The organism is Parapedobacter luteus (genome assembly GCF_900168055.1).
Taxonomy (GTDB): domain Bacteria; phylum Bacteroidota; class Bacteroidia; order Sphingobacteriales; family Sphingobacteriaceae; genus Parapedobacter; species Parapedobacter luteus.
In genome coordinates this window covers 57,672-102,722 of record NZ_FUYS01000014.1, presented here as the reverse complement: position 1 = coordinate 102,722, position 45,051 = coordinate 57,672, and the positions used below count along the sequence as shown (strand labels likewise).

Annotated in this window: 31 protein-coding genes, 2 tRNA genes and 3 rRNA genes (1 of these 36 cut by a window edge); 22 read left to right on the top strand and 14 right to left on the bottom strand. The window is 50.0% G+C overall.

The genetic code is table 11. The features are described 5' to 3' along the window. Window positions 1–473: 473 nt before the first annotated feature. From B5X72_RS19105 to B5X72_RS19060, 9 genes are all read left to right on the top strand, one after another. A 16S ribosomal RNA gene (locus B5X72_RS19105) occupies window positions 474–1,995 on the top strand. Window positions 1,996–2,119: 124 nt separating this feature from the next. Beyond that, a tRNA-Ile gene (locus B5X72_RS19100) sits at window positions 2,120–2,193 on the top strand. 7 nt (window positions 2,194–2,200) lie between these two features. Next, window positions 2,201–2,274 (top strand) — tRNA-Ala (locus B5X72_RS19095). A gap of 198 nt (window positions 2,275–2,472) precedes the next feature. Then, window positions 2,473–5,344, top strand: a 23S ribosomal RNA gene (locus B5X72_RS19085). A 68-nt stretch (window positions 5,345–5,412) separates the two neighbouring features. Beyond that, window positions 5,413–5,524 (top strand): 5S ribosomal RNA (gene rrf, locus B5X72_RS19080). The 16S, 23S and 5S rRNA genes sit together here with 2 tRNA genes alongside, the layout of an rRNA operon. Before the next feature lie 207 nt (window positions 5,525–5,731). Next, window positions 5,732–6,502: a hypothetical protein gene (locus B5X72_RS19075; RefSeq protein ID WP_079718521.1), complete on the top strand. Its 771-nt coding sequence runs from the start codon at window positions 5,732–5,734 to the stop codon at window positions 6,500–6,502. Between the two features lie 25 nt (window positions 6,503–6,527). Beyond that, the gene (locus B5X72_RS19070; protein WP_079718530.1) at window positions 6,528–7,964 is read left to right on the top strand and encodes a phytoene desaturase family protein; all 1,437 of its coding nucleotides are present in this window, start codon (window positions 6,528–6,530) and stop codon (window positions 7,962–7,964) included. A gap of 115 nt (window positions 7,965–8,079) precedes the next feature. After that, a complete protein-coding gene (locus B5X72_RS19065) occupies window positions 8,080–9,192 on the top strand; it encodes a formylglycine-generating enzyme family protein (RefSeq protein WP_245827027.1) in 1,113 nt (370 codons plus the stop codon). A gap of 46 nt (window positions 9,193–9,238) precedes the next feature. Beyond that, window positions 9,239–10,486 carry a YeiH family protein gene (locus B5X72_RS19060; RefSeq protein WP_079718519.1) on the top strand — a complete coding sequence of 416 codons (1,248 nt, stop codon included), beginning with the start codon at window positions 9,239–9,241 and terminating at the stop codon, window positions 10,484–10,486. Between the two features lie 104 nt (window positions 10,487–10,590). Here the strand turns inward: B5X72_RS19060 and cobA are convergent, their stop codons facing one another. From cobA to katG, 3 genes are all read right to left on the bottom strand, one after another. Beyond that, complete coding sequence (gene cobA / locus B5X72_RS19055) at window positions 10,591–11,400, bottom strand: uroporphyrinogen-III C-methyltransferase (protein WP_079718518.1); 810 nt, start codon at window positions 11,398–11,400, stop codon at window positions 10,591–10,593. A gap of 265 nt (window positions 11,401–11,665) precedes the next feature. Then, window positions 11,666–12,394 carry a DUF2490 domain-containing protein gene (locus B5X72_RS19050; RefSeq protein WP_079718517.1) on the bottom strand — a complete coding sequence of 243 codons (729 nt, stop codon included), beginning with the start codon at window positions 12,392–12,394 and terminating at the stop codon, window positions 11,666–11,668. Window positions 12,395–12,506: 112 nt separating this feature from the next. Continuing rightward, complete coding sequence (gene katG / locus B5X72_RS19045) at window positions 12,507–14,795, bottom strand: catalase/peroxidase HPI (protein ID WP_079718529.1); 2,289 nt, start codon at window positions 14,793–14,795, stop codon at window positions 12,507–12,509. A gap of 266 nt (window positions 14,796–15,061) precedes the next feature. On the opposite strand from katG, the gene B5X72_RS20670 reads away from it, so the two are divergent. Together B5X72_RS20670 and B5X72_RS20665 are read left to right on the top strand one after the other, a co-directional pair. Further along, window positions 15,062–16,999: an alpha-L-fucosidase gene (locus tag B5X72_RS20670; RefSeq protein ID WP_245827026.1), complete on the top strand. Its 1,938-nt coding sequence runs from the start codon at window positions 15,062–15,064 to the stop codon at window positions 16,997–16,999. Window positions 17,000–17,011: 12 nt separating this feature from the next. Further along, complete coding sequence (locus tag B5X72_RS20665; RefSeq protein WP_139378785.1) at window positions 17,012–19,330, top strand: glycoside hydrolase family 95 protein; 2,319 nt, start codon at window positions 17,012–17,014, stop codon at window positions 19,328–19,330. Between the two features lie 13 nt (window positions 19,331–19,343). Here the strand turns inward: B5X72_RS20665 and B5X72_RS19035 are convergent, their stop codons facing one another. The 6 genes from B5X72_RS19035 to B5X72_RS19010 all read right to left on the bottom strand — a co-directional run bounded on the left by B5X72_RS19035 (window position 19,344) and on the right by B5X72_RS19010 (window position 27,283). Next, complete coding sequence (locus B5X72_RS19035; RefSeq protein WP_079718516.1) at window positions 19,344–20,807, bottom strand: glycine--tRNA ligase; 1,464 nt, start codon at window positions 20,805–20,807, stop codon at window positions 19,344–19,346. A gap of 120 nt (window positions 20,808–20,927) precedes the next feature. After that, window positions 20,928–21,686 (bottom strand): SDR family NAD(P)-dependent oxidoreductase, encoded by a 759-nt coding sequence (locus tag B5X72_RS19030; protein WP_079718515.1) that lies wholly within the window; start codon window positions 21,684–21,686, stop codon window positions 20,928–20,930. A 17-nt stretch (window positions 21,687–21,703) separates the two neighbouring features. Then, window positions 21,704–22,801: a DUF2891 domain-containing protein gene (locus B5X72_RS19025; RefSeq protein WP_079718514.1), complete on the bottom strand. Its 1,098-nt coding sequence runs from the start codon at window positions 22,799–22,801 to the stop codon at window positions 21,704–21,706. Between the two features lie 55 nt (window positions 22,802–22,856). Then, on the bottom strand, window positions 22,857–23,918 hold the full coding sequence (locus tag B5X72_RS19020) for an AI-2E family transporter (RefSeq protein WP_079718513.1): 1,062 nt from the start codon (window positions 23,916–23,918) through the stop codon (window positions 22,857–22,859). 36 nt (window positions 23,919–23,954) lie between these two features. Further along, on the bottom strand, window positions 23,955–24,722 hold the full coding sequence (locus B5X72_RS19015) for an enoyl-CoA hydratase/isomerase family protein (protein WP_079718512.1): 768 nt from the start codon (window positions 24,720–24,722) through the stop codon (window positions 23,955–23,957). 29 nt (window positions 24,723–24,751) lie between these two features. After that, entirely contained in the window at window positions 24,752–27,283 is a 2,532-nt protein-coding gene (locus B5X72_RS19010) for a DUF5686 and carboxypeptidase-like regulatory domain-containing protein (protein ID WP_176146269.1), read from the bottom strand. 215 nt (window positions 27,284–27,498) lie between these two features. Between B5X72_RS19010 and B5X72_RS19005 the strand changes: the two genes are divergently transcribed. The 7 genes from B5X72_RS19005 (at window position 27,499) to B5X72_RS18970 (ending at window position 36,919) form a co-directional block, all read left to right on the top strand. Further along, window positions 27,499–28,563 carry a hypothetical protein gene (locus tag B5X72_RS19005; RefSeq protein WP_079718528.1) on the top strand — a complete coding sequence of 355 codons (1,065 nt, stop codon included), beginning with the start codon at window positions 27,499–27,501 and terminating at the stop codon, window positions 28,561–28,563. Window positions 28,564–29,060: 497 nt separating this feature from the next. Further along, the gene (locus B5X72_RS18995; protein ID WP_079718509.1) at window positions 29,061–29,741 is read left to right on the top strand and encodes a response regulator transcription factor; all 681 of its coding nucleotides are present in this window, start codon (window positions 29,061–29,063) and stop codon (window positions 29,739–29,741) included. 10 nt (window positions 29,742–29,751) lie between these two features. Beyond that, on the top strand, window positions 29,752–31,110 hold the full coding sequence (locus tag B5X72_RS18990) for a HAMP domain-containing sensor histidine kinase (RefSeq protein ID WP_079718508.1): 1,359 nt from the start codon (window positions 29,752–29,754) through the stop codon (window positions 31,108–31,110). Between the two features lie 62 nt (window positions 31,111–31,172). Beyond that, the gene (locus B5X72_RS18985) at window positions 31,173–31,385 is read left to right on the top strand and encodes a Sec-independent protein translocase subunit TatA/TatB (protein WP_233632762.1); all 213 of its coding nucleotides are present in this window, start codon (window positions 31,173–31,175) and stop codon (window positions 31,383–31,385) included. An 11-nt stretch (window positions 31,386–31,396) separates the two neighbouring features. Beyond that, entirely contained in the window at window positions 31,397–32,689 is a 1,293-nt protein-coding gene (locus B5X72_RS18980; protein WP_176146267.1) for a TolC family protein, read from the top strand. Window positions 32,690–32,714: 25 nt separating this feature from the next. Continuing rightward, entirely contained in the window at window positions 32,715–33,800 is a 1,086-nt protein-coding gene (locus tag B5X72_RS18975; RefSeq protein ID WP_079718506.1) for an efflux RND transporter periplasmic adaptor subunit, read from the top strand. Continuing rightward, entirely contained in the window at window positions 33,797–36,919 is a 3,123-nt protein-coding gene (locus B5X72_RS18970; RefSeq protein ID WP_079718505.1) for an efflux RND transporter permease subunit, read from the top strand. Before B5X72_RS18975 ends, B5X72_RS18970 begins: the two co-directional genes overlap by 4 nt. Here the strand turns inward: B5X72_RS18970 and B5X72_RS18965 are convergent. Genes B5X72_RS18965 through B5X72_RS18950 form a run of 4 tightly spaced genes read right to left on the bottom strand, consistent with a single transcriptional unit; the run spans window position 36,916 to window position 39,548 of the window. Next, a complete protein-coding gene (locus B5X72_RS18965) occupies window positions 36,916–37,482 on the bottom strand; it encodes a DUF4256 domain-containing protein (protein WP_079718504.1) in 567 nt (188 codons plus the stop codon). The genes B5X72_RS18970 and B5X72_RS18965 overlap by 4 nt on opposite strands. Before the next feature lie 50 nt (window positions 37,483–37,532). Continuing rightward, on the bottom strand, window positions 37,533–37,925 hold the full coding sequence (locus tag B5X72_RS18960) for a DoxX family protein (RefSeq protein WP_233632761.1): 393 nt from the start codon (window positions 37,923–37,925) through the stop codon (window positions 37,533–37,535). After that, entirely contained in the window at window positions 37,922–39,154 is a 1,233-nt protein-coding gene (locus tag B5X72_RS18955) for an RNA polymerase sigma factor (protein ID WP_245827025.1), read from the bottom strand. Before B5X72_RS18955 ends, B5X72_RS18960 begins: the two co-directional genes overlap by 4 nt. Before the next feature lie 46 nt (window positions 39,155–39,200). Then, entirely contained in the window at window positions 39,201–39,548 is a 348-nt protein-coding gene (locus B5X72_RS18950) for a YciI family protein (RefSeq protein ID WP_079718503.1), read from the bottom strand. A gap of 183 nt (window positions 39,549–39,731) precedes the next feature. On the opposite strand from B5X72_RS18950, the gene B5X72_RS18945 reads away from it, so the two are divergent. Then, window positions 39,732–40,763, top strand: a complete 1,032-nt coding sequence (locus B5X72_RS18945; protein ID WP_139378784.1) for a L,D-transpeptidase — start codon at window positions 39,732–39,734, stop codon at window positions 40,761–40,763. A 65-nt stretch (window positions 40,764–40,828) separates the two neighbouring features. Further along, complete coding sequence (locus B5X72_RS18940; protein ID WP_079718501.1) at window positions 40,829–41,623, top strand: murein L,D-transpeptidase catalytic domain family protein; 795 nt, start codon at window positions 40,829–40,831, stop codon at window positions 41,621–41,623. Between the two features lie 21 nt (window positions 41,624–41,644). Here B5X72_RS18940 and B5X72_RS18935 read toward each other — a convergent pair whose 3' ends face one another. Continuing rightward, on the bottom strand, window positions 41,645–41,830 hold the full coding sequence (locus B5X72_RS18935; protein ID WP_079718500.1) for a hypothetical protein: 186 nt from the start codon (window positions 41,828–41,830) through the stop codon (window positions 41,645–41,647). A 244-nt stretch (window positions 41,831–42,074) separates the two neighbouring features. Between B5X72_RS18935 and B5X72_RS18930 the strand changes: the two genes are divergently transcribed. Together B5X72_RS18930 and B5X72_RS18925 are read left to right on the top strand one after the other, a co-directional pair. Beyond that, window positions 42,075–44,225: a phosphocholine-specific phospholipase C gene (locus B5X72_RS18930; protein ID WP_079718499.1), complete on the top strand. Its 2,151-nt coding sequence runs from the start codon at window positions 42,075–42,077 to the stop codon at window positions 44,223–44,225. 402 nt (window positions 44,226–44,627) lie between these two features. Then, window positions 44,628–45,051: the beginning of a GLPGLI family protein gene (locus B5X72_RS18925; protein WP_079718498.1), read on the top strand. 488 nt of this gene lie beyond the right edge of the window; only the first 424 of its 912 coding nucleotides appear in the window; its start codon is at window positions 44,628–44,630; its stop codon lies off the right edge, out of view.

Below are 45,051 nucleotides of genomic sequence, written 5' to 3'. Positions count from 1 at the left end.
TTCTACTTTTGCAGCCCGCAAACGGGGAAACGGTAAGAAGTTTTGAGTTTGCGGTTGTTTTTTGAACGGTTTGGGTAAGGTTTTGCGGTTGTTTGGGGGCGTTTGGTTTCCGGGCGTTTCGGGGGGTAAAAAAAAAAGTAAAATTTTTTTTGGTGGAATAAAAAAAGCTCCTTACCTTTGCAGTCCCAAACGGAACGGGGGGTTGAAAGACGGTAGGTTCCGGAGCCGGCGCGCGATGTGCCGGCGGCAGAAAAAGAAGCAAAGACGGATGCGGCCTTTCGGGGCTGCGGAAGATAAAAAAGCCGAAGCGTGAGCGGAGGCGCGAGAGTTCTTGAAAGATATTGATATTCATGTAGCGTAACGAGTAGTCTGTCATGGGCGAAAGTTAACAAGACAGACCTAAGTCAATCCAGGTTAATAGACATAATTAAAGATTGATTCCGAGCAATCGGGTCAGATCGGACATCATTTTTACAATGGAGAGTTTGATCCTGGCTCAGGATGAACGCTAGCGGCAGGCCTAATACATGCAAGTCGAACGGGATTCACTCCTTCGGGGGTGATGAGAGTGGCGCACGGGTGCGTAACGCGTGAGCAACCTGCCCGTCCCAGGGGGATAGCCCCTCGAAAGAGGGATTAACACCGCATGACGTTGTTCCATGGCATCGTGGGACAACCAAATATTCATAGGGGACGGATGGGCTCGCGTGGCATTAGCTAGTTGGTAGGGTAACGGCTTACCAAGGCGACGATGCCTAGGGGCTCTGAGAGGAGAATCCCCCACACTGGTACTGAGACACGGACCAGACTCCTACGGGAGGCAGCAGTAAGGAATATTGGTCAATGGAGGCAACTCTGAACCAGCCATGCCGCGTGCAGGAGGACGGCCCTATGGGTTGTAAACTGCTTTTGCACGGGAACAAACCCCGGTACGTGTACCGGGTTGAGTGTACCGTGAGAATAAGGATCGGCTAACTCCGTGCCAGCAGCCGCGGTAATACGGAGGATCCGAGCGTTATCCGGATTTATTGGGTTTAAAGGGTGCGTAGGCGGCGCGCTAAGTCAGTGGTGAAAGACGGTGGCTCAACCATCGCAGTGCCGTTGATACTGGCGCGCTTGAATGCGGATGAGGTAGGCGGAATGTGGCAAGTAGCGGTGAAATGCATAGATATGCCACAGAACACCGATTGCGAAGGCAGCTTACCAAGGCGTAATTGACGCTGATGCACGAAAGCGTGGGGATCGAACAGGATTAGATACCCTGGTAGTCCACGCCCTAAACGATGATGACTCGATGTTAGCGATATACGGTTAGCGTCCAAGCGAAAGCGTTAAGTCATCCACCTGGGGAGTACGCCCGCAAGGGTGAAACTCAAAGGAATTGACGGGGGCCCGCACAAGCGGAGGAGCATGTGGTTTAATTCGATGATACGCGAGGAACCTTACCCGGGCTTGAAAGTTAGTGAAGCACCCAGAGATGGGTGCGTCCTTCGGGACACGAAACTAGGTGCTGCATGGCTGTCGTCAGCTCGTGCCGTGAGGTGTTGGGTTAAGTCCCGCAACGAGCGCAACCCCTATGGATAGTTGCCAGCATTTAAAGGTGGGGACTCTATCCAGACTGCCTGCGCAAGCAGTGAGGAAGGCGGGGACGACGTCAAGTCATCATGGCCCTTACGTCCGGGGCTACACACGTGCTACAATGGTCGGTACAGCGGGCAGCCACCTGGCAACAGGGCGCCAATCCCGCAAAGCCGGTCACAGTTCGGATCGGGGCCTGCAACTCGGCCCCGTGAAGTTGGATTCGCTAGTAATCGCGTATCAGCAATGACGCGGTGAATACGTTCCCGGGCCTTGTACACACCGCCCGTCAAGCCATGAAAGCCGGGGGTGCCTGAAGCATGTGACCGCAAGGAGCGTGTCAGGGCAAAACTGGTAATTGGGGCTAAGTCGTAACAAGGTAGCCGTACCGGAAGGTGCGGCTGGAATACCTCCTTTCTAGGGTACCGGATTGGTACTCGTTGCGCCATGGATTATCAATTGAAAAGAGAGAAGAAGATATCAGGAAAATAGAGGACACCGTTCCCTTACACGGTGTGTCCTGAGAGGCGAGAATAAAGCTAGTCCCGTAGCTCAGTTGGTTAGAGCACTACACTGATAATGTAGGGGTCAGCAGTTCAAGTCTGCTCGGGACTACGGGTACGGGGAATTAGCTCAGCTGGCTAGAGCACCTGCCTTGCACGCAGGGGGTCAACGGTTCGAATCCGTTATTCTCCACGCGTTTAGGATGAGGGGTTTCAGGAAGGGGAAAAAGGACGTTGTCCTTGCGCCTTATTCCGGGGTCCCTGCTCCCGAACAGAAGTTCTTTGACATATTGGAAGAAAACAAGAAGAGAAGAGAGAAGGCAACAGTAGGGCCGGCATGGCGACATGCGGTCCGAAGCAGGCCCGCGGTTGGCAAAAGGGCCGCGGGTTGAAGAAAGTAAAGAAGGGCACACGGGGGATGCCTAGGCTCCCAGAGGCGAAGAAGGACGCGACAAGCTGCGATAAGCGCCGGGGATCGGCAAATGCGAATTGATCCGGCGGTTTCCGAATGGGGTAACCTGATGTACTGAAGGTACATCGTATAATACGCGAACGCGCTGAACTGAAACATCTAAGTAGGCGTAGGAGGAGAAAACAACAGTGATTCCGCAAGTAGTGGCGAGCGAACGCGGATTAGCCCAAACCGGATATGTTACGGCATATGCGGGGTTGTAGGACCACGAAGTGGCATGCATGCGTGAAGTGGAAACCGGAAGGGAAGCCGGTACCGGAGAGGGTGACAGTCCCGTACACGTAAGCAAGTGCAGCCTAGTGGTATCCTGAGTACCGCGGGGTCGGAGACGCCCTGTGGGAATCCGGCGGCACCATCCGCCAAGGCTAAATACTCCTGGGAGACCGATAGTGGACCAGTACCGTGAGGGAAAGGTGAAAAGAACCCCGAACAGGGGAGTGAAAAAGAACCTGAAACCGTGTGCCTACAAGCGGTCGGAGCCTTTAGGGGTGACGGCGTGCCTTTTGCATAATGAGCCTACGAGTTACACTTCACCGGCAAGGTTAACCCATTCAGTGGGGCAGCCGAAGCGAAAGCGAGTCTGAACAGGGCGTGCAGTCGGTGGAGGTAGACGCGAAACCTTGTGATCTACCCTTGGTCAGGCTGAAGGTGCCGTAACAGGTACTGGAGGGCCGAACCGATAAGCGTTGAAAAGCTTCCGGATGAACTGAGGGTAGGGGTGAAAGGCCAATCAAACTGGGAAATAGCTCGTACTCCCCGAAATGTTTTTAGGAACAGCGTTGCGGAGAGTCCTGCGGAGGTAGAGCTACCGATTGGGTGCGGGGGAGTCACATCCTACCAAATCCAGACGAACTCCGAATGCCGCAGGATATACGCAGCAGTGAGGCTTTGGGTGCTAAGGTCCAAGGCCGAGAGGGAAAGAACCCAGACCATCAGCTAAGGTCCCCAAATACACGCTAAGTTGGACTAACGAGGTCCGGCTGCTTAGACAGCTAGGATGTTGGCTTGGAAGCAGCCATTCATTTAAAGAGTGCGTAACAGCTCACTAGTCGAGCGGCCGGGCGTGGATAATGAACGGGCATCAAGTGTGTTACCGAAGCTATGGGATATTTAATATCGGTAGGGGAGCATTCCGGCGGGGGCGAATCCGGTCCGTAAGGGCCGGTGGACTTTCCGGAAAAGCAAATGTAGGCATAAGTAACGATAAGGCGGGTGAGAAACCCGCCCACCGAAAGACCAAGGTTTCCTGATCAACGCTAATCGGATCAGGGTCAGTCGGGGCCTAAGGATAAGCCGAATGGCGAATCCGATGGACAACGGGTTAATATTCCCGTACTTTTGGATGCTGCGATGCGGGGACGGAGAAGTGACACCACCGCGCACTGACGGAATAGTGCGTTGAAGGGCGTAGGTATATCCGGGACAGGGAAGTCCGTTCCGGATGCTGAAACCCGATAGTACGGCAAACCTTCGGGGGCGCCGATAGCGTGGGTAATCAAGCTTCCGAGAAAAACCGCTAAGCTTCAGGCATTCAAAACCCGTACCGTAAACCGACACAGGTGGTTGGGGTGAGAATCCTAAGGTGCTCGAGTGAATCATGGCTAAGGAACTCGGCAAAATGGCCCTGTAACTTCGGGAGAAGGGGCGCTGGCGTAAGTCAGCCGCAGTGAAAAGGCCCAGGCGACTGTTTAACAAAAACACATGGCTTTGCGAAATCGAAAGATGAAGTATAAGGCCTGACACCTGCCCGGTGCTGGAAGGTTAAGGGGGGATGTTAGTCAGCAATGGCGAAGCATTGAACCGAAGCCCCAGTAAACGGCGGCCGTAACTATAACGGTCCTAAGGTAGCGAAATTCCTTGTCGGGTAAGTTCCGACCTGCACGAATGGTGTAACGATCTGGGCGCTGTCTCAGCCATGAGCTCGGTGAAATTGTGGTATCGGTGAAGACGCCGGTTACCCGCAACGGGACGGAAAGACCCCATGAACCTTCACTACAGCTTAACATTGGGACTGGGTGCGTGATGTGTAGGATAGGCGGGAGGCTATGAATCGGGTTCGCCAGGACTCGTGGAGCCGTCCTTGAAATACCGCCCTTTGCGTATCCGGTTCCTAACCCTGCGTAGCGGGGGACATTGTTTGGTGGGTAGTTTGACTGGGGTGGTCGCCTCCAAAAAGGTAACGGAGGCTTTCAAAGGTAAGCTCAGTACGCTTGGTAACCGTACGCGGAGTGCAATGGCATAAGCTTGCTTGACTGTGAGGCATACAGGCCGAACAGGGCCGAAAGGCGGACATAGTGATCCGGTGGTTCTGCATGGAAGGGCCATCGCTCAAAGGATAAAAGGTACTCTGGGGATAACAGGCTGATCTCCCCCAAGAGCTCATATCGACGGGGAGGTTTGGCACCTCGATGTCGGCTCGTCACATCCTGGGGCTGGAGAAGGTCCCAAGGGTTCGGCTGTTCGCCGATTAAAGTGGCACGCGAGCTGGGTTCAGAACGTCGCGAGACAGTTCGGTCCCTATCTGTTGCGGGCGTTGGAATATTGAGTGGGGCTGGCCTTAGTACGAGAGGACCGGGCTGGACCGACCGCTGGTGAACCAGTTATGCCGCCAGGTGTACGGCTGGGTAGCTATGTCGGGTTAGGATAAGCGCTGAAAGCATCTAAGTGCGAAACCGGCCACGAGATTAGTATTCCATTGAGGGTCCCCGTAGACTACGGGGTTGATAGGCCGCAGGTATAGAGGTGGCGACACCACAGCTGAGCGGTACTAATAGCCCGAAAGCTTTCTCGCGCAGAGATGCTGTTGCCTTGCTCGGATTCTCGTTCATGTTTTCTTCCGATGATATGTCATAAAGGTATTCAGGTGCCTATATCGGCGGTGTCCACCTCTTCCCATCCCGAACAGAGCAGTTAAGCCCGCCAGAGCCGATGGTATTGCCGTAACAGGCGTGAGAGTAGGTCGGTGCCGGATTTTATTTGGAAGCCCCGCGTGCAACTGCACACGGGGCTTTCTTTTTGGACAATGGTTTCGTTTTTTTCCTTCGCTTCACACCTCAACTTCGCTTATCCTCACAGCTTATAGAAAATGCATTAGGTGATTTCGCAGAATCGTCGTCTTGAAATGGGCGCAATTCTTATATTTGTGTGTCGGCGGACGACGAACATAAAGAAAACACGGATGAGCGTATTTAAAGCAATAATTTTGGTAATCCTGTCTTTTGCGGTGCAGCTTTCCTTTTCGCAGACGACCAAGATGATTGTCCGGGCCAAAGCCAAAGATGCGAAGTTTATTGGTACGGGCATTGGTGGTGCTTATGTGATCGTTAGAAACAACACTACTGGTGAAATCTTAGCCCAAGGATACACAACCGGGACCTCCGGTGATACGGAGGTCATTATGAACACACCTATTGCCAGAAAAACCCGGCTTGCGGATGACAATACTGCTAAATTCGAAGCTCAACTGGACATCCGTGAACCTGTTTTCGTTGACGTCGAGGTCATCGCCCCGTTTAACAGAAAAGCAGCATCCGTAAAAGCGACTACCCAGTTATGGGTTATTCCTGGAAAGGATATTCTCGGCGATGGGATCATACTGGATATCCCGGGGTATATTTTGGATATAAAATATCCGTCTACACACGAAGTAATCGCGGCGGAGTCACTGACTCATGGAAGTTTGAGAGCCAGGGTGTACTTGGTAATGATGTGTGGATGTGTCATCAATAAAGGAGGAATATGGGATGCAGAAGATATCGAAGTATGGGGTGTTTTGCGGCGGGATGGACAGATTCTTTCGGAGTTTCCGCTTGAAATAACGGATGATGACAATGTCTTTGAAGGAGCGTTACCATTGGAAGACAAAGGGAGTTTTGAGCTTTTGGTATATGCCTTTGACGGAAAGACAGGTAATTCGGGTGTGGATAAGGTTAGTTTCGTGATAAATTGAGTTTGACGGAAAAAGGTTGAATGGATTGAGACATAGCGCAGATTATGATGCAATTGTAATAGGTTCAGGGCCTAATGGGCTTGCGGCGGCTATCACACTGCAGAAGAGTGGGCTGTCAGTACTATTGGTTGAAGGTGCGGCGACGCTGGGTGGAGGTCTCCGTACGTCCGAATTGACGTTGCCGGGCTATTATCATGATGTCTGTTCTGCCGTACACCCTATGGCTGCGGGATCGTCTTTTTTCAAAACTCTTCCTCTCGGTGCGCACGGTTTGGAATATATACACCCCCCCATACTTGCAGGCCATCCTTTTGACGACGGAACGGCGGCGGTGCTAAAAACGTCATTGGCCGAGACCGCTAATTTATTGGGGCGAGATGAGCGGCAATACCGTCGGTTTTACGAACCGTTATTGCGGCTATGGCCAAGTATTGTAGATGACGTCTTGGGACCGTTGCGAGCGCCCAAGGGGGCGATTGGTTTGGCTCGGTTTGGCGCGAAGGCGATGCCATCAGCGCGTTATATCGCTCGCATATTCCACACAGCGGCAGCCAAGGGTTTGTGGGCGGGTATGGCTGCACATTCGCTCCAGCCATTGTCGCGCCTGACAACATCAGCTATCGGTGTGGTGCTTACCGTCAATGGGCACCTGACCGGCTGGCCGATTGCTAAAGGCGGCTCCCAACGCATTGCAGAAGCGTTGGCATCTTATTTCCGGTCTTTAGGCGGGCAAATTGAAACGAGTTTTTACGTGACTTCTTTGTCTCAGCTGCCATCGGCAAAGGCAATCTTATTTGATGTGACACCGAAGCAGCTGCTGACTATTGCCGGGCATCGGTTTTCGTCGCTTTACCGGTGGCAGCTCAATCGCTACCGGTACGGCGTGGGGGTATTTAAAGTAGACTGGGCGCTTGATGCCCCCATACCGTTTACAGCGGCGGAATGTAGGGAGTCCGGTACAGTGCACTTGGGCGGAACGTTTGATGAAATTGCCTACGGCGAACAGGCGGTTTGGCGGGGCAAGCATCCAGACAAGCCTTTTGTATTGCTTGCGCAGCAAAGTATGTTTGATCATACCCGTGCTCCGGACGGCAAACATACGGCATGGGCATATTGCCATGTGCCCAATGGTTCTACCGTGAATATGACCGAAACAATTGAACGGCAGATAGAGCGGTTTGCACCGGGTTTCCGCGACCGTATATTGGCGAGACATACGTTCAATAGTGTGGAGCTGGAAACGTATAACCCAAATTATATCGGCGGCGATATAAACGGGGGGGCTATTGATTTGGGACAGTTGTTTACACGTCCGGCACTCCGGTATTCGCCGTACCGTACGTCAACCAAAGGGCTCTATATATGCTCTTCTTCCACACCGCCAGGCGGTGGCGTGCACGGAATGTGTGGCCACCATGCTGCCAGGCAGGCCTTGAAAGATGTATTTGGTTTGGTTGTATGAAGGACAATAGCTATGTCTTGCAATGAAGGGCCGCGGTGGCGAATGCGACCTTAAGGAAAATTGATTGGTGAAATGCGATGGTAGCAGATTACGAAGTATATAGTAAGGAAACAAGATGATGAGTAGCTCCGAGCGAATTGGTTTGTTTTTGATTTTACCGCTGTTTGCGCTTGCTTGCTATAGGCAGACAGGCCAAAACGCACGGGAGGGTGAACAACTATTGCATGCAGATAGTGTTGCGACTTGTGTATCGCATGGCGTTCCATCCCGTGCGGCTGCAATTGGGGAATCCAAAGCGAGGCCTCACCTTCCCGGTGGCGATGATGCTCGAATGGTGTACATTCAAGGGGGGAAATTCCGCATGGGATCAGCAAAGTTTGCGGATGCCAGTCCGGTACATGAGGTGACGGTTGACGGCTTTTGGATGGACGAACATGAAGTAACCAATGCTCAGTTTGCCCGCTTTGTAGCGGCCACGGGTTATCAGACAGTAGCCGAACGGCCATTGAACCCAAAGGATTTTCCTGACGTGCCACTTGATGTCTTGCAGCCAGGGTCTGCCGTATTTACGCCGCCTGCCCGGCCGGTGGACTTGCGCAGCCACCTTCAATGGTGGAAGTACGTAGTAGGTGCTAGTTGGCGGCAACCCGAAGGGCCGGGAAGCAGCATTAAGGGACGTGAAAACGAGCCGGTCGTTCACATTGCTTATGAAGACGCCGAAGCTTTTGCCGCATGGGCGGGCAAGCGGCTCCCTACAGAAGCCGAATGGGAATACGCCGCACGCGGAGGAAAGCCCAATACCGTGTACTATTGGGGCGATGAATTGAAGCCCGGTGGGAAATGGCTAGCCAATGTATATCAGGGGGATTTTCCTGTACGGGATGCAGCCGAGGATGGCTATGAAGGCGTAGCACCTGTGAAATCATTTGAACCGAATGCCTTTGGCCTGTACGATATGGACGGCAACGTTTGGGAATGGTGTTCTGACTATTATCGGCCGGACTATTATGAGCGTAGTCCCACGGTAAATCCCAAAGGTCCTGTAGATAGCTACGACCCCATAGAGCCTGGTGTGGTGAAACGTGTACAGCGGGGTGGCTCTTTCCTTTGCAACGAACAGTATTGCGAACGGTATATTGCCGGCAGCCGGGGGAAGGGCGAAGTAAGTAGTGGAAGCAATAACCTCGGTTTCAGGTGCGTGAGTGACGAGCCTCCTCCGCAAAATTAGACGCGGTCTCATCATCGCCAATATGATAACCATTTAAGAAAGAAGCATGTCATCAGCTAAGCTACGCCTCACAGAAGATTGGGCTGTCGTTGTTTTAGGGTTTACCATCATTTTTTTAGCAACATTGGGAATGCACATTCCTATTCCGGATTATAAATGGAATAATTTCGGGGCACTGCAATCTTTGTATACCGCTACCAACGGCATGAGCGTTTTGTACCAATTTGTTTTTGCTTATATGATTGTCGTTGTAGGAGCCATTATTACCGGTAAATCTGTCAAACACCAGTTATTAGGCTTTCCCATCGTATTTGCCCTCACCATCCTCGCTCTTTTGCTGGCGGGTAATGCGGTTTTAAGTGATTTGGGCTTAGAGGCGGTGATCTTCAGCTTAGTGATTGGATTGATTATTGGAAATCTGTTTAAATTGCCACAATGGTTCAAGGACTCACTTAATGCCGAGCTGTTGGTAAAAATCGGATTGGTACTGCTGGGAACCAGTGTCATTTTCTCTGACATCCTGAAAGCGGGTTCTTTAGGACTGGTGCAATCGCTTATTGTGGTTTTATCGGTTTGGTACTTTGCTTTTTGGCTATGCCGCAAATTGAAAGTGGATGAAGAACTTACAATGATGATATCCAGTGCAGTATCGATATGTGGCGTTTCGGCAGCCATTGCGACTTCGGGAGCCATCAAAGGGGACTCGAAGAAGCTGTCTTATGTTGTGTCTATGGTATTGATTACGGCGATACCGATGATGATAGGGATGCCCTACCTTGCCCGGTTCTTTGGTTTTTCAGCGGAGATGACAGGGGCGTGGTTGGGTGGAAGCATCGACACCACCGGTGCTGTAGTCGCTTCTGGCAGCTTGGTTGGAGAGCGGGCGCTGGAAATCAGCACTATTGTGAAATTTTCGCAGAATGTGCTGCTCGGTGTTGCTGCGTTGGCCATTTCGATATACTGGACCTATCGGGGAACACCAAAGGGCGAGCACGTGGAGAAACCGGGGCTCAGTGTCATTTGGGAACGTTTTCCCAAATTTGTCCTTGGCTTTCTGGCCGCATCGCTGTTGTTTTCGTTTGTATTTGAGCCCGCGACGGTAAACGGTGTCAAGGCAGGGATAAAAAATATTCAGGGATTATGGTTTGCATTGGCATTTACCAGCATCGGATTGGAAACCAACGTTAAAGATCTATTGGCTGGGAATAACGCTAAACCATTTTGGGCATTTCTAATAGCGCAATCGTTCAATGTGCTGGTCACGTTGGTCGTTGCTTGGTGGTTGTTTGGCTAACTGGAAGACGTTTCTGATGAAAAGTAAGGGCGCCTGTTGGGCAGGCGCTCCTTGCTTACTAACCCAATTGTAAACTAATATGAAGAGTGAGAAAATTTGAATGATTACTGTTGATCATGGTATTCTTGTAGCGCGAAAAATTGGTTGATGTGCTGGAAGCCGTGGTGTAGCGCTACTGTAGCCCCGAAGATTAATAGTACCGGCCCCGTATTATCGATGCCCTGTTCCTCGGCTACTTCCACAATCGTATTGACTAATCCGATGGCCGTTTTTTCATTGCTCATCGATCCGTTTTGAATGACCGCTGCGGGCAACCTCCCTTTGCCGGCTTTTTGGTAATAGGCCACAATTTGGGGCAGCCTTTCGAAGCCAAGCAATACAACAACCGTAGCGCTACTCCGGACAGCATCCTGCAATTCAGGCGATAGGTTGCCTTCGCTATCCGTGCCGGAAAGTATCCATAGACTTTCGCTCAATCCGCGATGCGTGACCGGAATGCCTTGTAATCCAGGTACGGATATGGCGCTGGAAATGCCAGGAACGATAGCCGTTTCAATGCTGTATGATGCGGCATAATCCAGTTCCTCGTAGCCGCGACCAAACACGAACAAGTCCCCGCCTTTAAGTCGAACGACATGCCCAAAATTCAGTGCATAGTCTACCATTAGTTGGTTGACGACATCCTGTGAAAAGTTTTCATCGCCCGAAGGGTTACCCACATAGACCTTGATGGTCTCTTGGGGTGCGTAATCCAATAACCGCTCGTCTACTAATGCGTCATATAGGATGACATTTGCGTGCTTGAGAGCCTTAATACCCTTTATGCTGATAAGATCCGGATCGCCAGGCCCAGCTCCTACTATCGTAATTTTCGGATCGACATACTGTTTCGCTACTGATGCTTCTGTTGCCATCTTCTTTATTTTAAATGTTATCAAAAAGCCTCTTCGATGTGTTTGTCGAAGAGGCTTGTGTATGTTTACAATCGTCAGAGAGTCCTTCAACTGTGTCTAAAACACACCGCCATGGTACACATCTTCTGGGTATGGCCGAAGTGGCTCTGATAGTGATTGATTCTTTGCATGGTACAAATATACATAATATCTATTAATTTGGTAGATATTAATAATTGTTTTTGCTTGTATATTTTTAATTAGTTGATTTACAGTGTTATTATTGTTATAATCGCGTGTATAGCGCAACTTGAAAGATATGGGTCATGGTATCCGGTGTTGAATCCCTCAGTAAAAATTGATTCATATAACCCGTCTCTAAGTCATATTTTTCGGAAAATCGAAAGCCGAGCGATGTATAAGCACGGTTTTGGTCGAATAGCCTGTTGTTGACCGCTTTGTTATTGTGGATATTAAAAAAGAGTTCGTTTTGAAGAGATATGAATAACCCGCGATGGAATGGTTCCTGCAGGGGCTGGTTTACGGGGACGACGCTCCGAAAGAAATACCTTGCACGTTGGGCAAAAGCGGTTTCATCCGGACGCCGCAGGAAACGTTGTTCAAACCTGAATCGGTGCTGTATGGGGATATCCAGTACTTTGCCGTTTATAATGTACTGCTGCCATATGCGGTGCTCTGTAATCCGGCGGCCATTTGCCGGCAATTCATTCGTGACGAATGTAGTGGCGTAACCCAGCGAGGCCGTTTGCCGGTTGTTGACGTAGTAGTTGACACCAGGCCTAATCAGTAAGAGGGAGTTGGTTGTCCAGTCTCGCCCTCCACGAAACTGGATGTCATTGTTCATTCCCCATTTGTCGTTAAATCGGACATTGTTGAACCAAGCGGTCCAACTGCCAAACACATGGTCTTGTGCGATGGATAATTGAGGGAGAAGTAGCATAACGGTGAGCACTGTCATGAAGAGGCTCACATAACCTAGTTGTAACTGTATCATTTTAGTATCGGATTGAAAGTTTACGGGGCTTAATATACAAAAAAAGAGACCATTTTGGACGGCCTCTTTTTTTTAACAACTGTGTTGTAGCGCGTTAGAATTGCCAATGCAATCACAAATCAAAGCGGTCAAGGTTCATGACCTTGTTCCATGCTGCCACAAAATCCGTGACAAATTTCTCGTTGGCGTCCGCGCTTCCGTAGACCTCTGCCAGTGCTCTTAGCTCAGAGTTGGAACCAAAGATCAGATCTGCCCGGGTTGCGGTCCATTTTAATTCTCCGGTTGAACGATCGTGGCCCTCGAATACTTCTTTCGACTCGGAAGTCGCTTTCCAGACCGTGTTCATATCAAGAAGATTTACGAAGAAATCGTTAGTGAGTGCTTCTGGACGGTGAGTGAACACACCGTGTTGAGAGCCATCAAAGTTGGTGTTCAGCACGCGCATCCCTCCTACCAGCACCGTCATTTCGGGAGCGGTCAGTGTTAACAACTGTGCCTTATCGATTAGTAGCTGCTCAGTAGATACGGTGTATCTGGTTTTTAAGTAATTACGAAAGCCATCAGCGGCAGGCTCCAACACGGCGAATGACTCCACGTCCGTTTGATCTTGTGAGGCATCCATGCGACCCGGGGTGAACGGGACGATGATATCATACCCCGCATCTTTCGCCGCTTTTTCTACACCGGCACAGCCGGCCAGTACAATAAGGTCTGCAATAGAAACCCTTTTGCCGTTTGATTGTCTGCTGTTGAAGGCTGTCTGGATGCTCTCAAGTGCACTCAAAACCTCCGCTAATTGGGCAGGATTGTTGACCGTCCAGTTCTTTTGGGGTTCAAGGCGAATGCGAGCGCCGTTGGCGCCGCCGCGCTTGTCGGAACCACGGAACGTAGAGGCCGATGCCCATGCCGTGGCTACCAGTTGGGATATTGGTAATCCCGATTCCAAGATGTTGGCTTTCAGAGTGGCGATGTCTTTGTCATCAATCAATTCATGGTTTACTGCTGGAATCGGGTCTTGCCAAATCAGCTCTTCCTCCGGTACTTCGGGTCCGAGATAACGTGCACGCGGTCCCATGTCGCGGTGTGTCAACTTAAACCATGCGCGGGCAAAGGCGTCAGCGAATGCATCCGGATTTTCAAGGAAATGCCGTGAAATTTTTTCGTAGACTGGGTCAAACCTCAAAGCGAGATCCGTGGTAAGCATCGTCGGCAAACGTTTTTTCAATGGGTCGTGGGCATCAGGAATAATCGCATTAGCGCCCTTAGCCACCCACTGGTGTGCACCGGCTGGGCTCTTCGTCAGCTCCCATTCGTAACCAAACAGGTTCCAAAAGAAGTTGTTGCTCCACTTTGTCGGCGTAGTTGTCCATGTTACTTCCAAGCCGCTGGTAATGGTGTCAGCACCTGCGCCCGTGCCATAGGCATTTTTCCAGCCGAGACCTTGCTCCTCGATGTCGGCTGCTTCCGGATCGGGGCCTACCAGCGCTGCATCACCGGCCCCATGGGTCTTTCCGAAGGAGTGGCCGCCCGCAATCAGGGCGACTGTTTCTTCGTCATTCATAGCCATGCGTTTGAAGGTTTCGCGGATGTCACGGGCGGCGGCAATTGGGTCCGGATTGCCATCAGGACCTTCCGGATTGACATAAATAAGTCCCATTTGTACGGCCGCTAGCGGGTTTTCCAGGTTTCGCGAATGTATATCGCCGTCCGCCGAATCGTCCGAAACAAGCACACCTCCTTCTTTCTCAACACCTTCGGAACCATGGGCGTAGCGTTTGTCTCCGCCTAGCCATGTGGTCTCCGAACCCCAGTAAACGTCCTCGTCAGGTTCCCAGGTATCCTCGCGGCCGCCAGCAAAGCCAAAGGTCTTAAAGCCCATTGATTCAAGGGCCACATTACCTGCGAGAATTAGCAGATCGGCCCAAGAGATCTGTTGTCCATACTTCTGTTTGATTGGCCACAGTAGTCTGCGCGCCTTATCAAGGCTAACATTATCGGGCCAGCTATTAAGCGGCGCAAATCGCTGCTGGCCACGGCCAGCTCCTCCGCGACCGTCGCCTGTTCGATAGGTGCCGGCACTATGCCAAGCCATACGGATGAATAGGGGGCCATAGTGGCCAAAATCCGCAGGCCACCAGTCCTGTGAGTCTGTCATCAGGCTATGTAGATCCTGTTTTACAGCATGCAGGTCGAGGCTCTTGAAGGCTTCAGCGTAATTAAAGTCTTTGTCCAGCGGATTGGATAGCGTGGAGTGCTGGCGCAGGATATTTAATTTGAGCTGGTTTGGCCACCAGTCGCGGTTTTTCGTTCCTTCGCCGCCTACGTTATGCTTTTGAGGTGTTGCTTGAAGGGACGCTCCTGAAAACGGGCATTTGCCTGAGTTGTTGGGGTTGTTGTCCATGATGTTATGATTTATAGTGTTTAATTCATTGATGATGCTACCAAATGTACATGGAAACAACCAATAATTTAAATCACTTATAACGATAGGTTATAACTAAAATTTATAATAGGTTATTTGTGTTATAAATCAATCGCCGCGCATTTAAACTGGTTAGTTGGGCTGTATTAAATTATTTTTGTAAGGTCGGCGAACTACGGTGGAAAGCGTTATCTTTACTCCTCAAACAACAAACCACTATTAGCATGATGTCTCGCAACTTTATAATGCTTACGGTACTATGCGTGGCACTGAGTATCGGCTTGGTTGGATGTGATCAGCCCGCTGTCAGCATGAAAGACGAACCTACGCCCTACGGCCCCATACCTACGGAAGCCCAACTAAACTGGCATGAAATGGAAATGTATTGTCTTATCCATTTCACTCCTACTACGTTTCAAAACAAAGAGTGGGGTTTCGGTGATGCACCGGCAAGCTTGTTCAATCCGCGGGATTTCGATGCCAATCAAATCGCAGCGGCCGCAAAGGCCGGCGGATTTAAGGGATTGATTTCAGTGGCCAAACATCATGACGGTTTTTGCCTATGGCCTACGAAAACCACTAACTATAATATTGCTAATAGCCCTTGGCGTGACGGCCGCGGAGATATGGTCAAAGCATTCGAGAACGCGGCGCGCAAGCAAGATCTCCAGTTTGGCGTATATGTATCGGCGTGGGATCGCAACCATCCCCAATATGGCGATGCCGAGTATGCCGATGCTTATCGTGAGCAATTGCGTGAATTGTACAGCAACTATGGACCATTGTTTATCAGTTGGCACGACGGTGCTAACGGCGGTGATGGCTACTACGGCGGTGCTAATGAAACGCGCCGAATTGACCGGTCGACCTACTATGAATGGGAAGAAAAAACTTGGCCCATCACACGTGAGCTACAGCCTACGGCGGTGATTTTTAGTGATATCGGGCCGGACGTGCGATGGGTGGGCAATGAGAAAGGCATTGCAGCTGAAACGTCGTGGGCCACCTTTACACCCATAGCTCCTGATGGGAGTAAACCTGCTCCCGGCCATATCGATGAGCAATTCTTGGGAAGCGGGCAGCGCGATGGCAAGTATTGGATTCCTGCGGAATGTGACGTGCCGCACCGCCCCGGATGGTTTTACCATCCTGAACAGGACCACCAAGTAAAGACTCCGGATCAGCTTTTTGACCTTTACCTTAAAAGCGTAGGCCGTGGGGCAGCCTTCAACCTCGGGTTGGCTCCTAACACCGAAGGGTTGTTGCATGCCAACGATGTTGCTTCTTTAAAGGGGTTTGGTGAAAAACTGGCAAAAACCTTCGCTGAAAACCTGGCTTCGGACGCATCATTAAAGGCGTCCAATATACGGAAGGGGCAGGAGGGACATTTCGGGCCGGCCAACCTGTTGGATGACGACCGTTATAGCTACTGGGCTACAGACGATGAAGTCACCCAGCCCGAACTTATCATCGAGTTGGAAGCTGAAGCGTCCTTTGATATCATTCGCCTACGCGAAAATATCAAGTTGGGACAGCGTTTGGATAGTGTGTGGGTGGATGTCTGGCAAGATGGAAATTGGCGGCCGTTGGCTATGGCAACAAGTGTTGGCTCCAACAGGCTTATTCATTTGGATGAGCTTATCACCACAGAAAGGCTGCGGTTACGCTTATTTGCACCTGTGGCCGTGGCATTGAGTGATTTTGGTTTATTTAGGGAAGCGGACGTCACCTTCGCCATGCAGGAGGCGGCGCATAAGCGTATCGACCCTTCGCGATGGAATATGGTAGCGGGCGGGCTACATGGAGGCGATCCGCTGCTGGCGGTGGACGGTAAGCCGGAGACGTTTTGGCTGACCAGCGAGGTAGACTTGCCTAAGTCCATTAGCGTAGATATGGGTAGGCAAGAAACCATTGCAGGTATCGGTTATCTCCCCCGACAGGATGGAAATATGGAAGGGCTGATAAGCCGCTACGTGTTTGAAGCCAGTACAGACAGCACCAATTGGGAAGTCGCTTCAAAAGGTGAATTTTCCAATATTGTCGCCAATCCGATTTTGCAATATGTAAATTTCGGCAAACCGGTGCGGGCCCGCTATTTTCGGCTTACGGTAGAAGCCGTAGCCAACGCAATCAACAACCGTTCCGCGGTGTCAATTGCGGAGTTTGAAGTATACAACCATTAGTCGCTTGTTGATATGAAGAAATACGGATTGGCTTTAGCCGGTATTATCACCTTCACGGTATTATCAGCAGAAGAAAAACCGTTGCAGCTGTGGTACGATAAACCTGCTTGCCGTTGGGAGGAAAGCCTGCCATTGGGTAATGGCCGTTTGGGTATGATGCCCGATGGCGGCGTGAGCGCTGAAAAGATAGTGTTGAACGAAATCACGCTCTGGTCTGGTAGCCCGCAGGATGCAAACAATTACGAAGCACATAAGCGTGTGGGTGATATTCAAAAACTATTATTGCAAGGTCGAAATGATGAAGCCGAAAAGCTGGTAAACGCGAACTTTGTGTGTGAGGGGGCTGGCAGTGGCCATGGCAATGGGGCCAATGTGCCATTTGGATGCTTTCAGACGCTCGGCGAACTGCTTATCCAATATCACCATGGAAAAGGGGAAGTCCAAGGCTACCGCAGACAACTGGATATCACGACGGCTGTTGCTGCTACCATGTACCAAGTGGCAGACGTCGGTTTTCAGCGGGAGTATTTTACCGCATTTGAAGGCGATGTCGGGATCATCCGGCTTACAGCAGATCAGCCGCAGGCCTTGGACTTTTCGGTAACCTTGGCCCGGGAAGAACGGGGCACAACCACGGTGATAGATAATGAATTGCGGCTTTCTGGAGTGTTGAATGATGGCTACGGACGGCAGGGCATGCAATATCTTGCCCGTATACGCATCCAACATGAGGGAGGCAGATTGGTCAGGGAAGGCAATGCGCTGCGGGTGGTTGGAGCTGACGAAGCCACACTGTATTTTTCGGCCGCAACAGATTTCAGGGACAATTCGTTTGCCTCACAGTCGGCCGCTCTTTTGGCTACAGCAATGGTACAACCTTATAATACGCTGAAGGAAAGTCACGTCGCTGCATTTCGGCAGTTGTTTGATAGGGTGTCTTTAACGTTAGCTGGTGGAGTCGCCGCTGATATTCCTACCGATGAGCGCCTAAAACGTTTTTTTGAAAATCCGGCAAGTGACAATGCCTTTGCTGCGTTATATTTCCAATATGGGCGTTACTTAAGCATTAGCAGCACCCGTCCGGGCCTGTTGCCGCCCAATCTTCAAGGGTTGTGGGCTCATCAGGTGCAAACGCCTTGGAATGGCGATTACCACCTTAACATCAACGCGCAGATGAACCATTGGCCAGTGGAGGTGAGTAATTTGTCTGAATTGCACGGGCCTTTTATTGATATGATTAAGGCCGTTGCCCAAGAAGGAGCAAACACAGCTAAGGCTTACTATGATGCGCCTGGGTGGGTATGCTATATGATGACCAACGTATGGGGTTATTCGGCTCCTGGCGAACAGGCGTCATGGGGGGCTAGTACCGCGTCTGGTTGGCTGTGCAATCACCTTTGGGAACACTATCTTTTTACCAAGGATACAGCCTATCTGGCCGATGTTTTCCCGATTTTAAAGGATGCAGCTCGCTTTTATCACCACACGCTCATCAGGGAGCCGCAGCACGGCTGGTTGGTTACAGCTCCTTCTGTATCGCCAGAAAATGCTTTTATCATGCCGAATGGCAATCGGGCAAGTGTGGTTATGGGGCCGACGATTGATAATCAAATTGTACGCGAACTGTACGGCAACGTGATTGCCGCAGCGGAAGTATTAGGGGTAGATGACGTTTTTGTGGATACCCTACGTAATAATGTGTCCAACCTGCCACCGCCCGTACGGATAGGCCGTGATGGCCGTGTCATGGAGTGGCTGGAAGAATATAACGAGCCTGAGCCGCAGCATCGTCACGTCTCTCACCTTTATGGCCTGTATCCAGCGGCCTTTATTTCTCCACAGACCACGCCCGAGTGGGCCGAGGCAGCAAGGAAGACCTTACTGGTAAGGGGGGACGAAGGAACGGGATGGAGCCGGGCTTGGAAAATCTTGTTTTGGGCGAGATTGCAGGATGGCGATCATGCCTTGGAGATCTTGCGGCAGTTGCTACGGCCGGCGTTTGGTGAGGAGACGGATTACAGCGGAGCTCGCGCCGGAACCTATCCCAACTTATTTTGCGCACATCCTCCATTTCAGATTGATGGCAATTTCGGTGGTACGGCGGGGATTGCTGAGATGTTGTTGCAGAGTCATGCCGGATTTATCCACCTTCTGCCGGCATTACCGCCTGCGTGGGCTACGGGCGAAGTGAAAGGGTTGAAGGCACGCGGCAATTATACGGTGGATATTACGTGGAAGGACGGGAAAGTGGTAGATTATCGTATTCACTCCCCTTCCGGTAAGCCGGTAGACGTTATGGTAAATGGCCGGATAACATCTACCGGTGGATGAACGACCGATGGCTTTATAGGTTGCCCAGCAGGTTTTTCCAACCAACAAGATCGCCAACGATTTTCTCCAAATCGGCCGTAGCCACGCGCTCCTGCTCCATACTATCACGGTGGCGGAGCGTCACGGTGTCGTCTTCCAATGATTGATAATCGACCGTAATGCAGAAGGGGGTACCGATGGCGTCTTGTCGCCTATAGCGCTTGCCGATGGAATCTTTCTCATCATACTGTACGTTATAATCAATTTTGAGCCTGTTGAGAATTTCCCGAGCCTTGTCGGGCAGACCATCCTTCTTGGTCAGTGGAAGTACGGCGGCTTTTACTGGTGCCAAGGTTGGATGGAAGTGCAATACCGAACGAGAATCCTGCTTATCGGCAGTACTTAAATCCTGCTCTTCAAAGGCATTGCACAGCACAGTCAGAAATAATCGATCCAAGCCGATGGACGTTTCGATCACGTAAGGCACGTAATTCTGATTGATTTCGGGGTCAAAATATTGCAGCTTCTTACCCGAATATTTTTGGTGTTGGCTAAGGTCAAAGTCGGTCCGTGAGTGGATGCCCTCTACCTCTTTGAAACCAAACGGAAATTCGTATTCGATATCCACCGCAGCATTGGCATAGTGGGCGAGCTTGACATGATCATGGTAGCGGTATTTTGCTGGATTGCCGCCAATAGCGAGATGCCATTTCAGGCGGGTTTCTTTCCATTGATTGTACCAATCGAGCTCTGTGCCGGGCCGCACAAAAAATTGCATTTCCATTTGCTCAAACTCGCGCATGCGCATGATAAATTGGCGGGCAATAACCTCGTTGCGAAACGCTTTGCCAATCTGCGCAATTCCGAAAGGAACTTTCATCCGGCCGCTTTTTTGTACGTTCAGGAAATTGACGAAGATCCCCTGAGCGGTTTCCGGCCGCAAATACACCGTTTCAGCATCTTCAGCCGATGCACCCATTTGGGTGGAGAACATGAGATTGAACTGCCGTACATCTGTCCAGTTTTTGGTGCCTGACAACGGGCAGACTATATGATGTGCTTCGATAAGTGCTTTGAGCGTAGGTAGGTCGTCGGCGTTCAGCGCAGCGTCGAGGCCGGCCTGTAGTTGTTGGGCTTCTTCTTTTTTGCCATCCGCTTCATAGCGCGCAATTTTGTCTTCGATAAGCTGGTCGGCCCGGTAACGCTTCTTCGAGTCCTTATTGTCTATCATGGGGTCGTTAAAGCCGTCTACATGCCCGGAAGCCTTCCACGTCGTGGGATGCATGAAAATGGCGGCGTCAATACCCACTATGTTTTCATGGAGTTGCACCATGGATTTCCACCAATAGGTTTTCAGGTTGTTTTTGAGTTCAGCGCCCAACTGCCCGTAGTCATACACGGCGCTCAGGCCATCATATATTTCGCTTGAAGGGAACACAAATCCGTATTCCTTGGCGTGTGAAATTACGTTTTTGAAGAAATCGTCCTGTTTGCTCATAAGACGGCAAACTTAGATAAAATGCTTCGCATTCGCGAACACATATTCAACAAAAATGAGCGTTGCCGTTGTGGTTATTCCCAATTAATCGATTGGCGGTAAACCGGGGGTGCTGTCGGTTTAGTGAACATACGAGCCAGCATTGATATCAATTGTTGCGCCGGTGGCATGGTCTGCCAATCCCGAGCACAGTAATGTCACCATTGGTGCAATATCGCCAGGTTTCGTGAGATGGGGCAATGCGATATCGTTCAGTGCATAATCCTCGCCATATTGGTTCATGAAGTCTTGTGCCATATCCGTGCGGGTAAAGCCGGGCGCTACAATAAACGCTTTGATGCCTTCCTTGCCATAGTATCGGGCGAGTGAGCGTGTGAAACCAACAATCGCAGACTTTGATGCGGCATAAGCCAGGTAGTCCGGAGTATCGCCGCGGAATGCCGCACGGGAGGAGATATTGATGATTCGACCATTCTTACTGGTCCTTGCATGCTCGACAAACTCCTTACAGATGATGGCTAAGGCATTGAGGTTGATGTTGATTGTTTGGTGCCACGCTGCCAACCACTCGTCCGTGGGACAATCGTCAGGAACGGACAGCGCGATGCCCGCGTTATTGACAATGGCGTCGATCCGGCCGTACATATCTACCAGCCTAGGGATCCATCCTTTCACGGCCTCAAGGTCGGATAGGTCGCATGGCACCAAAGCAGCATCGCCGGGCAGATTGTCCTTTAATCGTTGGGCGGCTATCTTGTTTTTATGATAGTGCAGTAAAACGTTTGCTCCCGCTTGGGACAGTTGGCTTGCGATGGCTGCACCTATCCCTCGCGAAGCGCCGGTAACCAAAATGCGTTGCTGATTGAGTGAAACCTGCATGAATCAAAAACGAGTATTTAAAGATTATGTTGAGCGGTAAGTGCGTATACAGCAAAGGAAGCCAGCCAATGTTCGCCCATGTAGTCGCCACTGGCGACATGGGGCAAGGCAACTTCCATATGCGCCTTGGCCAGTGCTGTCAGGCGTTGTTCGTTTTTGCCCGAATGGCGGGCGATGCCATACAAACACCATGCGCGGCTGAGGTTTAAACCGTCAAGGTGTACGAGCTTGCCATCGGTACGGTCACTTACTGTACCCGGTTCAAGGTCGAACGATTTTTTTGACAGCTGAGGAAGGAAATCTTTCAACCACTTACGGTATTCGGCGGCGGGCAATATGCGCCACATCAAGTCTGCCTCTTCGAGACAAGGACTCAGGAAGTCTGCGCCGCCGGGTTCCCAGTTAAGTGGGCAGCCTTTATCTTTCGCGTAGAAACGCATTGCCGTCTGATGAATGACGTCCTGAAGTCCTGCATCACCCATTTCGGCGGCGTAGTCATAGGCAAGCCTGAGTCCAAAGGCAAGGTTGGAATGTTCGCCCACGCGAATAGCATAGTTCATTTTGGGCAGGTATTCCTTATATGACTGGGCCAGCACGTTGGCTAGCGGTTGGAGGTTTCGACTCAATTGTTTACCAAGCGAATCTTCCCATGACAGGAGTTCCGTTTGAAGCTGGAGCAGCCATGCCCAGCCATACGTCCGTTCGAAGCTTTTATTGAGTCCCTCGAAAAGCGCCACTTCCTTTGCAATATTTGTCGCTGAAAGGTTTTCTGCAAGTTTATGCCTTATCGAGGAGGCTTCCGGCAGGTCGGGGAACAATTTCAGCAACCGAACCAGCATCCAATGGCCATGTACACTGCTATGCCAGTCGAAGCACCCATAGAACGCCGGATGATACTGCATGGGCTCTTGGATAAGCGTAGTATCGGTAAAAACAACTCCTGTTTTATAAGGATAGGCCTGCTGCATGCAAGCCAGAGGCAATTGAGCAAGATGTGACGCTCCGGCAGGTGTTAGTTTAATGGTATCGCCGTCCGACAGGTAGTGGGCCGGGCCTTGGGCAAAGCTAATATGACAAATACACGTCAGCAAGAATAAGAGGGTGGTGTTGCGCATAGTCGTTGTTGGGATATAGCACCAAAGATAGGGTTGCCCGAGCAATTAAAAAAATTTAGCTACGTGGAGGCCGCGGGTCTTTCACGACAATTTCTTTACCTAAGGCGATTTCTTTCTTACTCGCCTCATAAATACGCACAGTAATGAGGAAATACGACAGGAGAAGTGGACCATATACCAAACCCATTACACCAAATAGCGGCAAGCCGATAATGACGCCAACCACGGTAATAATGGGATGGATATCGCCTACTTTCTTGGCTATCAACAGACGCAAAAGGTTGTCGATGTTGATGACAATAACAAATCCATACACTAGCAACCCAATTGCGCTTACGTTGTTGCCTTGGGTGAAGGCAATGATGGCGGCAGGCACGAAGATAAGTGGTGGTCCGAGTAGGGGGACAAACGAGAGAATGGCGCATATTACCCCCCAGAACAGTGCATCATCAAAACCGAATATCCAAAAACCAAGGGTGAGGCAGCTTCCTTGCACCAGTGCAATAAGGGTCTGGCCCAATACATTGGAGTATGTAATGTTGCGTAGTTCGTGGCCAAATCGGACCGCATTTTCAACGTTGAAGGGCGAATAACGAAGGAGCCCCCGTTCGAAACTCCTGAAATTGACAAAGATAAAATACAACAGGAAATACATCACGGCGATGTCCAGGAAAAGGCCTGCAGCACCAGTGAGCAGCGAAGTAACAAGGCTCCCCAAGTAGGAAGCGCTTCGCTCCAGTTGCTCCTGGAGCAGATCCGGTTTGCCTAATTTGTCGCCAGCAAACTCATTGATGGTGTTTGCGATATTTTCAATCCATTCAGGATTTTTGACCAAGCTAACTATCTTATTGGTTAGCATGGCGCCAATCCCCATAAAAGGCAATACAATAATGAGAAAAGAAATAACGATGATGATCAACGCGGCGAGCGGCCGACGCCATTTCAGCCGCTCCACCAGCCACCTGTTAAGTGGCCTGAATATCGTGTACATGACCATGGTGCCGAGTAGTGCCCCAAAGATATCCCTTACGGCGTATAGGATAATTGCCCCCAATACGATTAGAAGTACAAGGATAACGGTATTCCGCTCTTTCTGATTGAATACAGTATAGGACATACATCAAATTGATAACAATACCCAAATAACGCCCTATTAGAAGTTTGGTTTTCGCTTCTCCAAAAACGCAGACACCCCTTCCTTGAAGTCCGGCGTATCAAAGCACTTGCCGAATTCCTTGATCTCCGTTTCGAACCCGTGTTGTGGGAGACCGGCATTAACGGCCCGGATGGCCGCGGCAATCGCATTCGGCGAGCGCGAGGCAATGCGCTGAAGCATATGGGTGGCCTTGGGAAGTAGATCGGCAGGTTCGACCACATAATTGACCAGACCCGCCCGCAATGCTTCATCAGCGGATATCATATCTCCGGTAAGGATGATTTCCATGGCTTTTCCCCGCCCTACCAACTGGGTAAGACGTTGCGTACCGCCGTAGCCAGGAATCAAGCCCAGCGAAACTTCAGGCAATCCCAGCTTGGCGTAAGTGGTTGCGAGGCGAATGTGGCAAGCCAACGCCAGTTCAAGGCCGCCGCCTAACGCGTAGCCGTTGATGGCGGCTACGATGGGTTTACTGGCATGGTGTATGATGTCAAATACGTTTGTTTGCCCCTCCTGAGCCAACTCGCGCCCCTGCACCGCATTGAAAGTTGCGAATTCCACAATGTCTGCTCCAGCCACGAAGGCCTTATCGCCGGCTCCGGTAAGAATGATTCCCCGCACGTTGGGCTCAGCCAACGCATCCTTAACTGCTTCATGTAACGCTGCAAGCGTTGGTTTATTCAATGCATTCAATTTCTCAACTCGATTGATGACGATATGCCGTATCTGGCTTTCGTCGTGGACCAATAAGTTTTGGTATTTCATAGCCTTTGCAGTTAGACGTTTGACGTAAACTAAAAATCTACTTTCACACTGAAGCGTACCCCGCCTTTATCGATATCGGGATGGTCAAGGTACGACAATCTCCGGACATATTCTAGCCGAAGTATGTTTAAGATGTTTTCCAGACCGACGCTGGCTTCCATATAGGGTTTCCTCGTCAGTACAAAGGTTGTGGCGCGACCCTGGCCATCTGTCGGTAGTAAGAAGACATCGGGGTTGTTTTGCGGGTGATTTTCCGGTCGCACGTTGCCATATAGGAGCTTAAACCCTGCTAACTCCCGCATTTTTGTCTTTTTCAGCAATGGGATTTTGTTGAGGATGAATCCATGCAGGCGGTGTTCGATGTTCAGTTTGATGTATTGGTCGCTTACGAATTCGAGGTTGTTCATCAGGCTATAGGCATCCGGCGTCAATACGTAGGTCTGGTTGGCATTGGGGATGTCCAGCAGTGGATAAGGTACCGTTCCGAAAATATATCCGGTGCCTACGTTTATATCGGCGAGGCCCAACTGGGAAAGGAACACCCGTTTGAAGACATTCAATCGTAGCGCATGGTAAGGATATTCGCCGCCGAAAATGCCCCTCAATCCCATATTATACCGTAGATTGAACACTGGATATTCGTTAACTATCGGCGTGCGTTCCAAATTGCGTTGGAAAAACTCTTCATTCGGAGCCCAGCGTAGATCAACGCCGAGTTCTGATGTCCGCAGTGCATTAAGGGTATCGGCAGAAGCGCCTGCGGTGACGAAATGCAGCTGTGCGGCGGGGGACTGCCGTTGTGTAGCAATGAACGTTTGCAGCATCACATGGTTGCCAAATTCGATAACGTGGTTGAACCGGAAGGCGTGATGATACAACCAGTTGCGCTGTTCACCGCTGCGAAAGGAGCGGGTGAAGCTATCGCCGTTGCGGAATCCGAGCAACTGGCCGGGTTCTCGCGCATCCTGGTGATATGTCGCCTGCAGGTAGTGAGCCGGATATTCGCCTACGCGACGGCCATTAAGTGTCTGAGCAACGGCTCCAAACACCTTTATTCGGTTGTCGCGAAATCCGTAAGCCGTGTAGGCCTCGCCATACAGTTTCTCGGAAAATTGCCTGGTCGTTCGGCCACTCAACCTCACCCGGCTGCCTTCAAGGTCGTTGTGGCTGTATGAATATTCCAATGGCCCAAACTCTATCGGCCCCGCATAGAGAAAGCTCTGGGAGACGAGATATCCCACTTTCAATGTCTTGCGGAAAGCCTTGTTATGTTGAAGGCTATCGATGTTGGCGTATGTCTTGCCCTCCACCTCCGTCAATTGAATTGGGCGCATGTTCTGCCATTCGCTTTCCGTCTTGTGCTCCGCATCACCGGCTTTTACCCATTGCTGGCCACTAAAGGTGCTTGGGGGAATAGTCGTTTCTGTATCATAATTATCATAAGCCAGTGTGCGTTGGCCGAACGCACCGCGCTTACCTTCAAACAACCCGAAATTTATTTGCACATCGCTATAAGCCAACAGGTAAATGCCATTGTGGTGGCGATTAAAGCGTAAGGATATTTCAATTTGGTTTACCCAGTTGAGGTTGGCGTGATGATCTATCCAGATGTCAGCGCGGCGTATTCCAAAGTTACCGTCGAGCGTTACTTGCAATTTGCCTGAAAATAGGCGGTCCTCCTTGTTGCGAGGTACGAACGTGAGTTCCACAAACTGGCCTTCGGCGTTGGAGATCGTGTCGGTAATGAAGAATTTATAGAACAATGGCGCGGCATCCGCCGTAGGGCCAAGAAACGGCTTGTTCAGGATTAGGATATTATTTTCGTAAATATCAATATCGGTATGGATAAATTTGAAGTAGGTCTCAATATTTTGGTTGTTGACATATCGTTGGTCGAGTTCGGTCTTTTTATGAGCGGTTACAATGGTTTTTGTAGCTTGTGGGTGCAATCGTTCATAACGCTGTGATAAGCTTTCCTCAAGGTATATGGGTAGTAGGGAACGACCGGGGACCAATGTGGTGTCTACATTTTCAAAAGCAAACCGGTATCCCCGGGTAAGCGCATTATTGGTAATCGACTTCGGTAGATCGCTTACCGCCATCATGATTTTTTCGTACGCATCAAAGGATACATAGTCAAATCGCGACAGGCGATTTACGCGCTTATGCGCAATTACTTGTCGAATGAGATCAACAGCTGGATTATTGCGATTACGGTAGCGCCCTTTGCCGCTTACTACTACTTCATCGAGATGCTGCGCATCTTCTTCCAGCGCGGCATCGATGGTTTGCGATACTCCTGGAATGAGTTGTTTGACAATGGTCTTATACCCCAGCGCGCTGAATCGGATAGCTGTTGCCGGCGTGTTAAGTTGCAGCCTGTAGCGACCCGTACTGTCAGTTGAAGTGCCCGTAGGAGAGTTGACCAGCGATATTGTGACCCCGGTGATAGGGGCTCCTGTCGATTCATCGGTTACTGTTCCGTTGACGGTTGTTTGAGCCAACGCGATGGATAGGGAAATGACCACTCCCATCACTGCCAGCCATGCCTTCATTATCATAACACTGCTGCATGCTCTGCTCATAAATACCCCATTGACGCCTTTCGTCCAACGTATACTTAACGGTTTTAAACTTGCCCAAGATACAATTTGTTGAGCATGTTTAGTACAAAAGTTCGGTTTCTGTAATGACCGTCATCTCGCCATGGGTGCGCTTTCGGATTATTTTGCCTCAAGGTATCAAACAAGCCGCCGTTTTGTGTTTATTTGTGGCAATGGATAAGATGACAATCAGACTTTTTAGTGCGTTGGTCTTAGCGCTACTGTTATCGACGTGCCAGTCCGTCAGCAACAGCGGGGCTATGGTTGGTGGTAGCGCATATGCCGCAGACACCCTGTCGGCCTATGCGGTTGACGCCGTTGATACCGCGTCTTCAGGGCAGTACAAGTACACGGCCGTCGACTCGGCGGCCTATCATGTGGTACTGCACGAATTAGCCAATGGCGATTCTACAGGCCGTTGGCCCGTCGCTGCTCAACCTTTACCTTCACGGGGTGCTATCTTGCCCCACAAACGCATTGTGGCGTTTTATGGCAATTTGTATTCCAGCAGGATGGGCATTCTGGGCGAGCTTCCGCCGGATGAGATGCTGGGTAAACTCGACAGCGAAGTGGCGCGGTGGAATGAAGCTGATCCAGCAACGGAGGCTATTCCTGCGCTTCACTATATTGCTGTAACCGCACAAGGTAGCGCGGGCAGGGATGGGAAATATCGGTCACGCATGCCTTTTAGCCAGATCGATTCCGTACTTCGTATCGCCGAAAAGCGAGATGCTCTGGTGTTTTTGGATATTCAGGTCGGTTTCAGTACCTTGGCTGATGAGGTTCCCCGGCTGGATACATTTCTCCGGATGCCTCATGTACACCTGGGAATTGATCCGGAGTTTTCAATGAAAGACGATTTGCCTCCCGGAAAGCGCATAGGCCACTTCACATCAGCTGATATCAACTTTGCTGTGCGGCACCTGGCTGAGCTGGCCCGTGCACACGGACTGCCGCCGAAAGTGCTTGTTATACACCGCTTTACGCAGGGGATGATCCGGGACTATCAGCAGATCAAGTTGCAGCCCGAGGTGCAATTGGTCATCGACATGGATGGGTGGGGCGCTCCCGCGCTTAAGAAACACACTTATCAAAGCTATATCTACCGAGAGCCGGTACAGTTTACAGGGTTTAAATTTTTTTATAAAAATGATCTGATTAGGCCGCCCCATCGAATGATGACTACCGAAGAGGTCCTGGCCTTGGTACCCAAGCCGATTTATATTCAGTACCAGTGATGGGACGAAAAGCTGTCATCTAGTGCGGTTCGTTTCCAAAAGGGCAAACACGCCCTCATTCTCTAATATCCACAGCCCGATGCGATCGTCTGTAATTCCTTCGCGTAGACGGTAATCAAACACGGGGATCCCCCTCTATATTGGTAGGGATGCCGAAAAAGATATGGGCCGATCGGGACGTTTTAGGTAGTAATCTACGAAATCTATTGTTGTCTTGTCCAGTGTGAGCTTTTCCAAGTTGTCCATCAAGAACCTGATGGTTGCCATACGTGCTTGGAGCTGGCTGCGGTCTGCAAGTGGCTTACGGAACAAGCTGCGCAATGCGTCCTCGCCGCCATAAGTCACGGTTTGGTTAAAACATCCGAATACGCTGCCCGCCCCTCGTTGAACAATTGTAAATCGGCGAGGGTTTGTTTGTCGATATGAAAGTCGTTCATACAACAAATATACACGGCCAAAATTGGATTTGGTCATCCCGAACGCTAACTTTGGCCATAATGAATATTCTGCTCATTGAAGACGATAGCCGCATTAGCGATTTTGTGGTGAAGGGATTGGAAGAAGTAGGGTACAGCACTGCGCTGGCTACCTCAGCAGAAGCCGCCCGGGAGCTGGTAAACACGCACGATTGGGACGTGATCCTGATGGATATCATGTTACCCGGTATAGACGGCGTGCAGCTCACCAAGCTTATCCGCTATCGGCGCAATCAGACTCCCATCCTGGTGATAAGCGCATTGGATGGCCCCGATGACAAAGTCAACGCATTGGACAGCGGAGCCGACGATTATTTGGTGAAGCCTTTCCACTTCAAGGAGCTGCTTTCTCGTATCAACGCCTTGGTTAGGCGATCCAAATTGGCCCACCAGTCAGACAGTAAGGTATATCGTAGCGGCTCACTCACCGTCAATACAGCCGAGCACGCCGTTCGGTTGGGCGAAGATCGGGTTGAATTGTCTCCCAAAGAATATAAACTGTTGCTTTACTTCCTCGAGCATCCGGGCCGGGTGTTGCCACGTGCGCAGCTACTGCATGCGGTATGGGGAATAGACTATGACAACAGTACCAACGTGGTAGACGTGTACATTTCGTACTTGCGTGCAAAAATAGAGCGCGGGGGTGTAAAATTCATTCACACAATCAAAGGTACTGGATATCTTTGGAAAGAACCTTTATAAACCATACCGTATGACCATTCGTAACCGGCTCACGCTCATTTCATCGCTTACCTTTGGGGTGGTGTTTACACTTGCGGCCTTTGCGGTTTATTACACCTTCCATGTCTCCTCCGAACGTATTATCTTCAGTGAGCTGCAGAAGACCGGATTACTGTCGGCCATGTTTTATCTGGAAGAGGACGAATTATCGGCACGTGAGCACAATCGCATACGGACAGATTTCGAAGTCGAAATGCAACAAACGGATGTGAAGGTATACGACAGCACAAACCGGGTCCGGTACGGCAATGGCCACTCGATGGAACAGGTTGTTCCGGCTGCTTTGCAACGCATTCGGGATGAAGGGCGGGTACGGTTCAAAACGGGAGGGTATTATTATTACGGCCTCTACTATCCCGACAACCAAGGCGACTTCGTTGTGGTCGTTGCCACAAGCAATGTTTTTTTCGCGTCGCAAAGCAACCAATTACTGCTCATGATGGGGATTGCGCTGGCAGTAGGCCTGCTAACTATTTTTCTGCTCAGCTATTGGCTTTCGCGGATAGCCTACCGGCCCATTTCTGCCGTCATCCATCAGGTCAACCAATTGCAGGCCGACAATCTTGAAACCGCATTGACGTTGCCAAAGACCAAGGATGAGCTGCATGAACTCGTTAGCACATTCAATGGATTACTGCTCCGCTTGGCTGATACATTTGTGATCCAAAAAAATTTCATCAACTACGTTTCACACGAATTCAAGACCCCGCTGGCTTCCATCACCGGAAATCTCGAGGTTTTTGCCCAGAGAGATCGCTCCCCTGCCGAGTACAAAGAAGTCAGTCAGACCGTATTGGCGCAGGTGTCGCAATTGGAGCGCATCTTCAACAACCTCATGATACTTGCCGGGCTACGCAACAATCCAGCAGACAACACGGCTTACCGCATCGATGAGCTATTATGGAATGTATTGGATCGGATTTTCGATAAATGGCCGGAGGCCAAGCCGCTACTGCGTGTGGAGGTTTTGGTGCCCAACCCTGACAAGCTGTTGGCCAAGGGAAATGGTAATCAAATGCAGATGGCGGTATACAATCTGATCGACAACGCCGTTAAATATGCAAATGGCCATCCCGTGGTCGTAACGCTTAGCCAACAGGACAAATGGTTACAACTCACCGTCCAAGATAACGGAACGGGCATCACTCCCGAAGAATTGAAACACGTGCATCAACCATTCTACCGAGGAAGCAATGTGGGCAATACGAAAGGGAGCGGTATCGGGCTGTCGCTTGCCGTACTTATCTGCAAACAAAACGGGGTCTCGTTTTCCCTGGCATCGGAGATTGGGCGAGGGACTACCGTCACATTGGGCTTTAGTCAACTTTAACCCCTTTCTAAGGCATTTCTAATGTTGCGGTTTTACTTTTGTCGCAACTCAAAATGCTGATTATGTTTTACGAAAAAACCATGTTGTTGGGCATCATGGGCATCGGCGGGCAAGAGCTACTTTTAATAACTTTTGCCTGTTTGTTGCTCTTCGGCGGTAAGAAAATCCCCGAACTGATGCGAGGCCTTGGCCAGGGTGTACGAGAGTTTAAGCGGGGACAGGAGGAAGCGCCCCGTCAGGACGTGGCTGACCAACCGACTGAACAGCACTCATGAGACGCTATTGCATGAGAACCTATTTGTATTCGGTTGTGGTAGCCTTATGCTGCCTTACGGCGGACGCTCGCGGACAATCGTCTGCTGACACGCTGGTGATAAGCCGTGCAGAAGCGGAGGCTGTTTTTCTGCAGCGCAACCTGCAATTACTCGCGGGCAAACTGGAGATCGACGAAGCAAAAGCAAAGGTAATACAAGCCAAGTTGTGGCCCAACCCAACGCTCTCCATCGGCGAGATCAATCTCTGGTCCAATGCTGGTGCAGAGGCGCTCGGTCGCCTATTTGGAACGTGGGGCAACCATGCGCAGGTGGCAGTGGATATCGAACAACTCATCCAGACTGCGGGCAAGCGTAAGAAAATGATAGCTATCGAGGAGACAGGTGCAGCGATTGCCGAACGGAACTTTGAGGATTTGTTGCGAAGTCTCAAGGTTGAATTCCGGTCACAGCTGGCCCAACTTTACAATACGCAGCAGCGGATGAAGGTGTACGAGGAAGTACTCAACCAGCTAAGACGGTTACTTAACGGCTATGAGCGGCAAGTGGCGCAGGGCAATGTCAGTCGCAGTGAGTACATGAGACTAAAGGCATCCGAAGTGGAACTCATGAAAGTTATTGATGACATCCGCAAAGAAAACGGAGTGGCACAACGGTCGTTGAAGACATTGATGGGAATACCGCAACAGGGAATGCTGGTACTGGCAGATGAACACCTGCCGGAAATACCCACAGCTGCCATCCAGATGTTGGATGCCGGCACGGTGCAGGAGTGGGCACAAGCCCATAGTGCCGAGCTGGCCGCTATCGAATTGGGAGCAACCTTTGCGGAGCATGAGTTGAGCTACGAGCGGGCCCAGCGTGTACCGGATCTTACATTAAGCGCCGGCTATGATCGCGGGGGAAATATCATGCGCGATTTCATTGGCCTGGGCTTATCGATAGACATCCCCTTTTTTCATCGTAACCAAGGTAATATCAAAGCCGCCCAAGCTAGGCTCGAACAAAGCCGTCTGCGCGCCGAAGACAAAAAGAATGAAGTGGCAGGCATGGCTATCCAAGCGTGGAAGGACCTGTTGGCAATTATTGCGCGAAAGGAGTATGTAGGCGCGCAATACGATGAGGATATGGGCAAGCTGCTGGCCGGCTACCATAACAGTTTTGCGCAGCGTCACATCAGCCTGCTTGAATACCTGGATTTTTTGGAAGCCTACCTCGCTACCAAGGATATCCTCTTAGACACCGATACTGAACTGCTTTCCCAATATGAAACCTTACGGTACCATGTAGGCGACCAGCTCCCCTAATTGCTTTGATAAACAAAATATAACCATGATACACACCATAAAACTATACAGTTGGATAATGTTGTTGCTCGTGATGGCTTGCGGCCGACGCATGCAACTCGTGGAAGAAAAGCCGGAAGGCTTCTGTCTAAGCGACAACCTGCGCCAAGAACTGGTGCTGGATACCCTGCACGAGCGTACCATCACGCAACATGTGACACTGACCGGCGAAGTCTCGTATAACCCCGATAAGGTTGTGCAATTCGTCAGTTGGATAGAGGGCGTGGCTGTGCAGACCCATTTTTCCCTCGGCGACTACGTGAAGCAGGGCCAGGTGCTGGCGACCATCAAAAGCCCCGAGCTTAATACCATGCTCGCAGAAAAAAGAAGCCTACAATCTCAGCGCCAATTGGCCGAACGGGAATACACCGCCGCACGCAGCATGTACGACGATAATATTTCCGCTGAGCGGGATCTCATGCAAGCAAAGTCGGTTCTCGAGAAACTGGACGCTGAGCTTGCGAGCATTGAGGCTAATTTGGCGCTGTTCCATCCCAATCCGGCGCAGGGCGTTTTTGAAATTCGCTCGCCGGCCAGCGGCTACGTTGTCGAAAAGAATATCAATCCTGGTATGCCCATCAACGACGGGGACAATCTGTTTACCGTGTCTGGGCTCGATGAAGTATGGGTCATTGCCAATGTTTATGCCACGGACATGCAATTTGTACAGCATCACATGGATGCCGAGATACGAACGCTGGCTTACCCAGGAGAGGTATTCCGCGGACGCATATCAGCGCTTCCTCAAGTGTTTGACAACAACGAGCGGGTGCTCAAAGCCCGGATAGTGATTCGCAACGATGATTTGAAGTTGAAACCAGGCATGTCTGCCGACATTGCTGTCGAGCGGCGGGACCGCGGTACAGCGGTAGCGCTGTCTGCGGATGCGGTCATCTTCGATGACAACCAGTATTTCGCCGTCGTATACAACAGCGATTGCGATCTGCAATTGCGGCGGATTTCGTTTGCAGCGCGCGACAATCAGTGGTATTTCGTGGAAGAAGGGCTCGAGGCAGGTGAGCGTGTTGTCTCCCAAAACCATTTGCTTATCTATGAAAGGATTAAGGGATGAAGAAATTTGTTCAAGGTATCGTCTCCTTCTCGCTCAAGAATACATTTATTGTCTTTTTCTTTACCGCCTTGCTATTGGGTGTGGGAGTCTATTGCCTTGTGCATACCCCCATCGAAGCTTATCCCGATGTGACCAATACACGAGCGCGTATCATCACGCAGTGGCCGGGGCGTAGTGCCGAGGAAGTTGAGAAATTCGTTACCCTGCCGATATCCAAGGAGGTCAACACCATCCCCCGCAAGGCAGAAGTACGCTCCATTTCGCTATTTGGCCTTTCGGTGGTTACGATCATTTTTGAGGACGATGTAGACGACTTCTATGCGCAGCAGTATGCTTCTAACCGCCTGCAGGGTGTTGATCTTCCTGAGGGGGCGGCGGCCGATATTGAGCCTCCTTCCGGCGCCACGGGAGAGATTTTTCGTTATGTGGTAAAGAGCGAACTACCCATTAAAGAAGTCACGGCAATACACGATTGGGTCATTGAGCGGGAGCTGGTGGCCGTGCCTGGTGTGGCCGACGTTGTCAGCTTCGGCGGGGAGGAAAAAATCTACGAAGTTAAAATCAACCCCACGGAGTTGGTCAATTACGATCTGTCGCCATTGGATGTATACGAAGCCGTAAGCAACAGCAACATCAATGTTGGAGGCGATGTGATCCAACGCGGCGACCAAGCCTATGTCGTGCGGGGTATTGGCCTACTCGACAAAGTTGAGGATATTGAAAATATCCTTATCACGGTCCGGGGCAATACGCCAATTTTGGTAAAGCATGTGGCCGAAGTTGAAATATCGGCCAAGCCCCGGCTCGGACAGGTGGGTTTGCAGGACGAAGACGACTTGGTGCAGGGTATTGTCATCATGTTGCGGGGTGAAAATCCCGGAGACGTTATCGCCCGATTGAAAGAAAAAATCACCGAGCTCAACGAGCGCATTCTGCCTGTGAATGTCCATATCGAGCCGTTTATTGATCGTACGGAGTTGGTAGGTGCTACCGTGAATACGGTGAGCAAAAATTTGCTTGAGGGCATTGTGTTGGTCTCCGTTATTGTGTTCATTTTTCTCTTCAATTGGCGCACCACGGTCATTGTGGCTTCCGTTATCCCCTTGGCATTTCTCTTCGCCATCATTATGTTGCGTATTCAAGGCTTACCTGCCAACCTCATTTCGATGGGGGCTTTGGATTTCGGGCTCCTATTGGAAGGTACGCTGGTCATTGTAGAGAGCGTCTTTGTAGGGATGCAAAAGCGCGCCGAACTGGTTGGTATGGAGCGGTTCAATAGCTCCATCAAACTGGGCATTATCAAGAAAAGTGTAGCGAGTGTGGCTACTTATGTGTTTTTTGCGCAACTCATTCTCATCGTAGCCCTGTTACCGATCTTTTCCTTCCAGAAGGTGGAAGGCAAAATGTTCTCGCCCTTGGCCTTTACGCTCGGGTATGCCTTGTTGGGTTCGCTTATCCTCAGTCTGACCTACGTGCCGGCCATGTGCAAGGCGCTACTTCGCAAGAATATACGGGAAAAGGAAAACTTGATCTCCAAAGCATTTCACCACGGGGCCTCGTGGCTGTTTGCGTGGAGCCAACGTCGGCGATGGCTTACCCTGTGTGGGTTTGCCCTGCTTTTGGTCGTCTGCATCGTACGCTTTTTATTCTATGGCTCGGAATTTATTCCCAATCTCAACGAGGGTGCCATCTATGTGCGGGCTACCCTGCCCAATAGCGTCAACTTGGATGAGTCCGTACGCCTGGCCCAAGAAATGAGGCGAAAGCTGCGGACATTTGATGAGGTGAAGTTCGTGATGAGCCAGACCGGCAGGCCTAACGACGGTACAGATCCAACGGGATTCTTCAACATTGAGTTTCACATCCAGCTCCATCCCGAAGGGGAATGGCAGCGGCGCATCAGCAAAGAACAACTGCTTGGCGAAATGCGTAAGGAGTTGGAGTCCTACCCAGGCATTAACTTTGGATTCAGCCAGCCCATCCAAGACAATGTGGAAGAATATGTAGCTGGCGTAAAAAGCTCGTTGGTCGTCAAGATTTTCGGCGAAGATCTCTATCAACTGGAAGACTACGCCGGTCAGGTCGAAAGGGTGCTTAGTACCGTCCCGGGCATCACGGACCTAAAAGTATACAAGAATATCGGGCTGCCAGAATTGCGTATTCAACTGCATGACCATAAGATGGCTCGCTATGCCGTTAATACCGCTGATGTACAGGCTGTGGTGGCGATGGCCATTGGCGGGCAGGCAGCTACACAATTCTACGAAAACGAACGGATATTTGATGTGCGGCTCCGCTTCCAGCGTGAATATCGTGATGATGAGGAAAAGATAGGCAACATTTTGATTCCTACGATGGATGGCAAGTCCGTCCCTTTACGTGAGATAGCTACCATTGGTTTTCATACCGGCCCCGCTTTCATCTATCGGGAAGGCAGCAGCCGTTATATCGGCGTAGGTTTCAGCATTGAGGGGCGCGATTTGGGAAGCACCATCGCTGAAGCCCAACATCGCGTGGCGGCAGAAGTAAATCTCCCGAAGACAAACAAGATTGAATGGGCAGGCGAATTTGAGAGCAAGGAGCGGGCAACTCGCCAATTGGCAGTGGTTGTGCCGGTGGTGCTGGTGCTTATCCTCTTTTTGCTGTACTTTAACTTCGGCAACTATAAAGATACCTTGGTGGCCGTAGGTGCCATCCCTTTTGCCTTCATTGGCGGGTTTCTGTCGCTGTGGATCACCGGTACGGTATTTGGCATATCGGCGGGCATTGGATTCATCATCTTATTCGGCGTCAATACCATCAACGCCATCATCCTCATTGCGGTGATGAAGGAAAATTTGCTGCGTAGAAAGTTGCCGCTGGCTGAAGCAATCCGTCAGGGTGTGGACAGCCGCATACGCCCTATCGTCATGATCGCCTTAATGGGATCGATGGGCTTACTGCCTGCTGCTCTTTCCACGGGTATGGGATCGGAGATTCAAAAACCCTTGGCCATTATGATTGTAGGAGGGCTTCTGGTTTGTATGCTGCTTTCATTTACCGTACTTCCTCAGCTGTTTTACTGGATGTATCGTAGCCAAGAAAAGGAAAATAACATGCCGCCTCACCTTGGACACTAAACCCGCAGTGCGCCACGAAACCCTCTGACACCGTAATAGGAGTCGGCGCCATTATGATATACGAAGACACGGCCGAAGCGGCGATCGCAAAAGATTGCCCCGCCGCGTCTTCGGATATCGGCCGGTGTTTTGACCCAGCTTGATGTTTTTAAGTCAAACTCGCCGAGTTGCTGCAACTGTCGGTACTCTTCTTCCGTCAAAAGTTCGACACCCATGGCGGCCGCCATATCCATAGCGCTCGTTGCCGGTTTATGCATTTTCCTTGCCTCCAATGCTTCTCGATCATAGCAAACGCTTCGGCGGCCTTTGGGGCTTTCTGCTGAGCAATCATAGAAAATATACTCGTCCGTCTTCTGATCATAGCCCACGACGTCTGGCTCACCTCCCGTTTTTTCCATTTCATGGAGCGACCAGAGCTTTTCAGCATTGGCTGCGAGCCTCGTATGCACATCGGCCCATTCAAGACCTTCGTGGCGGTTCCTGTTTTTCTCAAAACGTGCCTTTAAAATGCCGAGCAACTCGTCCCGCTGACCAGGTGATAATTCCTTTTGATCGTTTTTCATTATTGTGCTGTTTGTCGTCTTTGCTGGTGACAGTACATAAGTGACCGAAGTTAATTCATTTTATGGTTAATAGAAACTTTTCTGGCTGGCGGTCTGAAATACCACGACAGCGCGGTCAGCGTTAGCAATAACACGGGACCAAATAGTTCCATTATGGAATCACCGGATGCGACGTGCGAAAATATAGCCCCCAACATCGCAAAGAAAAAACCTGCGTAAGCCCATTCCTTCAATAAGGGAAATCTGGGGATAAGGACTACGGCCACCCCAAGAATTTTCAAAGTCCCAAGCAAAGTCAGCAAATAGTCCGGATAACCCAAGTGTTTCATTGCTTCGACTTCTTCGTCCATTTTAATCAATTGCACGATTCCTGTTGAGAGCATTCCCAACGCCAGCCAAAGGGTGGCAATCCAATAAAGGATTTTGTTTCGCTTTGTCATCATGTTTGCATTCGTTTTAAAATAATTTTTCTTTCCGTCTCCGTTTTTGCAAGGGAAAATGCGCGTCGAAGATTTTCAATAGCCTTTTTATCGCCGACGCCTTTGTAGAGTTCGCCGAGTAAGGCGAAATAAAAATGACTGTTTACCAGTTTGAGCTTCTTAGCTTCTTTCAATGCCGTTTCTCTTCCGTCAGCTTTGTATAAGGCATAGGTGCGATTGAGTGCCACGGCAGGCGAATAGTTGATCAGTAGCAATTGATTATAAAGTTGCAGGACCTCTTCCCATTTTTCCCTTGTGTCTGTTCCAGTGCAATGGCAGGAGGCTATTTTGGCTTCGAGATGGTAGGAAGTGATTTCGTTACCTGCGGCCGACCGGCCGAGGAAATACATTCCTTGGCGGATTAGACTTTTGTCCCAATTACATGCATGCTGCTGTTCATACAGTACAAAATCCTCTTCGCTGGTTTGCCGCGCACTAAACCGGGAAGCGTGAAAGCACATCAGCGCCATGAGCGCATTGGTTTTAGGTGTGTTGGTGCTTTCATTCTCAATAAGTAAGACTCCCAATCGCAGGGCTTCATGGCATAATTCTTCCCGCAAAATCTGATTTTTGGTTTTCGAATAGTATCCCTCGTTGAATAGCAGGTAAATAATGTGCAGCGCATTGTCCAGACGGGTGTTAATTTCGCTGTTGGGCGGAAACTCCATCTTGATTTTTTCCGCTCGCAACCTCTCTCTTGCACGGAATAACCGTTTATTGATAGTCTCCTTGTTGGTAAAAAACGCTTCGGCAATTTCCTCGATGCTGAAGCCACAGAGTATCCGCAACGCTAAGCCTATTTGCGCTTCGCTGGCAATGGCTGGATTACAAACAACAAAGAGCATTTGCAATTGGCTGTCTTTTATTTGCTGCGTAGAAAAATTTACCTCAGCCATTTCTTCCGCCATTTCCAACTTGCTTTCCCATTGGGGGATGACTTTGTCCGCTAAGATTCTGTTCCTACGGAAGTAGTGAATTGTTTTTTGTTTAGCAACGGTATAGAGCCACGCAGTGGGGTTGGGTGGTAGCCCGCCCTCCTTCCAAGATTCAGCCGCTGTTGCAAACGTTTCACTGACAAGGTCTTCCGCGGTTTCGATGTGCTGCAAACCGTACCGTTTGCTAATCACAGCGACCATTTTGGAAAATTCCTCGCGGAACAAATTTGCAATAATTCCGGTGTCGTTATCCATCATCAACTGCAAAAACCTGCGGGCAAACCGCCGGTTTTGATTTATTTATTTAATGTTGTTCGTACACAGGCCTAATCTCAACACTGCCGCCCTGATCGATGGCGGGGCACCCGTGGGCCAGCGTTGTGGCTTCTTCCAGGTTATCGGCCTTAATCCGCAGAAAGCCGCCCAGCATTTCGTGCACCTCTACAAAAGGGCCATCGGTCACCACGCCACTTTTTTTCAGCACTTTGCCTGTAGATTCGAGCCGGGGGCCGGCGTTTACCACTTTTCCTTGCGCCGCGATACTGCCTACCCAGTCATTCCATTTTTTGCCAAGCTCCTGCATTTTTTCAGGGGTCACCTCACTTTCGTCGGTATTAAAGGGCAAACGAAAAAGAAACATAAACTCTTTCATGGTCTTTGATGTTAAACGATTGAATATACGAATTACAATTGAATAAGGATTGATACGGTTATCATTGGACAAGTTCGGAATATTTTTTTTAAAAGGTACACTTTTAGTGGCAATTGGAATGAACGCAAACCTTTTATATATCTTTGATAATATGCATCGATGGTGCCAAATTTGTTTAACTATATGAGATTATTTTTGTATCCAGTCATTTTCTTTGTTGTACCGTTTATTTTTTCATGCAACCATCAGCGCGAGAATTCACAGGATGAAGCGGAAAGGCGAAAAGCAGATTCATTAGAACAAGTAAGATTAGCCGAAGAAGAGGAGCGCAGGCGCCCACGGACGGCTGATGATATCCAACTTTCCAAAGATCTGGCCTATGATCAATATACACTTGCCGATGAGTATCCTTACAAGGATACGGTTCGGGTATTCCAATGGGATAAAATCAAGGAGAAACTTGCGTATGTGGATAATTTTCAACGAGGTAACAAGCAATATGCGGTATTGCAGAATTATAAAAACAGAAACGGCGAAGCGCCCGTTGTGGCAAACTACGTACGGAATGCCTACAAGCGCGTATCTGACACACTGGGGACCGAGCGCTACCAGTCCGTGCCGCTGTATCGCGAAGGCAATAGCGATGTTCCCATCATATACGGCCGGGACGGTTCGTTGGTTGAATTGTTGAGCAGTGACACCATCCCGATGGTCAAGATAACGGGTATATCTTTCGAAGGTACCTGGGAAGTGCCCAAAAGATATGTAAAGGTCATTGGCGACACCGTGACGTTTCACCATGTCATTGTGGTGGATGTGACCAATCAAAATATCTGCACCATCGAACGTTCCGAAGAAGCGTCTTGGCGGATATTGAGCATGAACCCGGCCACGTCGGGGGTGCATAAGCCTCCATACTCGATGGAGACCCCGGTTGGTATCTTTGTGCTACAGGAAAAGAAACCAAAAATGTTATACTTGAAAGATGGAACTAAAACCATACAGGGCTATGCGCCACATGCAAGCCGTTTTACCAACGGCGGATACATCCATGGAGTCCCTACACAGCACCCCGACGCCAGCATCATCGAGTACAGCGCTACCTTGGGTACTGTACCCCGATCACACATGTGCGTGCGTAATGCGTCTTCGCATGCCAAGTTTATTTACGATTGGGCAAAGACCTTCCAATCGTTAATCATCGTCATTGATTGACATTATTTAACATTTGGCTATTTATATTATTGCTAACTTTGTAGCTGACGTAAAGAAGTGTGCCTATGAATAAGTTGATGCTGATGATGATAGTTGCGGTTGTTGCAGGCTTAGGCTTTCATCCATCTCACGTTAATAAAGCGGAAAACAAAGAAACCAAACCCATCGATTCAGTGATTCCATCACCCGAATTTTCGGAAACCCAAAGACTCTACGACAGCTTGAACCTCCAATCCATTCTTGACTATGAGGCTTTTGAGCAAGCGATGATCGGTTATAAAACAATTCCGGCAAAAAATAAAGATATTCTTACCGTAATCGACTTTACTCGGCCTTCCACGGAAAAAAGAATGTATGTGTTGGATATGAAAAACAAAAAAATGCTGTTTCATACCATCGTTTCCCACGGCCGTAACAGTGGAGGGAAATACGCTACTAAATTTTCCAATAAACATGGTTCTTTGCAAAGTTCGCTCGGGTTTTATCTGACCGATGCAACCTATCAAGGGGGCAATGGCTATTCCCTTCGGCTGACCGGCTTGGAGCGCGGCATCAATGATCAGGCGATGGCCCGGGCGGTAGTCATCCACGGTGCAGACTATTGCAGCGAAGACGTGATACGTGCTACTGGGAGACTGGGGAGAAGCTATGGTTGTCCAGCGTTGCCCAGAGCGCTGAATCGGCCAATCATTGATACCATTAAGAATGGGTCATTGCTTTTTATTTATGCAGGAAGTGAAGAATACATGGCCAACAGTAGTGTGCTGAAAAATCATGAACGCCAGCGTTCAAAAACGATGCTGGCGCAAAATGAAAAGGCGAGCTCGGGGCAGACCGCACCGAATACGATGGTGAATTAAGAAGGCCCAACGCAGAAAAACTCATTCTTTGTCTTTGGTATTACGGATCAACGAGATACCTGATGAGAAAAATATCAGGCCCAGGATGCCCACGACAATCAATTCACGTACTTGGTTGCTCTGTTGTACTACCATGACACCGGTGTAGATAAGCCCACCTATACCCAAAACGGTAAGTACGGTGCCAAAAATTCGCTTGATATTCATCCGTTAATGTGTTAGTCTTCAATGGTCGGGCAGAACCTTAATGATTAAAGACATGACTGCTTAATCATTTCGCCTTCAGTGCGCTTTCGCTTTAATGCAAACGGTGGTTTAACGCCGCAATATCCATGCCTGTTTGCAAGTTCAAGTTGTTTCGTTTTATTGCCCTTTGGCAAGTACTGTCGTTTACCCGTTTTAATACTTTTTATCTTATCTTTAAGCGCTATTTCAACCTTTTTAAACGCATATGTCCAAGTTAAACAGGAGAGATTTCATCAAGTTGTCCGCCACAGCGGGACTGGCGACAACCATTTGGGAGCCACTCTTACAAAAAGCACTGGCCGTAGAAGCCTACAACGCTACCCGCTCCATCAAAGACGTACAGCACATCGTCATCCTCATGCAGGAAAACCGGTCTTTTGACCATTATTTTGGTGCCATGAGGGGCGTTCGCGGGTTTGGTGATCGATTTCCGATACCACTCGAAAGCGGTCAGCGTGCTTTTCATCAGTCAGACGGCGAGAAAATAGTACCACCGTACCGGGCCGATGCGAAAAAATCAAACGCAGCATTTATCAGTGGTACTCCGCATAACTTTCCGGATACCCAAGCAGCCTGGAATCAAGGCAAGTATGGATTTTGGCCGTTATTCAAGACCCCCTATTCCATGGCCTATTATACCAGAGAGGAGATTCCTTTTCAATATGCCATGGCGGAATATTTCGCAATTTGTGATGCCTACTATTGCTCCGTCGCCACGGGTACGGATCCTAACCGAATTGTGTTCTGGTCAGGGTCTGTACACGACCCGGACAAGCGTGCAGCAGGCATCAATTGCACTGATGCAGATTCGGAGCCGGTCAATTTACGGTGTTGGATAGAAGGGGAGATGCCCGAACCGGGCTACACGTATCAGGGGAGTGCCTTCTCATGGCCTACCATACCGGATGTGTTGCAGGAGGCCGGGATTAGTTGGCGCATATATCAAGATCCCAATGACAATTGGACAGGAGCCATGCATGGCTGCTTGGCATTTGAGAGCTTCCGAAATGCCAAGCCTGGTGATCCTATTTACGAAAATGGTATGCGGCATTGGTCGCTTGAAGACCTAGCCAATGATGTCAAAAATAATCGCCTGCCGCAGGTGAGTTGGATATTGCCTTCACAAAGCAACTCTGAGCATCCGGGGGCACCCTCGAGTCCTTATCGGGCATCCAACTTTACGCATCAGGTTCTTTCGGCCATTACATCCAATCCGGAGGTCTGGAGCAAGACTGTTTTCTTTCTGACCTTTGACGAGAATGATGGCCTTTTCGATCACCTGCCGGCACCTGCGGTGCCTTCTTACAACCTGGATGGGACACTTGCAGGTAAATCGACGCTGGAGTTGGCAGGCATGTACTTTCATAATGACAAAGACAACCTTGATGATATGGAGGCCGAGCGTGTCTACATCGATAAACGAGACACCATCTCCGGCAATTTACGACCTTGGGGTATGGGACCGAGGGTTCCGATGTACATCCTGTCGCCTTGGAGCAAGGGCGGATGGGTAGATTCTGCCGTAGCAGATCACACATCAGTAGGGCAATTTATTGAGAAAAGGTTTGGTATTACCATTCCCGCTATTTCTCCGTGGCATCGCGCCATCAGCAGTGATCTCACATCGGCATTTGATTTTGTCACGCCGAATGATCCGAAAACTCCTGTTATGCCGGATACTTCTGGGTTCGAGAAGAAGGACGCAGCCTCCCGGGCATTACCCACTGCGGCAGCCCCTCAACAACCCGCCCGGCTGTATCAAGAACGGGGCAGCCGCCCTTCAAGAGCACTTCCCTACCGCCTGCACTGCACGTTGAAGTACCTGCAAGACGATAGGCAGGTACGATTGGTTTTTGAAAACAAGGGGCATAAAGGCGCGGTATACCATGTATATGATATGAACCGGCTGGATAAGATACCCCGGCGCTACACGGTGGAAGCGACGAAATCGTTAATGGATGAATGGGATGTGATCGATAGCAATGGCTGCTATGACTTAGAGGTATACGGTCCCAACGGTTATTTTCACAAATTCTCGGGGAATATCAATGATGACGAACCAGAAATTCAACTGGAGTATGACCAGATAAACGGTGGTATTTTCGTTTTGCTACGGAACAGTTCCTCGGTTCCGATGCACATCGAAATAGTAGCCAATGCGTACGATTATAAAAAGGCTGAGGTCGTTTCCTTGGGCGCGGGAGAACTGCTGCGAAAATACATCGGCCTTAGAGAAAGCGGCAACTGGTACGACTTTACCATAAAAACTAAAGCCGGCTTTTTGCACCGGTTCGCCGGGAGGGTAGAAACTGGTAAACACAGTATTAGCGACCCTGCGATGGCAACTGAAATATAGTACCGGTTGTAAATTAACTGCATTTCGATCAACCGGCCCGATGGCTCAAGTATACCTTCCAGGATCGGCTTTGGCTGGGCGGCGGTTCCCCCAACTATGAGTCGTTTTCGGCCATTGCAGAATTTAGTATCAGCGCGTTGTTTACCCTAGCTGTTCTACGATTTCGGTCATACTTTCGACGCTGGCGGGTGGGGATGCAATACAAGTACCCAAGAACCGGGTGGGAGATGCCGATCATTTAATCTACGAACAATTCGTATTTAATTTGCTTGTTTCGTAATATTACTATATTTTCGTAGTCTGTTGGGTAGGCTGTATTATGAGACTTCATCTATAATGTAGACTGATAAACGGAATGATTTAAGTGGCGCGAATGGACGCGTCTAACAAAAAACAAATGTTATGCGAATAAAAATGAAGTGTTTTTGTTTTCTATTATTTACAGGATGTTTGGCAACAACAACCAAAGCGCAGCAAAGCGAACCGGCGCTTGCCCGCGTGCTTTATGAATTCACGCACATCAACGACACCCTGCAACCCGACAAGCCGCATAAAGAGGAAATGGTGCTTTACATAGGGCAGCATGCTTCGCTCTACGGTTCCAATACGGGCGAACAGATCAACCAGCAAATCCAAAAGCAACTGGAAGACCCTTCGTTCGACGGCAACCTCACCATCACCGGAAGCGGCCGCACCACACAGGAGTCATACTACGCGAAGCCGGGAACACAGGCATTCAAGCAGCTATCCCGTGTGGCAGGGGAAACATACTTGGTGGACGAAGATTATCCGGCTATTGACTGGCACGTATCCGACGAGACCAAGG

Bases quoted from the DNA above. Each gene is read 5' to 3' on its own strand.
- B5X72_RS19075 (WP_079718521.1), top strand. From the start codon at position 5,732: ATGAGCGTATTTAAAGCAATAATTTTGGTAATCCTGTCTTTTGCGGTG.
- B5X72_RS19065 (WP_245827027.1), top strand. From the start codon at position 8,080: ATGATGAGTAGCTCCGAGCGAATTGGTTTGTTTTTGATTTTACCGCTG.
- B5X72_RS19060 (WP_079718519.1), top strand. From the start codon at position 9,239: ATGTCATCAGCTAAGCTACGCCTCACAGAAGATTGGGCTGTCGTTGTT.
- cobA (WP_079718518.1), bottom strand. From the start codon at position 11,400: ATGGCAACAGAAGCATCAGTAGCGAAACAGTATGTCGATCCGAAAATT.
- B5X72_RS19050 (WP_079718517.1), bottom strand. From the start codon at position 12,394: ATGATACAGTTACAACTAGGTTATGTGAGCCTCTTCATGACAGTGCTC.
- katG (WP_079718529.1), bottom strand. From the start codon at position 14,795: ATGGACAACAACCCCAACAACTCAGGCAAATGCCCGTTTTCAGGAGCG.
- B5X72_RS20670 (WP_245827026.1), top strand. From the start codon at position 15,062: ATGCTTACGGTACTATGCGTGGCACTGAGTATCGGCTTGGTTGGATGT.
- B5X72_RS20665 (WP_139378785.1), top strand. From the start codon at position 17,012: ATGAAGAAATACGGATTGGCTTTAGCCGGTATTATCACCTTCACGGTA.
- B5X72_RS19035 (WP_079718516.1), bottom strand. From the start codon at position 20,807: ATGAGCAAACAGGACGATTTCTTCAAAAACGTAATTTCACACGCCAAG.
- B5X72_RS19030 (WP_079718515.1), bottom strand. From the start codon at position 21,686: ATGCAGGTTTCACTCAATCAGCAACGCATTTTGGTTACCGGCGCTTCG.
- B5X72_RS19025 (WP_079718514.1), bottom strand. From the start codon at position 22,801: ATGCGCAACACCACCCTCTTATTCTTGCTGACGTGTATTTGTCATATT.
- B5X72_RS19020 (WP_079718513.1), bottom strand. From the start codon at position 23,918: ATGTCCTATACTGTATTCAATCAGAAAGAGCGGAATACCGTTATCCTT.
- B5X72_RS19015 (WP_079718512.1), bottom strand. From the start codon at position 24,722: ATGAAATACCAAAACTTATTGGTCCACGACGAAAGCCAGATACGGCAT.
- B5X72_RS19010 (WP_176146269.1), bottom strand. From the start codon at position 27,283: ATGATAATGAAGGCATGGCTGGCAGTGATGGGAGTGGTCATTTCCCTA.
- B5X72_RS19005 (WP_079718528.1), top strand. From the start codon at position 27,499: ATGGATAAGATGACAATCAGACTTTTTAGTGCGTTGGTCTTAGCGCTA.
- B5X72_RS18995 (WP_079718509.1), top strand. From the start codon at position 29,061: ATGAATATTCTGCTCATTGAAGACGATAGCCGCATTAGCGATTTTGTG.
- B5X72_RS18990 (WP_079718508.1), top strand. From the start codon at position 29,752: ATGACCATTCGTAACCGGCTCACGCTCATTTCATCGCTTACCTTTGGG.
- B5X72_RS18985 (WP_233632762.1), top strand. From the start codon at position 31,173: ATGTTTTACGAAAAAACCATGTTGTTGGGCATCATGGGCATCGGCGGG.
- B5X72_RS18980 (WP_176146267.1), top strand. From the start codon at position 31,397: ATGAGAACCTATTTGTATTCGGTTGTGGTAGCCTTATGCTGCCTTACG.
- B5X72_RS18975 (WP_079718506.1), top strand. From the start codon at position 32,715: ATGATACACACCATAAAACTATACAGTTGGATAATGTTGTTGCTCGTG.
- B5X72_RS18970 (WP_079718505.1), top strand. From the start codon at position 33,797: ATGAAGAAATTTGTTCAAGGTATCGTCTCCTTCTCGCTCAAGAATACA.
- B5X72_RS18965 (WP_079718504.1), bottom strand. From the start codon at position 37,482: ATGAAAAACGATCAAAAGGAATTATCACCTGGTCAGCGGGACGAGTTG.
- B5X72_RS18960 (WP_233632761.1), bottom strand. From the start codon at position 37,925: ATGATGACAAAGCGAAACAAAATCCTTTATTGGATTGCCACCCTTTGG.
- B5X72_RS18955 (WP_245827025.1), bottom strand. From the start codon at position 39,154: ATGATGGATAACGACACCGGAATTATTGCAAATTTGTTCCGCGAGGAA.
- B5X72_RS18950 (WP_079718503.1), bottom strand. From the start codon at position 39,548: ATGAAAGAGTTTATGTTTCTTTTTCGTTTGCCCTTTAATACCGACGAA.
- B5X72_RS18945 (WP_139378784.1), top strand. From the start codon at position 39,732: ATGAGATTATTTTTGTATCCAGTCATTTTCTTTGTTGTACCGTTTATT.
- B5X72_RS18940 (WP_079718501.1), top strand. From the start codon at position 40,829: ATGAATAAGTTGATGCTGATGATGATAGTTGCGGTTGTTGCAGGCTTA.
- B5X72_RS18935 (WP_079718500.1), bottom strand. From the start codon at position 41,830: ATGAATATCAAGCGAATTTTTGGCACCGTACTTACCGTTTTGGGTATA.
- B5X72_RS18930 (WP_079718499.1), top strand. From the start codon at position 42,075: ATGTCCAAGTTAAACAGGAGAGATTTCATCAAGTTGTCCGCCACAGCG.